The organism is Pseudodesulfovibrio sp. lm2024 (assembly GCF_051175575.1).
Lineage (GTDB): Bacteria > Desulfobacterota > Desulfovibrionia > Desulfovibrionales > Desulfovibrionaceae > Pseudodesulfovibrio > Pseudodesulfovibrio caledoniensis.
Window position 1 is genome coordinate 2,709,381 of sequence record NZ_CP195092.1, and the last position, 57,090, is coordinate 2,766,470.

Sequence of the window (57,090 nt, forward strand, 5' to 3'; positions counted from 1 at the left end):
AAGGGTGCATCGACCCGTGCCCCATGGACGGTTCGGCCACCAACGGATTGACCGCGTCGAGCGAGCTGTCCGCCCACGAGGACGTCTACCGCCGCTCCTCCTTTGACTGCATCCTGCACGGCCACCCGAGATTCTCGGTGATCATGTCCATGGACTGCGATCGCGACAACTGCCCCAACCGGGGCCGCTGCCACATCCACTGCACCGAGTGCCGGACCGTGGACGGCGTGCCCATCGTGCCGGGCGAGGTCGGCACCGGCCCCACCGGGCTGTGCCACACCCTGCCGCCCGCCATGGCCCGAAACGGCGCGGCCATGGTCCACGGGCACGGCCTGTTCACTGCCGGAAACAGCGATTTCAACGAGCCGTTCGCCCGGCTGCTGGAGATCGAGAACCGCTGCCGCGACCTCTACTTCGAGAGGCTGTCCCAATATGTCTGATCCCGCGCCCCGCGCCGCCGCAACCGCCCGCTTCCGGCCCGGACCGGTCCTGGCCTTCGTCCTGGTCACCTTCGCGGCCACCTGGGGAGTGGAGGGCGCGCTCATCGCCGACGGCCTGCGCTTCGACAACCTGGTGGGCCAGTCCTCGCCCGCCCTGTGGCTCATGGGCGTCATGTGGATTCCCGGACTGGCCGCGATTCTCGTCACCCTGTTCATGGAACGAACCTCGGCGCGAGGCCTGATCCCGGCCCTGTCCCTTCGCCTGGGTTCAGTGGGCCCCTACTTCCTGGGGATCGGCCTCATTCCTCTGGCTTATGCCGTCATCTACGGCCTGACATGGAGTGCCGGACTCTCCGGATATGACCCTGACCTCAACTCTCTATCGGTCTTATCCGGCACGCCCATCGGCCGGGACACCGTCCTCCAGGTCATGCTGCCCCTGTCCATCGTGCTCGGGCCGCTGATCAACTTCGCCTTCGGCATGGGCGAAGAGTTGGGCTGGCGCGGATTCCTGCTGCCCCGGCTCATGCCCCTGGGCAAGCCCGCCGCCTACCTCCTCCTCGGCCTGCTCTGGGGGCTGTGGCACGCCCCGCTCATCTGGGCCGGTCTCAACTACCCCGGCCAGGCGGTGGAAGGCATCCTGATGATGTGCCTTATCTGCCTGGCCTTCGGCGCGTTCCTCAATGAGATGACCCTGCACTACCGGTCCTCCATCCTGGCCGGATTCCTCCACGGCGCGGCCAACGCCCAGGGCTACGGCATCTGGACCTGGATGTTCCCCGACGCCCACCCCCTGCTCGGCGGCGCCATGGGCCTGACCGGCGTCCTCACCTGGACCGCCCTCACCTGCATCACCATCGCCGTGCTCCGCAGATTGAGAGGTTAAGATGCCCCCGCCCCCCCCATCCCCTCTCCCCTCCTAAACTTTTTCTCGTCGTTTCGCGGGGCGGGCCGCACAAAAAAAAACGGCTCAAAAGTGAACCGGGAGCCTCTTTTTTTCTCTGGAGCGACTCGGGTGCGCAGCACCCGATAGCGGCTCCCCCGCGTTCGCACGTCGCGAGGCTTTCGAGAGTGGGTCAGCTGTGCATTTTTCGGGAGGCCATTTAACCGCAGCGTAGCCGTCTACGTGAGGATTAAATGGCCTCCCGAAAAATGTGCAGATGGCCCGCTCTCGGAAGCCGCCACGCAACATAAAAAAAGCCCCCTTCCGGGGGCTTATGTAAATGTTGCCTAATGAGGTTGCCGAGCTACGGGCCTCAACCAAAGGACTTTCGACTGTTGTTAGCGAGGTTGCCTTGAAACACTTGCCGATTCAATGAATCTTTCAGTTTGACTGGCGTTACCTGGAAACACTTCCTTTGACTTGATTCAACCATACACGGATTGTATGGCGAATGGCAATGGCCTGTTACGGTTTTTTTACAGTTTTTCGAAATATTCCTTTTCCGCGCCGCACTGGGGGCAAACCCAGTCGTCGGGCAGGTCCTCGAACTTGGTCCCGATGGGGATGTTGTTCTCCGGGTCGCCTTCCGCAGGGTCGTACACATAGCCGCACGGGCATTCCCATTTGTCCATTCCGGTACCTCCATAGGATTGTCGTTTGCCCCAGGCTAGCCGAACGGGCCGGGGAAGCAATGATTATCCGAAGCGAAAAGACTCAGAGCAGAGTGGCCTGGCCGTCTTCCATGCGCATCTTGAGGTGCTGGTAGGCCTTGGCCGTGGCCACACGTCCACGCGGGGTGCGCTTCAGAAAGCCGCACTGGATAAGGTACGGCTCGTAGATGTCCTCGATGGTCCGGACCTCCTCGGCGCAGGCCGCGGCAATGGTCTTGAGCCCCACCGGGCCGCCGTTGAAATGCTCGACCATGAGGGTCAGAATCTTGCGGTCCATGTTGTCCAGGCCGTACTGGTCCACGTCCAGGCGCTCCAGCGACGACTCGGCCAGCTCGCGGGTGACCACGCCCGTGCCGTGCACCAGGGCGTAGTCGCGCACGCGCCGCAGCAGCCGGTTGGCGATACGCGGGGTGCCGCGCGCCCTGCGGCCGATGGCCAGCGCGCCCTCGGGCTCCACCTCCACGCCGAGGATGGCGGCGCTGCGCTCCACGATGCGCCCGAGCTCCTCCGGGGAGTAGAATTCGATGCGGAAGATGCAGCCGAAACGGTCGCGCAAAGGCGAGGTCAGCAGCCCGAGACGGGTGGTCGCCCCGACCAGGGTGAAGGGTTCGAGGTCGAGCTTGACCGTGCGCGCGCCCGGGCCGGAGCCGATAACCAGGTCGATCTGGAAATCCTCCATGGCCGGGTACAGCACCTCCTCCACCGTGGGCGGCATGCGATGGATTTCATCGATGAACAGGATGTCGCCGCGCTCGAGGTTGGTCAAAATGGCCGCCAGGTCGCCGGACCGCTCGATGACCGGGCCGGAGGTGGAGACCATGTTCACGCCCAGTTCCGAGGCCATGATCCGGGCCAGGGTGGTCTTGCCCAGGCCGGGGTTGCCGTAGAACAGGGTGTGGTCCAGGGAGCGCTCGCGCTCGCGCGCGGCCCGGATGAAGACGTCGAGGTTGGTGCGCAGGTCCACCTGGCCGATGAACTCGGACAGTTTCCGGGGCCGGACGTTTTCCTCGGGAAGGGTGCATTTGCTCATGAGCGTGCCGCGTTGATCTTCTTGAGCACCGCGCGGATGGCAGCGGCGGCGTCGAGATCGGGTTCGTCGTCGAAGGTTTCGAGAAGCATGGGCCGGATTTCGTCTTCACCGTAGCCCAACCCCTTGAGCCCCGCAAGGGCGTCCAGGTATTCGCCCTGCGGCCCCTGGGGCGCGCTCTGAACCTTGCCGGTCACCGGGGTGAGCTTGTCCACCTTGTCCTTGAGATTCCAGAGAATCTGCTTGGCGGACTTGGGCCCGATGCCGGGCACGGTGGACAGGGTGTTCACGTCCTCCCTGAAGGCGATCTCGCGCAGATGGGCCGCGTCGAACATGGACAATATGGCCATGGCCTTCTTGGGACCGAGCTTGTCTATGGAGATGAGCGTGCGGAACAGGTCCAAATCGTCGGCCTCCAGGAAGCCGAACAGGTCGATGGCCTTTTCGGCCACCTGGGTGTGGACGAACAGGCGCACCTCCTTGCCCTTGCCCGGCAGCTTGGCCAAAACCGACGTGGGCGCGGCCACCTCGTAGCCCACGCCGCCGGGAGTGAGCAGGACAAGTCCCCTCTCATCCGCCGAAAGCAATTCGCCCCGCAAGTATCCGATCATAAAATCCCTCCGTGCTGTGACTTTATCCGAAGAGTGAACGTAATTCAAAGGGTATCCGCCTTGACCAAATCGTCCGGCCTTTTTATATTCGAGGCTGGATTTTCCGTTCTCCGTCCGCGAATTGTGGGTGGAACCAACCTGTAACGAGGGAGTCCCCATGAAAACAATCGCATATTACCTGTTGGCTGGCGCCCTGCTCCTCCTGGCCGCCTCGCCGGCCCTGGCCCAGGGCGAGGAACTCACCCAGGATGAACTCATATCCCTGGTGGGCGAGGCCGTGGTCGAGGAGGCCGCCCAATCCTCCGAAGAAGTGGCCAAGGCCAAGGAGATCCTGGACGCCGTCCGCAACAGGAAGAACGCCCCCCAGAAGGACGTTGCCGCGGCGCAGATGGAGTACGAACAGGCCCAGAATCGTTACAACCGGGCCCAGTCCAACCTGGACAACGCCAAGGTGGACCGGCTCGCCATCCAGTGCGGCAAGACCAGCGACCAGATTCGGGCCATGCGCGATTCCGGCATGGGCTGGGGCCGCATAGCCAAGGAATGCGGCGGGCACGGCGTGGGCAAGGGTAAGGACAAGGCCAAGAGCAAGAGCAAAGGCAAGAACAAGGGCATGATGAACGAGGGAATGAGCGAGGAAATGAACGAGCAGATGAACGAGCAGATGACCCAGGAGATGGATCAGGACATGGGTCAGAGCATGGACGACATGTCCAAGAGTAAGGGAAAGAGCAAGAGCAAGAAGCCCAAGAAGAAGTAGCCTCGGCCGAAAAGACGAAAAGGCCCGCCCGGTGAAACCGGACGGGCCTTATTTGCGCCTTTGAAAAATCAGCCGCAGGTCAGGCGGCGCATGCGCCGCTCGTTGAGATGGCAGATGGCGATGGCCAGGGCGTCCGAGGCGTCCTCGGGCCAATCCGGCTTCTTGATGCCCAGACAGTGGGCGACCATGTAGGCCACCTGAGACTTAGGCGCGTTGCCCACGCCGACCAGGTTCTTCTTGACCTTGGTCGGCTCGTACTCGCCCATGGGGATGCCGTTGGTGGCGCAGGCGGCCATGCAAGCCCCCCTCGCCTGCCCGAGCTTGAGGGCCGACGAGGGGTTTTTGGATACGAATACGTTTTCGATGGCGGCTTCCGCCGGGGCGTGGAGCCGGATGAGCTCCTGAAGCTGGTCGAAGATGACCCCCATGCGGGTGGCCATGTCCTTCTTGACCGGGGTACGGATAGTGCCGGTGGCCACCAGTTCGGCCTTGCCCGAGAGTTCCCGGACCACGCCGTAGCCGGTGACCCTCGTGCCGGGGTCGAGCCCCAGGACGACCAGCCCTTCCGCCATGAGCGCTAGTCTTCCTCGTCGAACAAGTCGTCCGGCAGATCGGCGTTCATGTAGACGTTCTGGGTATCGTCGTTGTCGTCCAGGGCGTCGAACAGGTTCATGACCTTCTTGCCCATGGTGGCGTCCACCGGCACCAGGTTCTCGGGGACCTGGTTGAATTCGGCGGACTCGTACTCCATCCCGGCGTCGGCAAAGGCCTGCTGCACGGCCATGAAGTCGGCGGGCGCGGTGTACACGGTGAAGGAATCGCCGTCGTCGACGATGTCCTCGGCACCGGCCTCCAGGCCCACTTCCATGAGGTCGTCCTCGGTGTACTTTTCCTTGGTGAAGACGATGACGCCCTTGCGATTGAACATGTAGGACACCGCGCCGTTCTCGGCCATATTCCCGCCGTGCTTGGTGAACGCGTGGCGGATTTCGGCCACGGTGCGGTTCTTGTTGTCGGTCGCCACCTCGACGAGCATGGCCACGCCGCCCGGGCCGTAGCCCTCGTACATGACCTCGGCCAGATCGCCGCCGGCCAGTTCGCCGGTGCCCTTCTTGATGGCGTTGTCGATCTTGTCCTTGGGCAGGTTCACCGCCTTGGCCTTCTGGATGGCCAGGCGCAGCGTCGAGTTGTCGTCGGGATTGCCGCCGCCCGCCTTGGCGGCCAGGATGATGTCCTTGGCGGCCTTGGTGAAAAATTTCGCCTTTTTGGCGTCCTGACGCCCCTTGCGGTGCTGAATGTTCGCCCATTTACTATGTCCGGCCATATTTCCTCCTGAATATATCGATATCGGTCTTTATTGCTGGTCGGTCCAATGTTCTACCCGTCAACGCCCTTAAAGCCAAGCGCAACGATAAAGATCTCCTTGCTCTCGGACCGGGAACTGTACGGTTTGAAATTCTTTATCTTCCCGAAATACGGACGGATCGCGTTCCGGTAGTCGTTGATCTCGCCGCCCTCGAAGATCTTCACCGCGAAGCTGCCGCCCTTTTTAAGGTATTTGAGCGCCACCTCGAAGGCCCGCTCGCACAGCTCCAGCGAATTGGCCTGGTCCGCGAACTTGATTCCGGTTGTCTTGGGGGCCATGTCGCTGATAATGACGTCGAACGGCGCAAGCGGCTCGATCGCCTCGAGCAGTTCGGGCGAGTCCGAAAACACGTCCGCCTGCAGGAAGGTGATGTTCTCGGCAAAGGAGTGCTTGGTGGACTGCAGGTCCACGCCGAGCACCCGCCCCTGCGGGCCCACGCGCTCTCCGGCGAACTGGGTCCAGGAGCCGGGGGCCGCGCCCAGGTCGAGCACGGTCTGGCCGCTCTTGAAGATGTGGAACCGTTTGTCCATCTCCTTGAGCTTGTAGACCGAGCGGGCGGCGTAATTTTCCTTTTTGGCCCTTTTGAAGTATTTGTCCTGGTATTGTTTCATGGTATCGCTCCGTCAATGCGGCGTGGAGCGCTTAGTAGCCGAATCCGCCGGAAAAGCCAAGTGAACAACGTGCCCAGACCCCGACATATCTCCATCCTCGACGAACTCGGCTTGTCCAAGTCCATGCCCGCCGACAAGGCCCACTTCGAATGGCGGGTCAACCCGGCGCTCGACGAGGCCCCGGTGATCTTTCTCGGCCTGGGCCCTGAGCCCGACAAGGTCCCGGAATGGTTCGACCTGCCGGACGACGAGACGTTCTTCTACCTGGACAGCCCAGCCTTCACCGGCCAGATCGACGGCTGGCCCGGCCGCGTGCCCGCCAACTTCAACCCCTTATCGCCCGAAGACTTCACCATCGCCTCGTCCGCCCGCGCCCACGTGGTCCGCTATCTACCCGTGCAGAAGGCGTTTCCGTCCTTCTACGGCCCGCTGACCGCCCGGCTGACCCTGGCGGACCGGCCCAGGCCAAAACTTTCGCGCACCGTGTGGCTGCCCGTGGGCGACGACGCCCTGCTCGTCGAGGAGATGGCCCGCGCCTTTGCGGACGCGGGCTGGCGGGTGGTCCGCATCGACCACGAGTCCCTGGGCAAGCATCCCGGCAGGGTCCTGCCCGACTACCTGCAGGAAGGCGTGCCGGACCTCTTCTTCTCGATCAACTTCCGGGGGCTCGACCACTTCGGCCTGGGCCAGGCCATCCTGCGCGAGGCCGGGGCCAAAGTGGCGGTCTGGATGGTGGACAACCCGTTCAACCTGCTCACCGCGGTCAAGACCGAGGCGTGGCGCGAGCTCAACCTGTTCGTCACGGACCACAGCTTCATCGGCCCGCTCATCGAAAACGGCGCGCGGCGGGTGACCCACCTGCCCCTGGCCGCCTCGCCCAGCCTGTTCCAGAGCGGCGGCGCGCTGCCGGAGCACGCGCGGGATGTCGAGGGCAAACTCATTTTCGTGGGCCGCTCCCGGTTCCCGGATCGGGACAAATTCTTCGCGGGCGAGACCGTGCCCGAGGACGCGGCCAAGCTCGTCACGGACGCCACCGGCCCCACCCGTTTCGACTACCACTGGTGGCGCGAGCGGCTGGGCATTGCGCCGCTCTGGCCCGGCAACCGGGTCCGGGCCGTGGGCGCGGGAGCGGAGTTCGCCTCGAACCTCTGGAAAAACCGCTGCCTGAACGCGGCGGGCCGGATCACCATATTCGGCGACGACGGCTGGAAGGACCTGGCCAACCCGGACGCGGACGCGCGCCCGGTGGTGGACTACTACGCCCACCTGCCCGCCCTGTACCGGACGGCGGGCGTGGTCCTCAACGTCACCGGCATGCAGCTCCCGGCCGGGCTGAACCAGCGCAACTTCGACGTCTGGTGCGCAGGCGGCTTCCTGCTGACCGACACTCACCCGGGCCTCAACATCTTCCCGGACGAACTGGTCGAACCCATCATGTATTCCCGGCCCGGCGACATCCACGACCTGGTCATCCGCCACCGCGAGGAAACCCCGAAAAAGAACGCCCTGCGCCAAGCCTGGCGCGAATGCATCCTCCGGGACCACACCTACGCCAACCGGGTGGAAACCATTTTCAGGGCAATGAATTTTTTATCCGCTCAAAAGGCTTGAGCTTCATCCCGAAAAGCGGTAACTACGCTCCACCAATGGGGACGTAGCTCAGCTGGGAGAGCACTGCCTTCGCAAGGCAGGGGTCGAGAGTTCAAATCTCTTCGTCTCCACCAGACAACGAAAAGCCCCGCCGTGTAATGCACGGCGGGGCTTCTTCTTTTGTCTTCCAAGGGCGATGTCTAGTACGTGAAGTTCCGCTCCATGATCCTCTGGTAGACGCCGTTCTCCTTGAGGGAATCCAGGGCCTCCTGCCATTTTTGGATGGTCTCGTCCGGGACGTCCAGGGAGAAGGCGAGCCAGGCGGCGGAGTCGCCGAACTTGCAGTCCGTGCGTTCGAACTCGGCGGGATCGAGACCGGCCTTCTTGACCATATAGTAATAGGTGCGCTCGCCCATGAGCACGAGGTCCACGCGGCCCTCGGCCAGCTTCATGTAGCTGGACTGGTAGGTCGGGCCCACGTCCAGGTTGATGAATCCCTTGGCCGCCAGGGCCTGGTGGGTGTAGCCGTCCTTGCGCACGGCGATGCGCTCCACCAGGCGGGCGTCGTCCAGATTGTCGATCCGCAGGGGCGAACCGCGGCGCTTGAAGAAGTAGTCTCCCTCGCCGAAGATCGGCCCGACCCACTTGAAGAGCTTCTCCCGCTCCGGGATGCGCACGATGGCGAACAGCCCCTGCTTGGGCAGTTTCTGCGTCTGCTCGTAACCGCGCAGCCACGGCGTGTCCCTGAGCGGACTGTCGTCGCCGACGATCTTCTGGATCTCGAGGACCATCTCCGGGGCCACGCCCCAGAGCTTGCCCTGATCGGCATACACCAGCGGGGGATAGACGATCGCCTGCATATTGAATTCTCCACCCCAGGCCGCAACCGACAAAAACAGCACGAGGCACATAGCCGATGCAATTGATTTGCCCACAAACTCTCCCCATTTGATGCGAATTGGCGTTCACAATATACGAGGCGTTAGGCACTGTCCATTATTGACTGAAGAGTTCTGACTACTTTTGCACGCGCCCCGAAACCGGGGAAGGAATCCGCCCGCCGGGACTCGCCGCCGCCAGGGCGGGGTAGCCAGACTTTTTTATGAAAATCAAATATATCAAGCGCCAGTGCGTGCGACTTTTTAATGACTTCACGCAGGGAATGGGCTAAATCCGAAAATAAGATTCATTGTTGCATCAAACCCGGCAGGAGTGCGGCGTGCCTGATACCAATCCCGTGGACATCCCTTTTTACTCCATTCTCAACCGGCTTGACGTAGCGGCCCTGGCCGCCGACTCGTCAGGTCTCATCGCCTACGCCACGCCGTGCGCGGAGCAGACTTTCGGGTTCGAGCCGGGACGCATGCACGGACTGCCCGTGTCCGAAATCCTGCCCGACGAACTGATCAACGGCCATGAGGGCAACGGGGAGGCGGCCGCGCGCGTGGAGCTGCCGGACGGCACCCTGAACGCGGTCTCCCAAAGCCCCATCACCACGAACGGGGAGACCGTGGGCAGCCTGCTCACCTTCCACCCCGAGCCGGGACCGGACCAGGTGGCGCGGACCGAGACCTACCGCACCCTGGCCGAGCACATGGAGGCGGTCTTCAACGCCTCCAGCGACGGCATCTGGCTGACCGACGGCCAGGGCGTGGTCCTGAACATCAACAACGTTTCGGAGAGCCTCAACTCCATCTCTGCGGACGAGGTCATCGGCAAGCCCGTGGCCGCACTGGTGGACAACGGGACCATCGACCGCTCCGCCACCCTGGAGGTCCTGCGCAAGAAACGCCGGGTATCGGTCCTGCAGGAAGTCACCCGCACCGGACGGCAGCTTATCGTCACCGGCACGCCGACCTTCGACGCGGACGGCAACATCCGGCTGGTGGTCCTGAACGAACGGGACATTACCGACCTGAACGAGCTGCGCACCACCCTGGCCCAGACCCGCAAGGCCAAGGAAAAGGCCGAGGCCGAGCTGACCGGCATGTCGCTCATGGAGCTCAAGAAAGGCCACGTGGTGGCCGAGAGCCCGGCCATGCGCAAGGCCATGGCCACGGCCCAGAAGCTGGCCCAGTTCGAGACCTCGGAAATCCTGCTCATGGGCGATTCCGGAACGGGAAAGGGGCTGCTGGCCAAGTTCATCCACGACACCAGCCCCCGGCGCGGCAAACCGTTCATCCAGGTCAACTGCGCCACCCTGCCGGAAACCCTGTTCGAGGCCGAGCTGTTCGGCTACGAGAAAGGAGCCTTCACCGGCGCCTCCGAGCAGGGCAAATCCGGCCTGTTCGAGCTGGCCTCGGGCGGGACCTTCTTCCTGGACGAGGTGGGCGAGATCCCCCTGGACATGCAGGCCAAGCTGCTCAACTGCCTGGACGACCACATGTACTACCCGCTGGGCGCGAGCAAGCCCAAGCGCATGGACTGCATCATCGTGGCCGCCACCAATCGCGACCTGGAGGCCCAGGTCCGCAAGCAGGCCTTCCGCCGCGACCTGCTCTACCGTCTGAACACCTTCACCGTGCGCATCCCGCCGCTTCGCAAGCGGCCCGAGGACGTGTTCGAACTGATCAACCACTACCTGAAGCAGTTCAACGCGGCTTTTGGCACCGGCAAACGCATCGGCCCGGCGGGCATGAAGCTGCTCCAGTCCTACCCGTTCCCGGGCAACGTCCGCGAACTCATCGGCATCATCAAGAAGGCCGTGGTCATCTGCGAGGACGACCTGCTCGACGACTACCTGCAGGACCTCTTCGACCACTCCGAAGACGCCGTGACCGAGAACGGCACCCTGCCCGAGGAAGTGGCCAGGCTGGAGCGCCGCATGCTCCGCCAGGCCATGGAGGCGTGCTCCAACACCCGCGAGATGGCCGGATTCCTCGGCGTCAGCCAGCCTACCGTGGTGCGCAAGATGCAACGATACAAGCTGAACAATTCCTGATTCATATTTGAATCATTCTAATTCGCGAAATCGCATATTTAACAGTATTGTCATTTTCTCCACTGTATTGACGGAGGTGAAGACGGTGTCTGACTTTTTTGCAACGCGAAGGCTATTTTTAGCCCCATTCACCCTTACCGACAAAACTGCCGAAACATTATTGTTAATTTTGATTATGATTCATAAATGAATCATAATTTTATCGTTTATTTTCAGCTACTTGTAAAAATCTGCTGATTTACTATTGAATCAAAAAGAAATTGAGGGAGCGAGGCGTATTTCACCTAACATTAAGTAATAATTGTAGTATTGCAACTAGGACCGGCGTTTGCTTTAAGAAGGACGGTTTTCGACTTCAACTCTTACAATATATTTGGTGGATACATCATGACCAACAAGGAACTGCAACAGAGGAGAGAGGCGGCTGTCCCCAGAGGGGTCTCCAACGCCGGTCCCATCTTCGCGGCCAGCGCCAAGGGCGCGACCGTCACGGACGTGGAAGGCAGGGAGTTCATCGACTTCGCGGGCGGCATCGGCGTCAACAACGTGGGCCACTGCCATCCCAAGGTGGTCGAGGCCATTCGCGAGCAGGCGGGCAAGCTTTTGCACTCCTGCTACCATGTTTTTCAATATGAAGGGTACGTGGCCCTGGCCGAGAAGCTCAACGCCCTGACCCCCGGCGACCACGCCAAGAAGACCGTGCTGGTCAACTCCGGGTCCGAGGCCGTGGAGAACGCGGTCAAGGTCGCCCGCCGGGCCACTGGTCGCCCGGCCGTCGTGGCCTCGGCCTCCGGCTTCCACGGCCGCACCCTGCTGGCCTCCACCCTGACCGCCAAGGTCATGCCCTACAAGGCCGGGTTCGGCCCCTACGCCCCCGAGGTCTACCACATCCCCTACGCCTACTGTTACCGCTGCCCGGTGGGCCGCTCCTACCCGGGCTGCAAGATGGAATGCGCTGAACTGCTGAAAAAGAGCTTCGTGGACATGGTCGGTCCCGAGAGCGTGGCCGCCGTGATCCTGGAGCCCGTGGCCGGCGAAGGCGGTTTCGTGGTCCCGCCCAAGGAATATTTCCCGCGCATCAAGGAAATCTGCGATGAGTTCGGCATCCTGCTGATCATCGACGAGGTCCAGTCCGGCATCTGCCGCACCGGCTCCCTGTTCGCCATCGAGCAGTGGGACGTGGTCCCGGACCTGCTGACCTCGGCCAAGTCCCTGGGCGGCGGCACGGTCATCTCGGCCTGCACCGGCCGCGCCGAGCTCATGGACGCGCCCCAGGTGGGCGGTCTGGGCGGCACCTACGGCGGCAACCCGGTGAGCTGCGCCGCGGCCCTGGCCGTGCTCGACGTGGTCGAGAGCGAGGGGCTGGTCGCCAGGTCGCAGGCCCTGGGCGCCAAGGTCCGCGCCGCCTTCGAGGACCTGGCCAAGAAGTACGACTGCATCGGCGACGTGCGCGGGCTGGGCTCCATGCTGGCCATGGAGCTGGTCCACGACAAGGCGGCCAAGACCCCGGCCCCGGACATGGCCAAGGCGCTGGTCGCCACGTGCCGCGAGAACGGGCTGATCATCCTGTCCTGCGGCCACTCCGGCAACGTCATCCGCACGCTCATGCCGCTGGTCATCAGCGACGCCGAACTGGACAAGGGACTGTCCGTCCTGGAAGCGGCCTTTGCCGAAGTGACCAAGGGGTAATACACGGTGCACGGCATTCACGGACGCATACTCTTCATCGACGTCTCCGAGCGGACCTTCTCCATAGAGCCGCTCGGGGACACCGGCCTGCCCCTGCCCGGGGGCAAGGCGTTGGGTACGCGCCTGCTCCTTGAACACAACCCGGCCGGGGTGGACCCGCTCTCCCCGGACAACCGGTTCGTCATCACCACGGGCCCATGCTGCGGCACGTCCGCCTGGGGCTCCAGCCGCTACGGCGTCTTCTCCAAGTCGCCGCAGACCGGCTTCTACGCGGAATCCTACTCCGGGGGCAAAACCCCGGAGGCCATCGACCGGGCCGGTTTCGACGCCATCGTCGTGACCGGCGCGGCCGATGCGCTGACCGTCCTGGCCATCCACCCGGACGGTTGCGATTTTCACGAAACTCCGCAGCTCAGGGGACTCGAAACCTACGCCGCCGAGGACGCCCTGCTCCAGGACTACGCCCCCAGGGGCGAGAGATACGGCCGTCCCGGGGCCATGGTCATCGGCCCGGCCGGTGAAAAAATGGTCGCCTTCTCGGTCATCGAGAACGACTACTGGCGCAGCGCCGGGCGATGCGGCCTGGGCGCGGTACTCGGCTCCAAGAAGATCAAGGGGCTGGTCTTCGCCGGTGACCGCAAGCGCGCGGTTGCCGACCCCGAGGGGCTGAAGGCGTTCGCCAGGGAGTTTCGGGGCACCCACGGCGACTCCCCGGCGGTCAAGGCCTACCGGGCGCGGGGCACCACCCAGATGGTCGCCTTGATGAACACCGTGGGCGCGTTCCCCAGCCGCTACTGGTCGGCCGGGACCTGCGACCACTGGGAGCGCATCAGCGGCGACGTCTTCCATGAACAGCACGAGGTCACGCCCCACGCCTGCCTCAAGTGCTTCATGGCCTGCGGCCGCAAGGCGCACATCACCAGCGGCCCGCACAAGGGGCTGACCATCGAGGGCCCCGAGTACGAGACCATCTACGCCTTCGGCGGGCTGTGCATGGTCCGCAACATCGACGAGATCGCCCACCTGAACGACCTCTGCGACCGGCTCGGCCTGGACACCATCTCGGCGGGCAACCTCTGCGCCATGATCGCCGAAGCCTCCAGCCAGGGCCGCCTGGACGCCCCGCTGACCTACGGCGACGCGGCCACCATCGCCGCCCTGCTGGAGCAGATAGCGGGCCGCGAGGGGCTGGGCGACATCCTGGCCGACGGCATCGTCAAGGGCGCGGCCCGGCTCGGGCTGTCCGACATGGCCGTGCACGTCAAGGGGCTGGAGCCCGCCGGCTATGACCCCCGCGTGCTCAAGGGCATGGGGTTGACCTACGGGACCTCCCCGCGCGGGGCCTGCCACCTGCGGACCACTTTCTACAAGGCCGAGCTGTCCGGGATGATCTCGTCCGACGCCGTGGAGGGCAAGGCCGACCTGCTCATAGATTTCGAGGACCGGCTGGTCGTGTTCGACTGCCTGATCCTGTGCCGCTTCTACCGCGACATGTACGACTGGGCCACCCTGGTCCGTCTGCTCACCCTGGTCACCGGAGAGCCGTGGGACGAAGCGTCCCTGCGCCGGGCCGCGGCCCGCGTGGTGGACGACACCCGGCGGTTCAACGTCCGCGAGGGGCTGACCCCCAAGGACGACCAGCTGCCCAGGAAGCTCCATGAATCCCTGCCCACCGGGCAGGTCATCACCCGGGAGGAGTACGCGCTCCTTCTCAATGAATACTATCGCCTGCGCGGCTGGGATGAATCGGGCGTACCGCCCGTCCCGGCCGCCTAATAGGAGGAAAGATATGACCCTTGAAGCGTATGCCGTCCACAAGAGCTACGGGGATGTACAGGCCCTGAAGAACGTCGATTTGACCGTCCAGAAGGGCGAGCTGTTCACGCTGCTCGGCCCGTCCGGCTGCGGCAAGACCACCCTGCTGCGGATCATCGCCGGACTGGAACAGGCCGATTCCGGCTCGGTCTTCCTCAACGGCCTGCCCATCACCCAGAAGCCCGCCAACGAACGTCCGGTGAACACGGTCTTCCAGAGCTACGCCCTGTTCCCGCACATGACCAACGCGGACAATGTGGCCTTCGGCCTGCGCTCCCAGAAGATTCCGGAGGGCGACATCCGGACCAGGGTGAACAAGATCATGGAAATGCTGGAGCTGACCAATTTCAGGGACCGCTACCCGGACCAGCTCTCCGGCGGGCAGCGGCAGCGTGTGGCCATGGCCCGCGCCCTGGTCTGCGAGCCCGAACTGCTTCTGCTGGACGAGCCCATGTCCGCCCTGGACGCCAAGCTGCGCACCCAGTTGCAGATCCAGCTTCGCCGGTTGCAGCAGCAGTTGAACAAGACCTTCATCCTGGTCACCCACGACCAGGACGAGGCCCTGACCGTGTCCGACCGCATCGCGGTCATGAAGGACGGCGAGGTGCTCCAGCACGGCTCTCCCCGGCAGATATACGACCGCCCCAACTGCCGCTTTGTGGCCGAGTTCATCGGCACGGCCAACATCCTCGAGGCCGAACGGCGCAACGACCAGATCATCACCCACGCGGGCAGGCTGACCGTGCCCTCCCCGCCCCAGTGGAAGCGCGGGGCCCTGGTCATCCGGCCCGAGGGCATCGTCCTGCGCGACCAGGAGCCCGAGACCAACGGCGTCCTGGCCACGGTCACGGAAACCTTCTACCGGGGCAACTTCCTGGACATCACCCTGGACCCGGCGGGGTTGCGCATGCGCTGCGCCCCGCACAAGAAGCTCCAGGTGGGCGACAAGGTCTGGGTCGAACTGCTCAAGGACGCACTGGTGGCCATCGATGACTAGCGATCAACAACAAGACACCCGCATCTGGTACGGCGAGCTGACCACCCGCTCGGCCCTCCGGCGGCGCGGCCTGCTCCAGGTTTCGCCCGGCCTGTTCTGGATCCTCATCTTCCTGACCGTGCCCGCGCTGGCGCTCATCGCCCTGTCCTTCGCCACGCGCGGCGGCTACGGCGAGATCGAGTGGATCTTCACCTTCGAAAACTTTTCCCGGCTGGCCGGGTACGGCATGTTCGGCTGGAGTCCGGACTACCTGATCATCCTGGCCCGCTCCCTGTGGGTGGCCTTCGTGACCACCACCATCTGCACCGCGCTGGCCTTCCCGCTGGCCTTCTTCATCGCGCGCAAGCCCAAGACCACCCGGTACGTCTGGCTGACCCTGGTGATCATCCCGTTCTGGACCAACCTGGTCATCCGCACCTACGCCTGGCAGCTGGTCCTCTCCCCGGACCTGCCCATCGCCAAGTTCGCGGCCGTGCTCGGGCTGATCCCGGCGGGCAGCCCGCTCTACCCGTCGGAGTTCGCCGTGTACCTGGGCATGATCTCCGCCTTCCTGCCCTTCGTGGTCCTGCCGCTCTATTCCAGCGTGGAGAAGCTCGACTGGTCCCTGGTGGAGGCGGCCTTCGACCTCTACTCCAACCGCCGCCGGGTGTTCATGCAGGCCATCCTGCCCCAGACCCTGCCCGGCCTGTCCGTGGGGGCCATCCTGACCTTCGTCCCGGCCATGGGCATGTTCCTCATCCCGGACTTCCTTGGCGGGGCCAAGTACATGCTGGTCGGCAACCTGATCCAGCAGCAGTTCGGCAAGAGCCGCGACTGGCCGTTCGGCGCGGCGGTCTCCCTGGCCCTGATGGTCCTGACCCTGGTCGGCCTGTTCGTGTTCCGGCGCAAGGGCGAAAAGATGGAGGTCATCTAAGATGCGGTCGCAACGCAAGCCGATCCTGATCCCGGCCGTGGCCATGGGGACCCTGGCCTTCCTGTACATCCCGCTCATGGCCGTGGCCTCGTTCTCGGTGAACGACTCCCGCTTCGGCCTGACCTGGCAGGGGTTCACCTGGAAATGGTACCTGGAGCTCTTTCAGAACCAGCAGATTCTCGAGGCGGTGGGCAACACCCTGCTCCTGGCGCTGGTCTCCACGGTCATCGCCACGGTGGTGGGCACGGCCCTGGCCATCGGCATGAGCCGGTTCCCGTGGTCCAAGAAGACCTCGGCCTTCTTCGAATTCAACCTGTACATGCCGGTCATCACCCCGGAGATCGTGTTCGCGGGCGCGCTGGTCATCGCGTTCGCCTCCCTGCGCTACTTCTCCTCGGCCTTCGAACCCGGCATGCTGAACATGATCATCGGGCACGTGACCTTCCAGGTGGCCTTCGTGGCCCTGGTGGTCCGCTCGCGCCTGGCGGCCTTCAACAACGAGATCGAGGAGGCCTCCCACGACCTCTACGCCACCAACTGGTACACCCTGCGCAAGGTCATCCTGCCCATGCTCACCCCGGGCATCGTGTCCGGGGCCATGCTCGCCTTCACCCTGTCGCTGGACGACTTCATCATCAGCTTCTTCACGGCCGGGCCCACCTCGGTGACCCTGCCGCTCTACATATATGCGGAAGTGCATCGCGGCATCACGCCGAAGATCCACGCCCTGTCCACCGTCGGTCTGCTGGTGACCATCGTCCTGGTCATCGTCTCGCAGAAAATATCAAACAGTTTCAATGAAAAGGAGAGAGAGGATGCGTAAACTGCTGCTGGCCATTCTGATGGTCCTGGTCATGGTGCCGTCCGCGTTCGCGGCGGAAGAAATGCGCCTGCTCATCTGGAGCGAATACATGCCCGAGGATTTCCTGACGGATTTCGAGCGCGACACGGGCATCAAGGCGCGCGTGGAGTATTACGAATCCATGGAAGAGATGGTCGCCAAGCTCCAGGCGGGCGGCAAGAACCAGTATGACGTGGTCGTCCCGTCCGACTACATCATTCCGGCCATGGTCAAACTGAATCTGCTCAAGGAACTGGATCACTCCAAGCTGCCCAACCTGAAAAACCTCGAGGCGACCTTCATCAACCCCGCCTGGGACGACGGCAACAAGTACACCGTAGCCTACCAGTGGGGCACCCTGGGCATGATGTACCGCAAGGACAAGCTCAAGGACTTCGACGGTTCCTGGTCGATCATGTTCGACCCCGAAAAACGCCAGGGCGCGTTCATCTTCGTCGACTCCATCCGAGAGATGCTCGGCTGCGCCCAGTGCGCCATGGGCATGGACGTGAACACCACTGAAAAGGCGGACCTCAAGAAGCTCCTCGACACCATGCTTGAAGCCAAGAAATCCAAATACTTCGCCGGATTCGACGTGGGCACCGGCGGCCGCTCCAAGGTCGTGGCCGGCACCGCCGTGGCCGCCATCGTGTACAACGGTGACGCCCTGCGCGCCGTGGCCGACAACTCGGACACCTGCAAATTCGTGAACCCCAAGGAAGGGACCATCGGCTGGGTGGACAGCATGTCCATCCCCATCGGCGCCCCGCACCCGGACATGGCCTACGCTTTCATCAACTGGGTGCTCGAGCCCAAGGTCGGCGCCAAGCTGTCCAACTGGACCCAGTACGCCACCCCGAACGAGGCGGCCTACCCGTACATCACCCCGGAAGACTTCAAGAACCCGGCCATCTACCCGGAGAAGTCCTACATGCCCAAAATCCAGTTCATCAAGGACCTGGGCAAGGACAACAAGATGTACGACCAGATCTGGACCATGGTAAAGACCCGTTAATCCTCCAACCCGGCGGCCGGGGGACCATACCCCGGCCGCCCTATTCATCATGCCAGACCACTATTTGCTGACAAACGGAAACATCATCACCATGGACGGCCGGGAATCCCGCGCCCAAGCCATGGCTGTCGAGAACGGCCGCATCCTCCGGGTCGGCTCCAACGAAGACATGGCCGACCTCATCGAAGCGGGGTGGGCCGCGACCGACCTTGAGGGGCTGACCGTGCTGCCGGGCTTCATCGACACCCACCAGCACCTCGGCCTGACCGGCCAGGTCCTGAACGGCATCGACTTCCAGGGGACCCTGTCCCTGCAGACCCTGTTCGACAAGGTCCGGGAAGCGGCCAAGGACGCCGGGCCCGGCGCCTGGATCCTCGGCTACACACTGAACGACTTCTCGCTCAAGGAGAAACGGATGCCGCTCAAGGAGGAGCTGGACGCGGTCTGCGCCGACAAGCCGGTCATGATCGTGCACTCCTCCTGGCACATGTGCTCCCTGAACTCCCTGGCGCTCGAGATTCTGGCCCCGCCCGCCGACCTGCCGGGCATGGACCTCAAACAAAACGGCGAGCCCACCGGCGTGGTCCGCGACCCGGGCGCGCCCGATTTCATCTTCCCGGCCGTGTCCTCGCGCACCCCGGTGGAGGTCAAGCTTGAGAGCTTCCGCAAGGCGTGCGAGGCGGCCGTCAAACAGGGCATCACCACCCTGCACTGCCTGGAAGGCGGCGGCTTCGGCCCCGGCGACACCCGCATCGTCCTCGACAACCTGGACAAGCTTCCGGTCAACGTGGTCCTCTGGAACCAGGTCATGGACGTGGACGAGACCGTGGACATGGGCCTATCCCGCATCGGCGGGTGCATCTGCGCGGACGGGGCCATCGACGCCTACACCGCCGCCCTCTTCGAACCCTACTGCGACCAGCCCGGCAACTGCGGCACCCTGAACTACACCCAGGAGGAGATGGACGAATTCGTCCTGAACTCCCACAAGGCGGGTCTCCAGGTGGCCGTGCACTGCGAGACCGACAAGGCCATCGAACAGGTTCTGTGCGCCATGGAAAAGGCCATAGCCGCCTACCCGCGCGACGACCACCGCCACCGCATCGAGCACTGCGAAATCCCGACCGTGGACCAGGTGGAGCGCATGGGCCGGGCCAAAATTCTCGCGGGCATGCAGCCCGCGTTCATCCACTACTTGGTGGACATGGGAGACTACGAGAAGCGCTTCGGCTGGGACCGGCTGCGCTGGATGCACCCCTACCGGACCATGCTCGACAACGGCGTGATCATGACCGGCGGCTCGGACTGCCCGGTCACCCCGCACGGTCCGCTCGTCGGCATCCAGACCGCCGTGCTCCATCCCATAAGGGAGGAGCGCCTGACCCCCGTGGAAGCCATCCGCATGTTCACCGTCGACGCCGCCTACAGCGCCTTTGACGAGGCCAACCGTGGCAGCATCGAACCGGGCAAGATCGCCGACCTGGTGATTCTGAGCGCCGACCCGACCGAGGTACCCCCCGAGTCCATCCGCGAGATCAAGATCGTCAAGACCATCGTGGAGGGCAAACCGGTGGATGACCCCAGGGACGGCCCGGCGGCCTAGCCGCCCCCATACCCCGACCGAAATCCCGAATCATCACCAGAAAAACGGAGTGGAATCATGACCCGTAACATCGACGAAGCGTTTAAAGAAGCAACTGAATTTATTGACATTATCAAGAAGCCCGTGGGCACCGTCACCCTGGAGGAACGCCGCCAGATCGCCACCGAGACCGTGGAGAACTTCCGCGACTACATCAACAAGGGCTTTCTGGAATACCGCAAGTCCGTGACCGAGGCGGGCGAGTTCGCCGTGACCGAGTGGATGGGCCAGGGGTCCATCCTCAAGGACGCCCTGGACCGCGAGTTCATCGACATCCTCGGCGGGTTCGGCCTGTACAGCTACGGCATCCGCCATCCGAAGATCGTCGAGGCGGTCAAGGCCCAGCTCGACCGCTCGCCCCAGTACTCCCAGGAGATGCTCGACCCCCTGCGCGCCAAGCTCGCCCGGGTCATCGCCAAGCTGACCCCCGGCGACATCCAGTACGGGTTCTTCGCCAACTCCGGCACCGAGGCCGTGGAAGGAGCCATGAAGCTGGCCAAGTTCTACACCGGCAAGAAGGGCTTCATCTCCATGCTCAAGGGGTTCCACGGCAAGACGCTCGGCTCCCTGTCCCTGATGGGCAAGACCGATTACCGCGCCCCGCTGCTGCCCCTGCTCGAAGGCATGCGCCACGTGCCCTTCGGCGACGTAGCGGCCGTTGAGCGCGAACTGAAGTACGCGGAAGCCGTGGGCGACGACATCGCCGCCGTGGTGGCCGAGCCCATCCAGGGCGAGGCCGGGGCCATCGTGCCGCCGGACGACTTCTGGCCCGGCCTGCGCGAGGTCTGCGACAAGTACGGCGTGCTGCTCATCGCGGACGAGGTCCAGACCGGCTTCGGCCGTACCGGCGAGATATTCGGCGTGGACCACTGGGACGTGCAGCCCGACATCATGTGTTTCGGCAAGGCGCTGGGCGGCGGCGTGGTGCCCATGTCCGGCTTCTTCTCCACCCCCAAGATCTGGGAGGTCATGGAGCCCAACCCGTTCATGCACACCACCACCACGGGCGGCAACCCCATCGCCTGCGCCTCGGCCCTGGCCGCCATCACGGTCATGCACGAGGAAAACCTGCCCGCCCAGGCCGCCCAGAAGGGCGAGTACGTCAAGGGCCGCCTGCAGGAGCTGTCCGACCGCTACCCCGGCATCCTGGACAAGGTCACCGGCAAGGGTCTGCTCATCGGCATGCACTTCGTGGATGACGAGATCGGCTACCACGTGGCGTCGGGCCTGTTCGCGCGCGGCGTGATCACCGCCGGAACCCTGACCAACGCCCGGTGCATCCGCTTCGAGCCCGCCCTGAACATCCCCATGGGACTGCTTGACGAGGCCCTGAACAAGATGGAAGACGTCTTTAAATCGCTGCCCAGCAGCTAAGGAGGATTCCCATGAACGCGACAGACATGAAGCTTTGGATCAACGGCCAGTGGACCGACGCTGCCGACGGCGGTCGGGTGGATGTGGAGAATCCGGCGACCGGCGAGACGATCGCCACCGTGGCCAAGGCCGGTGAAAAGGACGTGCTCAAGGCCGTGGAAGCGGCCAAGACCGCCTTTGACGACGGCCGCTGGTCCGGCCTGACCCCGGCCCAGCGCTCCAAGTGTTTGTGGAAGCTGGCCGACCTGCTGAAAGGCCGCATGGAGGAGTTCGCCCGCATCGAGTCCGAGGACACGGGCAAACCCTACGAGTTCCTCAGCCTGGGCGCGGACCTGCCGTTCTGCATCGACAACCTGCGCTTTTTCGCCGCCGCTGCCCGCGACACCGGCGGCCACCACGCGGGCGAGTTCGCTCCAGGGTACACCTCCATCTACCGCCGCGACCCGGTGGGTCCGGTGGGCCAGATCGCCCCGTGGAACTACCCCCTGCTCATGGGCGTGTGGAAGCTCGGCCCGGCCCTGGCCGCCGGCTGCACCGCCGTGCTCAAGCCCGCCACCCTGACCCCGCGCACCTCGCTCATGCTCGGCGAGTTGACCGCCGAGGCGGGCATCCCGGACGGCGTGGTCAACGTGGTCGCGGGGTCCGTGGGCCACATCCTGACCAGCCACCCGGACATCCGCATGGTCTCCCTGACCGGGGCCACCGAGACCGGCAAGTCGGTCATGAAGAGCGCGGCCGACACGGTCAAGCGCGTGCACCTGGAGCTGGGCGGCAAGGCCCCGTGCCTGGTCTTCAGCGACGCGGACATCGACCTGGTGGCCGAGAAGCTGTCCGTGGCCGCCTTCTGCAACTCCGGCCAGGACTGCACCGCCGCGACCCGCATCATCTGCCACAAGTCCATCGAAAAGCAGATCTGCAACGTCATGGCCGAGGCCATGAAAAAGGTCGTGGTCGGCGATCCCTTCGATTCCGAGACCCTGATGGGCTCGATGATCTCCGGCCGCCACCTGGAGACGGTCTCCGGCTTCGTGGACCGCGCCCGGGCCGACGGGGCCACAGTGCTCTGCGGCGGCCAGAAGCTCGACCGGCCCGGCCACTTCTACGCGCCCACGGTCATCACCGACGTGCGCCAGGACTCCGAGATCGTCCAGCAGGAGGTCTTCGGCCCGGTCATCACCATCCAGACCTTCGACGACGAGGCCCAGGCCATAGCCATGGGCAACGACGTGGTCTTCGGCCTGGCCTCTTCCGTGTTCACCAAGGACGTGGCCCGGACCATGCGCGTGTCCAAGGCGCTGGAATTCGGCACCGTATGGGTCAACGACCACCTGCCCCTGGCCTCCGAGACCCCGCACGGCGGGTTCAAGCAGTCCGGTTTCGGCAAGGACCTGTCCGCCGAGGCCGTGGGCGACTATCTGGTGACCAAGCATGTGATGATCAACACCGGGGCCTAGACAGGCCCCGGCCGGAACATTCAACCCCTGCCCTCGAGGCAGACTGAGAGAGACATGGCGAATACCCCCGTTTCCCCCATCCGCGTCCCGGTCCGCGCACCGGCCTGCGACGGGCTGTTCATGCCCGGCGAATGGGCCGAGCACGAGGCCACCTGGATGATCTGGCCCTGCAAGCCGTCGGCCTGGCCGTTCGGCATGGAAAAGCCCCGGCTCGCCTATGCCGAGGTGGCCAAGGCCATCAGCCGGTTCGAGCCGGTCTACATGATGTGCCGCCCCGAACTCATGGACCAGGCCAAAGCCCTGTGCGGCGACGCCGTGACCCTGGTGCCCATGGACACCCGCGACTCCTGGTCGCGCGACTCGGCCCCGACCTTCGTCATCGACGGCAAGGGCGGCGTGGCCGGTGTGGACTGGATCTTCAACGACTGGGGCCACATCGCCCGGTACGAAGGCGGATACGACGAGCCCATGGCCCAGGCCGTGCTCGAGCACCTCGGCATGCGCCGCTACGCCGCGCCCTGCATCATCGAGGGCGGCGGCATCCACTCGGACGGCGAGGGCACCCTGCTGACCACCGAACAGGTCCAGCTCGACCCCCGGCGCAACGCGGGCTTCAGCAAAAAGGACTTCGAGGACGTCTTCGCCGCCTACCTGGGCACGGAAAAGGTCATCTGGCTCGGCGACGGGCTGGAGGACGACGAGACCAACGGCCACGTGGACATCCTGGCCTGCTTCGTCAGACCCGGCGTGGTCATGGTCCACGACTGCACCGACCCGGAAGACGCCAACTACAAGGTCTCGCAGGACGCCATCCAGCGCCTCGAATCCGCCACCGACGCGCGCGGCCGGTCGCTTGAGATCATCCGCATGCCCCAGCCCGCACCGCGCTACAACGGCGACTGGCGCATGGACCTGAGCTACATCAACTTCTACATCGCAAACCGGGGCATCGTCATGTCCTCCTTTGACGACCCCATGGATGAAACGGCGTACAAGCTGATGTGCGAGGCATTCCCCGATCACGAGGTTATCCAGCTCCCGTGTCTGGACATCTTCGCCGGGGGCGGTGGCATCCACTGCATCACCCAGCAGCAGCCCAAGGGCGCACCGCTGCCGGTGTTTTAGGAGCGAACCATGACCAAAACCACCCTGGCCGTCACCCAGATGGCCTGCACGGACGACCTCGCCGCCAATGTGGACCGGGCCGAATCCCTGGTCCGCGAGGCCGCCGCCCAAGGCGGGCGGATCATCCTCCTGCAGGAGCTCTTCGAAGGACCGTACTTCTGCAAGAAACAGAAGTTCGAGTACTTCTCCCTGGCCCACGAGGCGCGTCTCGACGATCCCCTCCTGGCCCGGTTCTCCGACCTGGCCCGGGAGCTCGGCGTGGTCCTGCCCGTGTCCTTCTTCGAGCGCGCGGGCAAGGCGTACTACAACTCAATGGCCATGATGGACGCGGACGGCAAAATGCTCGGTCTGTACCGCAAGACCCACATCCCGCAGGGGCCGGGCTACGAGGAGAAGTACTACTTCAACCCCGGCGACACCGGCTTCAAGGTCTGGGAAACCGCCTTCGGCAAGGTCGGCGTGGGCATCTGCTGGGACCAGTGGTATCCCGAGTGCGCCCGGTCCATGGCCCTGATGGACGCGGACGTGCTCATGTATCCCACGGCCATCGGAAGCGAGCCGACCATGCAGGACTGGGACTCCATGCCGCACTGGCGGCGGACCCAGCAGGGCCACGCAGCGGCCAACATCCTGCCGGTCTGCGCGTCCAACCGCATCGGCACCGAGACCGACGACGACGTGACCATGACCTTCTACGGCTCGTCGTTCATCACCGACCCCATGGGCGAACTGATGGCCGACGCGGACCGGACCACCCAGGGCGTGTTCACCGCCGAGGTGGATTTCGACGAGATCCGCAACTTCCGCACCGGCTGGGGCTTCTACCGCGACCGGCGGCCCAGGCACTACCACGCCCTCCTCACCCTCGACGGGCACACACCCGCCGACTGAGAGAGGAACTACCGCAAATGAAAAGGGCGCCTGGTTGAACCAAGCGCCCTTTTTGTTGAAAATCAGATTGTGAAGGCCGCTTCGCGGCGATGGTCGGATGATTTCGCCTCCGGCGGGCAGGGGTTCGCCCCCCTGCCCGCCATACGTTGGGATTGAATCACCCCTGTTCAAGCGTGCTTCGCTTTCTCACAGCAGACACTGCAATCCCCCCATGCACCACAGGCAGTGACCGCAGGGGATGGTCGCGCCCAGACAGTCGCAGTCGAAATCGAACGGCGCGCCCTTGATGTCGTCGCACGGCACGAACGGGCAGTTGGAACAATAGGGGTAATCGTATTCCAGGACCTGGCGGCGGAAGTCCGCGTAGGCCTCGCCTTGCCAGATGTCCACCAGATCGTGTTCGCGGATGTTGCCGAACAGCCACGGCCGAACCACCTTTTTGCCGCCGTCCAAATGGCAGGCGTACTGGTGCCACAGGAACTGGCACGGGCTGACGTCGCCCTGCGAGGTGACGAAGGCGGTTCCGTCCTCCACGAAGTGGCAGTACCGCTCGTCGCGGGCCATAAGCGGCGGCAGCCGCAGTTCCATGCCCGCAAGCCGCGCGATGTCCTCGGCCTGGCGGAACAGGTGCGCGAGAGGGGTCCCGTCCCCTTCCCGGTTGCGGAGGTCCCATTCGAGCAGGCGGGGCAGATGGACCCACACGCCGGTTGCCTCGGCCTCGCCGAGCAGTCCCTTGATCAATTCGTGCAGGCGCTTTTCGCTGTCCGATTTGACGAACTTCCAGGCCACGCCGTGCTGGTCGTGCAAATCAAGCCCCTCGGCCCGCGCCCTGGCCTGCCATTTCTCGAACAGGGCCGTGGCCGAGGGCGTGTTGGGATTGAACAGGGACTGGTCCTGCATGGCCTGGTCATAGGGCAGCACGTGGGAAACGATGGCGAAATCCAGGCCAAGTTCTCCTGCCCAGCGGACCACCAGGGGCAACTGGTCGGCGGTGTCGCGCATGAGCACGAGTTCCACGCCCAGACGCAGTGCGCGGTCGTACCGCTGCCCGGCCTCGCGCAGCAGGCGGAAGGCGCGCTCCAGCCGGGCCGCGCCGGTCCCGCCGTGCAACTCGCCGCCGGACGGATCGTGGCCGCCCATTTCCAGGGTGTCCACGGAGATGCAGAAGGTGCCCACGCCGGACTCGACCAGCCGGTCGGCCAGTGTTTCGGTGACCAGCAGCCCGTTGGTCTGAAAGCCGATCCAGCCGGACTCGGGCATGGCCTTGCGGGCGAACGCGGCCATGTCGGCCAGGTCCGGGTTGAGCAGGGGCTCGCCGATGCCGTTCAGGACCAATGCCTCGCACCGCGCCAGGGCGGGCGAAAGCCGCTTGAAGGCCTCAAGATCGAGGTCGGTTTCGGGGATTTGGCTGTCCGGGGCGGACTTGACGCACATGGCGCAACGCATGTTGCAGCGAGTGGTCACCTCCACCTGGAGCCGGGACGGAAACGACGGCTCCGGCCCTGAGGCGGCGGGAGTCGGGGTGGGTTGAAGACGGTTCATGGTCGGCTGTTCCATCGGGTTGTGTCGGGGGAACCGCCTGTATACGGCAAACGGCCGCCGCCGTCGAGGGGGCGCCCCGGCCGGGGAAGAGCCGGACTAGGAACGGACCACGCCGGACAACCCCTCCACCGAGGCGTCTATGAACTCGTCCAGGGTGGGGCCGTCCGACTCGCCGATGAGCCGGTTGACCTCGCGTCCGCCGTGGAACAGCAGGAAAGTGGGCGTGCCCTTGACCGCGAACCGGTCGGTGGCCGTGTCCAGGTAGTCCGCGTTGTACAGAAAGCACCGGACGGACCCGCCGTGCGTCCGGCAGGCCGCTTCCAGGACCGCCACCTGGCCGGAAAACTTCTCGTTCCGTTTCAGGAAGGCGACCAGGAGAGGCCCGCTTCCGTTCTGCAATTCGATATCTATGGCTTGTGGCTCGATGATCTTGATCGTGCGCATGTTTTCTACTCCTCCCCCAGCCACGAACGCGGAAGTCCGCTGTCCGGGCCTGCCTTGGAACATAGCAGGGAGCGGGCCGCGATGCATTACATCAACACGTTAGTATGGTTATAAATTTACAGAGGGCAGGCGGTTGCGGCCGGGCCGGGAGTCCGGGGTCAGCCGTCCAGGCCCCAGGCCTTGAGCTTGCGATAGAGGGTGGCCCGGTGGATGCCCAGCCGCCGGGCGGCCTGGACCTTGTTGCCCCCGCATTCGCGCAGCACGGCCAGGATATCCTCCCTGCCCGGCCTGTGCGGCATGTACGACGCGGTGACGCCCGTTTCGGCGGCCGGAACCGTGACCGGTTCCAGGACGTTGCCCCGGATATGGTCCACCAGGTCCTTGCGGATGTGCCTGATCTCCACACTCTTGCCCGGGCACAGGATGCAGGCGTGCTCCAGGGTGTGCTTGAGCTCGCGCACGTTGCCCGGCCAGGAGTAGGTCAGCAGCAGGTCCATGACCTCCTCGGACACCCCGTCGAAATGCTTGCCGAAGTTCTCCGCGAACATGGACAGGAAATGGTCCGTGAGCATGGGGATGTCCGCCTGGCGGTCGCGCAGGGGCGGCAGGGTCACGGGCATGACGTTGAGCCGGTAGTACAGGTCCTCTCGGAAGGAGCCCCTGCGCACGGCCTCGCGCAGGTCCGCGTTGGTGGCCGCGATGATGCGCACGTCCGCGGTGCAGGTCCGGGATTCGCCCACCCGCTCGTACTCCCGGCTCTCCAGGAAGCGCAAGAGCTTGAGCTGGAGCATGGGGGAGATGTCGCCGATCTCGTCCAGGAACAGGGTACCGCCCTGGGCCGCCTGGATGCGCCCGACCTTGTCCCGGACCGCGCCGGTGAAGGCCCCGCGCACATGGCCGAACAGCTCGCTCTCGAGCAGGCTCTCGGACAGGGCCGAGCAGTTGACCTTGATCAGCGGCTTGCCCGCGCGCACCCCGCCGTAGTGCAGGGCCTCGGCGGCCAGTTCCTTGCCGGTGCCGGACTCGCCCAGGATGAGCACGATGGAGTCCAGCGAGGAAAGTTGTTCCAGGAGCTGGTAGATGTCCTGCATGGGGCCGCTGCGGCCCACGATCCCCCTGAAGCCGTGCCGCTGCTGCAGCTGCTTCTCCAGGTCCGCGATGTGGGAGATGTCGCGCACGACGAGCACCGCGCCCGCGTGCCGCCGGTCCTTGTCCACCAGGGGCGAACAGTTGATCTCGACCATGCGCTCGCCCATCAACGGGGTCTTCAGCTCGATCTCGTAGCCGTGCACCGGCTTGTCCGTCCTGAGGACCTGGCGCAGCACCTGGACGCACGGGTTGGTCTCGTCCCGGACCACGTCCTCGAGCCGACGCCCCCTGGAGCGCTCCTCCTCGAACCCGAACAGGGTCTTGGCCGCACTGTTGGTGGCGATGACCGACAGCCCGGAGTCCACCGTCAGGATGGCGTCCGGGATGGAGGCGAAGGTGGCCTCCAGGTTCAGCCGGTACCGCTCCTTCTCCTGGGTGGCCCGGGCCAGGGCGCTCTCGGCGGCCTTGTGCTCGGTCACGTCGCGGCCCACTGCCTGGATCTCGACCACGGAGTTGCGGTCGTTGAGCACGGCCCGGTGGGTCCACGATATCCAGCGCTCCTCCCCGTTGGGGCGGATGTGCAGGACCTCCCGGTCGAGCACGGGGCGGGCCGGATCGAAATGGTCGAGCCACTCGGTCAGGACCCTGCGGTCCATGGACCCCATGGAGGAGAAAAAGTCGCTGCCCAGAACGTCCTCCTCGTCCTGGCCCACGAACCGCTCGAAGGCGTTGTTCACGAAGGTCAGCTTGCCGTCCGGCCCGTAGCGGCAGATCAGCTCGGTCTGGTCCTCGACCACGGCCCGGTACAGCCGCGCGCCCTCGCGCAGGGCCTCCTCCACGATCCTGCGCCGGGAGATGTCCTGGGCGTAGAGGATGCAGACGTCCCGGCCCGCGTTGGTGAAATAGCTCATGGACAGCTCCACCGGGAGCGACGAGCCGTTCTTGCGCTTGAGGTAATCGTAGGACACCCGTTTGCCGCCCTGGTTCATGGCGGCCATGATCTGCTCCGGGTGGGCCACCAGGTCCTGGAGCGCCATGCCGCGCACCTCGGCCGCGTCGTAGCCCAGGACGCGGCAGGCCGCGTCGTTACACTCCATGACCATGCCCTGTTCCCGGTCCGCCAGGATAATGGCGGCCGAGGCCCCGGCGAACACGCTGCGGTACTGCTTCTCACTCTCGGCCAGGCCGACCTCGCCGCGCCGCCTGGTGGTGATGTCCCGCAGGGAAACCACGAAGCCGGACAGGGTGTCCCCCTGGAGCACGGGCCGCACGCGGGTCTCCAGGACCATGCCGCTGCGGTGCTCCTCCAGCCGGGCCGCCTCGCGGGTGGTCCGCGCCTTGGCGATGGCCCCCTCGTGCAGGTTGGCCACGGCGTCCGAAAAAAGCGAGGGATAGGGCCGACCGGCGCACTCGCCCACCTCCCGGCCCAGCAGGCTTTCCACCGGCCCGCTGCACTCGATGACCGAGGCCTCGTCGTCCAGCAGGAAGATGACCCCTTCGTCCGCGTTGAGCATGGACTTCAAAAACGCCTGGGCCGAAGAGAGCCGCGCCTCCTGCAGGGTGGCCGTGGAACGCAGCTCGTTCTCGGCCAGGCCGAGGCGAACGAGCATCTCGAGCTGGGAGCGGACCACGGGCTTCTGCAGATAGGCCATGGCCCCGCAGTCGCGGGCCAGGCGGCCGGGGTTGTCGGCCGAGGAGGAGATGAGCAGGATGACCGGGGTAACCAGGCCGAGCCGGGCCGCCTCGTGCACCAGGGAGCCGCCGTCGTCCTCTTCGCCATGGGCGGCCAGGACCAGGCCCGGACTCCGGCGGGCCATGAGCGCGGCCGCGGAAGCAGGGCTGGAGGCGGTCTCCACCTGATAGCCCCTGGCTTCGAGGATGTCCTTGATCAGCGCCCGTATGGAGGCGTCGCCGTCGGCGACGAGAATAGTCGAACTCACCGGCATATCTCCTGGAATGACCCATACATCACTTGCCCGTCGAAAACCAGCCCCGCGCCGCCTCCATCCCATTTGGGCTGTTCATTTCCCTTTTCTGGGTGTATAGCCCAAACCATGGTGGAGTCTTTTCCATAACTCAGGAGGATAGTATGTCATCTTTTACCGAAGCCGATCTGCCCGTCGATGTCCATCATGGAGAAATGATTACCCTCGGTGACGGAACCACGGTCAGGTTCGAATCCAATGGAGAAGCCAAGGACATCATGATCAATGATGGTTTTTCAGCCGCTTGCACCCTGTTCCCCGGCAACGATTACGTCGTCGAAACCAAAGGCGGCAAATACCGGGTCACCTGTGAATTCGGTGACGTCATGCACATCGAAAAGGTCTGATTTCCCGGCCGTGTCCGCTCCGGCGGGCGCGGCCCCCATCCCTCTCCCCTCCTCCCGCTCCGCCCGGCCGCAAGCCCTTTATTATTCAGCGGAGATACGGCCAAGACCGATGACACCACGGCCATAGTCTGTTATTCTTGTTTTCTTGTCGCTCACCACAGCCGCATGCCGCGCCAATACGAGGGGAGGTCGGCCATGGCCAAGATACTGATTGCCGAAGATGACCGCATATCCCAGAAACTCGCCGTCAAGATCGTCGAGGAACTGGGGCACATCGCCTTTGTCAGCCCGCACGGAAAACACGCCTACGAAACGCTCCTGGCCAACAACGACATCGACCTGCTGCTGACCGACATCATGATGCCCGAGATGGACGGCCAGCAGCTCATCAAGACCCTGCGCGGCGACCAGCAGTTCAACGACCTGCCGATCATCATCATGTCCGCCGTGGTCGGCATCAGCGACATCTCCAACCTGCTCAAGCTCGGGGCCACCCTGTTCCTGGCCAAGCCGCTGGAACGCGCGGAACTCCAGGCCTACATCGCCCGGTGCCTCGGGAACAGCGACAAGGCCCTGCACAACTGATCCGGCCCGGCGCGAAAACCGCTTCGCGCGGCTTCCATTCCCCGGCGAAAATCGCTACATCCGTGGTGGGCGTGGGCCACTCGGGCCGCGCCGCCTCACCCCAAACGCAACCCACGGGAGCGATATGAAAACCCTGCTGCAATCCCTCTTCACCTGCGCCGTCCTGGTGCTGCTGGCCTGCCCGGCCGCCCAGGCCCAGGACCTTGAGAACACCCTGTACCTGGACCTCGCCGACGGGCGGGTGGTCATCGAGATGCGCCCCGACCTGGCCCCCAAGCACGTGGCCCGGATCAAGGAACTGGCGCGCATGAAATTCTACGACGGCATCGTCTTCCACCGGGTCATCGACGGCTTCATGGCCCAGACCGGCGACCCCACCGGCACCGGCCGGGGCGGCTCCGGCCAGAACCTGCCCGCCGAATTCAGCAACGCCCCGTTCAAGCGCGGTACCGTGGGCATGGCCCGTGCCTCGGACCCGAACAGCGCGGACAGCCAGTTCTTCATCTGCTTCGCCCCGGCACCGTTCCTGGACGGCCAGTACACCGTCTGGGGCCAGGTCACCTCGGGCATGGAGTTCGTGGACAAGATCAAAAAGGGGACCGGCCAGAGCGGCACGGTCAGCAACCCGGACAAGATCGTCACCCTGCGCGTGGCCGCCGACGTGAAGTAAGCGCCCCGCCCCGTTTTCCAACCAAGAAGGTCCCCGGTTCACCAAGGAACCGGGGACCTTTTTCGTCATTATCGCGACGGACCGCTACTGGTCGGTGTACAGGAACCGCTTGATCTTCTGGGTGGGTGTCTTCTCGAAGGGCTCGGTCTGTTCGACCACGCGATTGAGCCGGGCAAAGGAGGACACCTTGGAATTGACGTCCTTGTGGATGTCGTCGAGGATCTTGCGGATCTTTTCGCGGACCTCGGACTCGATCAGCTTCTTGACGTCGAACTGCTCGTCCAGGGCCTCGTAGTTGAGGTGGATGCGGGCCACCAGCCTGCCGCCGGACTCGTGGACCAGGGACTCCTGGACGTAGTCGTTGGCGTTGATGATGGACTCCACCTCTTCGGGATAGATATTCTCGCCGCTGGGGCCGATGACCACGTTCTTGAGCCGCCCCTTGAGGATCAGATAGCCGTCCTCGAACTTGCCCAGGTCGCCGGTCCTGAGCCAGCCGTCCTCGGTGAAGGTGTCTTCCGTATCCTTGGGGGCCTTGTAGTACTCGCGCATGATGTTCGGGCCCTTGGCCAGAATCTCGCCCTCGCCCGTCTCGGGATCGGGGTCGTCTATCTTGAGTTCCACGCCCGGAACGGCCGGGCCGATGGCCCTGAACCGCTGGACGTCGGTATTGATCCCGGCCAGCAGGGGCGCGGACTCGGTCATGCCGTACCCCTTGGCATAGGGCACCTTGGCGTCGATCAGAAAGAGCTCCACCTCGGGGGCCAGGGGCGCGCCGCCGATGCACAGGCAACGCAGGTCGCCGCCGAACGCCTCGATGAGCTTCCTGCCCGCCACCTGGGAGAGCTTGCGCCGGGTCACGCCGATCTTCATCAGCCCGCGCGTCACGCCCGAGCCGGTCAGCTTCTTCTTGATCCGGCCCTTGTAGATCTTCTCGATGATCAGCGGGACCACGTTCATGACCGTGGGTTTGACCTTCTGCATGGCGGGCAGCAGGGTCTTGGGAGTCGGCGGCTTCTGCAGGTAGAAGACCGAGCTGCCGCACATCACCGGAATGAGCAGCCCCACGGTGCACTCGTAGGTGTGGGCCATGGGCAGCACGGACAGGAAGCGGTCGGTCTCGTAGACCGGAATGGTGTTGACCCCGGAAATACAGTTCTGGACCAGGTTGCGGTGGGTCAGGACCACGCCCTTGGAGTGGCCGGTGGTGCCCGAGGTGTACAGGATGGCGGCCACGTGGTCGCCGGTCAGCTCGAACGGCTTGCCGGTCTTCCAATCGATGAACCGGCGGGCCGAGGCGCTGAACCACTCCACGGTCTGGTTGACGGTCTCCTTGTAGGAGTCGGAGAACCGGCCCATCTTCTCCCGCGCGGTGTCGCCGAACTTGTGCATCTTCTCCTTGGCGGAGTCGGACAGCTTGTCCCAGGCGCCCTCGCCCAGGGTCTCCACCCTTTCGCGGGCCGCCTCGGCGAACTGCTCGATACGCTCGCCCGCCGCCTCCAGCGCCTCGCGGTAGGTGGTCCTGGTTCCTTCCTCGTCCTCCATGGAAAAATCGTCCATGACCATGATGGTTTCGAGGTTGGGGAAACTTTCGCCCTCGACCTTGTCCATGTAGCGGCGCGAGGCCACGACCATCTTGGCTTCGGAGTGGCGCAGGATGTGCTGCACCGCGCTGGGGTGGAATTCCTGCAGGATGGGCACCACGATGGCCCCCATGGTGGTCACGGCGAAATAGGCGATGGCCCAGTTGGGCATGTTCTCGCCGATGAGGGCGACCTTGTCCTCGGGCTTGATGCCGAGGCCGCTCAGCACGGTCTGCAGTTCGTGCACGCTCTGGCCGAACCGCGCATAGGTCATGGGCTCGCCGTCCACAAAGGACAGGGCGACGCGGTCCGGGAACCGCTCCGCCGAACGGTTCAGCAAATCCTTCAAGGTCATGTCGACAGTCTCGCTCACACACCCTCCCCGATGATCATGAGACAAAAACGCGCCCCCGCGGCACGCCAACATGGCATATCACGTTACGGGAGCGCGTCAAGCGCGGGATGGGGACAACGGGCGAAACGGCCGGGCCGGGGCGGCCACAGGTCAGCCGAGGGCGAGCTCCACCGCCCGCTCGGCGTGGATACGGCAGGTGTCCAGGGTGGGCACATCGCTGTCGCCGGGCCGGACGAGCAGGCCGATCTCGGTGCAGCCGAGGATGACCGCCTCGGCCCCGCGCGCGGCCAGCGAATCGATGATGCGCACGAACTCGGCGCGGGAACCGTCCAGGAACAGCCCCCTGCACATCTCGTCGAAGATGACCCGGTCCACCAGCTTGCGGTCGTCGGCCTCGGGCACCAGGACCTCGAAGCCGTGTTGCTCAAGGCGGCCCACGTAGAAGTCGTCCTCCATGGTGAAGACGGTTCCGAGCAGGGCCACCTTGGAGAACCCGCCCCCGCTGGCGGCCTCGGCCGTGGCGTCGGCGATGTGGACGAGCGGCGCGGAGACCGCCGCCTCCACCTGGGGGGCCACCTTGTGCATGGTGTTGGTGCCGATGACCATGAGCTCGGCCCCGGCCTCTTCCAGGGTCCGGGCCGCCTCGGCCAGCTTATCGCCAACGGCTGCCCAGTCGCCCGCGCACATCAGCTCGCGCAGGGGGGCGAAGTCCACGGAGTTCATGAGGATGCGGGCCGAGTGCAGGCCGCCCAGGCGCGCCTTCACCGCCTCGTTCATGACCCGGTAGTATTCCAGGGAGGATTCCCAACTCATGCCGCCTACCAATCCGATGGTCTTCATGGTCCGCTCCTATGCGATGAAATAGCGGGCCGCGGCCACCAGGGCCATGCCCAGGGCCACGGTGCCGAAAAAGGACTTGGTCCGCCAGGCCAGGATAAAGGCCGGGACGGCCGCCCACAGGAAGTAGTTGTCCGGGGAGACGTCCACGGAGCCGTCTTTAAGCAACAGGGCCGGAAAGAGCATGGACGAGAGCACGGCGGCCGGGACGTAGGACAGCCAGCGGACCACGGGTTCGGGCAGGGTCCGGGAGGCCAGGGCCACCAGCGGGACCATGCGCGGGATGTAGGTCACGGCGAGCATGCCGACGATGGTCAAGAAGACTATTTCCTGGTCCATGATTCCACTCCCGCGCCAAAGGTTGCGCCGATGACCGTGGCCAGGATGACCGACCACTGGTCCGCTCCAGCCTGGTACAGCATCAGGGCGAGCAGCCCGCTGAACCCGGCCACCAGGACGTGCAGGCCGTTCTTCATCTGCATGACCAGCAGGGCGATGAACATGGCGGGCAGGGCGTAGTCGATGCCCAGCGGCTCCACGCTCGGGATGGACGCCCCGGCCAGATAGCCTGCGAACGAGGCCAGGGCCCAGGATATATGGGCCAGCCCGTTGATGCCGAAACAGGTGATCTTGTTCAGGTCGCCGCGCGCGAACCGCACCGAGTGCACGGCGAACGACTCGTCCGTGACCTCGTAGGCGAACAGGGCCAGCTCCCATTTGTTCCAGCTCTTCAGGTTCGGGGCCAGCGACGCGCTCATGAGCAGGTGGCGCAGGTTGACCACGAAGGTGGTGGCGATGATCGACACCGGGTTCAGCCCGGCCGCGAACATGGCCACCGCGATGAGCTGGGAGGACCCGGCGAAGACCAGGATCGACATGAGCACGGTGTTGAGCAGGGAAAGCCCGGCCTGCTGGGCCAGGACCCCGTAGGCCGCGCCAACGGGAAGGTAGCCCATGACGATGGGCGCCACCTGCCGGGCGGCGGACATCATGGGGGAGCCGGGCTGTTCCCCGGCAAGGGCTTCTGAGGTCATGAAGAGCTTCTCTTTGATTGTTTTTCGGGCCATCGCCCGGTTAATCCGCTGTATCCTTACCTTGCAGTAGAGCCGATTTTCTGTAATCAGTACAGATACAGTTTAAACAATAATCATACGAAACAGATTACGGTGAATCCATGGAAACCTATCGTTACCAGACCGTGGAAAGGAACGTCATGACCATGATAGACGCGGGCGCGCTCGCGCTGGGGGACAAGCTGCCCTCCTTGCGTTCCCTGAGCGCCAAGCTCGGGGTGTCCGTGTCCACGGTCAACCAGGCGTACCTGGAACTGGAGCGCAAGGGGGTCATCGAGGCCCGGCCCCGGTCCGGGTTCTTCGTGCGCCGCAAGGCCAGGCGGCTGCCGCGCACCGAGACCTCGCCCGCGCCCCTCACGCAACCCAGGCCGGTGACCCGCATCGGGCTGATACAGAGCGTGCTCGAATCCGTGGGCGCGGCCGACCGCGTGGCCCTGGACGTCATAGCGCCCGGCCCCCAGCGCATGCCCCTGCGCGAACTCGGACGGATAATGGCTTCCATGGTCCGGGCCGAGCCTGAACGGGCCATGGCCTACGCGCCCATCCCCGGCGATCCGAAGCTCGTCCGCCAGATCGCCTACCGGTCCATGGAGTTCGGCATCCCGGCCAGGCCCGACGATCCGCTGATCACCGCCGGGTGTCTGGAGGCCCTGTACCTTTCCCTGCGCTCCACCTGCCGCTCGGGCGACACCGTGCTCATCCAGTCGCCCACCTATTACTGCTTCCTGCAACTGCTCGAAACGCTGGGACTGCGCGCCGTGGAGGTGCCGTCCGACCCGGACCACGGAGTCGCCCCCGAGGAGCTGGCCCGCGCGCTCAAGACTTTCGACATCGCGGCCTGCGTGTTCGCGCCCAATTTCAACAACCCGGACTCCAGCCTGACCCCGGACGAGGCCAAGCGGGAGATCGTGGACATGCTGGCCAAGCGCGACATCCCCCTGGTGGAGGACGACGTGTACACGGACCTGCATTTCGGCCCCAAGCGGCCCGGCACCTACAAGCAGTTCGACAAAAAAGGGCTGGTCCTGCTCTGCTCGTCCTTTTCCAAGACCATCGCGCCCGGCTTCCGGGTGGGCTGGATGCTGCCCGGCCGCTACCGCCAGAAGGCGCTCGAAATCAAGGCGACCACCAACGTTTCCAGTTCCTCCCCGGCCCAGATGGCCATCGCCGAATACCTTCGCCAGGGCCGCCTGGAGCGCCATCTCAAGAAGCTGCGCACGGACCTGGAGCGGCAGATGGACACCATGCAGTTCCACCTGGAACGCAACTTCCCGGCCGGGACCAGGGTGACCCATCCGGTGGGCGGAGCAGTCCTCTGGCTGGAGCTGCCCAAATCCGTGGACTCGGTGGAGCTGTTCTTCCAGGCCCGGGCCGAGGGCGTGGGCATCGCGCCCGGGGCCATCTTCTCCACCCAGGACAAGTTCGCCAACTACATCCGGTTGAGCTGCGGCCACCCGTGGACCGACGAACTGGAACAGGGAGTACATACCCTGGGCAGGCTGGCCGGGTCCATGTGCCGCTCCTGATCGGGGCCATCGCCTTTTCCGACTTTACCCTGCCCGCGTCCCCGCGTATCTTCTCGCTCCTATACCCCCGCAGAGAGAACCGCATGCGCAACATCGATCCCAAACAGAAGTCCTACGGCTTCGCCGCCGCCCTGGCCGCCTTCTTCGGCTGGGGGCTCCTGCCCGTCTACTGGAAGTCCCTGATCACCGTGAATCCCTTCGAGATTCTCTGTCACAGGGTGGTCTGGTCCCTGGTCTTCATCGCCGTCATCCTGACCCTGCGCCGGGGCTGGAACGCGACCTTCGCCCCGCTCAAATCCAGACGCGACCGGCTCATCCTGACCGCCAGCTCCCTGATGATCGGGTTCAACTGGCTGCTGTACATCTGGGCCGTGAACAACGACCACGTTCTGGACACCAGCCTGGGCTATTACATCACCCCCCTGGTCAACGTCCTGCTCGGCTTCGTCTTCTTCCGCGAACGCCTGCGCCCCCTCCAGATGATCGCCATCGGCCTGGCCGCCCTGGGCGTGATCAACTCCGTGGTCGCCCACGGCCATCTGCCCTGGATATCCCTGGCCCTGGCGGTCAGCTTCGGCCTGTACGGACTGCTGCGCAAGGTAGCCTCGGTGGAGTCCCTGCCCGGCCTGTTCCTGGAGACCATGGTCCTGGGCCCGTTCGCCCTGGGCTACATCCTCTGGCTCCAGGCACACGGGGCTTCCGCCCTGTCCCACCAGGGAATCCACGTGGACCTGCTGCTCGTGGGCGCGGGCGTGGTCACGGCCTCGCCGCTCATCGGTTTCGCCTACGGCGCGCGGCGGCTGCAGCTGACCACCGTGGGACTGCTCCAGTACCTGGCCCCGTCCATCGCCTTCCTGCTCGGCGTGTTCGTCTACAGGGAGCCGTTCAACGCCAGCCACCTGATCACCTTCGCCCTGATCTGGTCCGGCCTGGCCGTGTACACCGCGGAATCGATCGTGACCATGCGCGCCCAGCGGCGTCTGGCCGATTCCAGACACACGGCCTGACCCACGGCTCGCAACCGTTGACAATCACGGCCATATCGTCTATCGTCGATTTACGATAAATAATCCCCGGAGGCGCCATGTTTTTCACCCCTCCCCTGCACAGCGAAGACGAAGTCTTTCTCGCCGAGGTCTGCAAGGGGCTGGCCCACCCGGCCCGCATCCGCATCCTCAGGCAGCTGCTGACCGAGCACAGCTGTACCTGTGGGCAGCTCGTGGACGAGCTGCCCCTGGCCCAGTCCACGGTCAGCCAGCACCTCAAGGTTCTCAAGGAAGCGGGCCTGGTGCGCGGCGAGGTGGAGGGCCCCCGGACCTGCTACTGCGTGAACCGGAATACCGTGAACAGGTTCGACCCGCTCATCCTCGCGCTCCTGTCCATCACGCCGGAGGCCTCATGAATCCGTTAACGCCCCGTCCCGAGGAAAAGGATCTCAAACCCCTGGGCCTGATGGCCCCGCCCCAGGCATGCGCGACGGACCTCTGTCCGCCCGCCTCGCCACAGGACGACGCCCCGTGTTGAGGCCCCAAGCCCGACCCCCGTGCCGGGGTCTTCGAAAAACCGGGATACGCCGTCGAGCCGTTCGTGGACGGGTTCGTGGACACGCCCGTGGGTCCGGTGCCCCGCGTGCGCACCCGGATGCTCCCGTCCGACCGGCTGGGCACGGCCCTGACCCGTCTGGGGGCGATCCGCAGTAATTACAAGGTGGTGCCCGGCCTGTACTGCGTGGGCGACCCCACCCCGGATTCCCCGGTCCTGGTCACGGCCAACTACAAGCTGACCTTCGACGCCGTGCGCCGCGAGCTCTCCGGCATCGACGCCTGGCTACTGGTGGCGGACACGCGCGGCATCAACGTGTGGTGCGCGGCGGGCAAGGGACTGTTCGGCACGGACGAGATCGTCTACAGCGTGAACCGCGCCAAGCTCCACCAGGTGGTGGCCCACCGCACCCTCGTCCTGCCCCAGCTCGGGGCCACGGGCGTGGCCGGACGCGCGGTCAGAAAGGCATGCGGCTTCAAGGTCTTGTGGGGGCCGGTGCGGGCCGAGGACCTGCCCGAGTATCTGGCCAACGGCAACCGCGCGGACCGGGACATGCGCATGGTCACTTTTCCCTTGAAGGAACGGGCCGTACTCATCCCGGTGGAGATATTCCTGCTCTGGAAGACCCTGGCCTGGACCGTGCCCGCGCTCTTCCTGCTCTCGGCCATCGGGCCGGACGTCTTTTCGTTCTCCGCGCTGTGGCACCGGGGGATTGCCGCCCTGCTGGCCACCCTGTCCGGCGTGCTGGCGGGCTGCGCCGGGGTGCCCCTGCTCCTGAACCGGCTGCCGTGGCGATCCTTCTGGCCCAAGGGCGCGCTCACCGGGGCCGTGGCCGGGCTTGCGGCCGCGTTCCTGCTACCGCTGAAGGGCGGGCTCGAACCCGCGGCCATCCTGTTGTGGACCACGGCCGTGTCGTCCTATCTGGCCATGAACTTCACCGGCTCCACGCCGTACACCTCGCCCTCGGGCGTGGAAAAGGAAATGCGCCGGGGCATACCGCTCCAGGCCCTGGCCGGACTCTCGGCCCTGGTCCTGTGGCTGGCCGCGCCGTTCGTCAACTAAAGGAGGCCGTGATGAAGAATTTCCGTTACCTGGACGGCGTGGCCACGCTGGCGCTCGATACCGACGCCTGCATCGGCTGCGGATCGTGCGTGGAGGTCTGCCCCCACCGCATCCTCGATATGCGCGAAAAGAAGGCGGCCATACTCGACCCGGACGCCTGCATGGAATGCGGGGCCTGCGCCACCAACTGCCCGGTCCAAGCGGTCACGGTCACGCCCGGCGTGGGCTGCGCCTCCTACCTCATCTCGGTCTGGCTGCACAAGCTCACCGGCCGCAAGGTCGAGTCCGCCTGCTGCTAGTCCAGGAACCGCGACGGCAGATCGGCCACGGTCATGACCGGCGCGTATGCGGCCTGAAGCGCCGCAAGGAACGCCCCGTGCACCTGCGCCGCCGGGACGATGCGGCCGTCGAACTCCAGGTCGCGGGTGGCCGAGGCGTCGGACAGGACCGCGCACTCGAAACCGAGGTCCACGGCCGCGCGCACCCCGGCGTCCAGGCACATGTGGGTCATCATCCCGGCCACGGCGAGGCGGGTCGCGCCCGCCTCGCGCAACCGCTCGAGCAGGTCGGTCTCGCGGAAGCTGTTGGGATAATGCTTGGTGACCACCGGCTCGCCCTCTACGGGCAGGACCGCGTCGTGGATGGCCGCGCCCGCCGTGTCGGGCAAAAAGAAGGTCGCCCCCTCCTTGATCGCCTCGTGGCGCACGTGGACGACGGGCAGGCCGCGCTCGCGGAACAGCCGGAGCGCCTGCACCGCCTTGAAGGCGGCGGGTTCGGAACCGACGAGTTCCATCGCCCCGCCGGGGAAATAGTCATTTTGCAGATCGATGAGCAACAGGGCCGTCTTCATGGGCACCTCCATTTTGCGCCCAGCATAGCCGCCCCTGCCGGATGGGGTCCAATCGGTTTCCCCGATAAGGGCATCAATATATCCAATATACATCATCTGAAGACTTGCTACAAAATCCCCACTGGGCTATGTATTGGAGAATCAAACCATTAACCGGTGTGAAAACCACCGCTCTCAGGCCCGACGATGAACGACATCCCCACACGCGACGCCCTGTGCGTCGTCTGGAGCTCCCCGAACCCCGAAGTGGCCGACAATCTGGTCTTCATGTACACCCAGAACGCCTTGAACAAGAGCTGGTGGAAACAGGTCCGGTTGATCATCTGGGGCCCCACGGCCCCGCTCGTGGCCCGCGACGAACCCATCCGGGCGCGTCTCAGGGAAATGATGGCCGACGGCGTGGAGGTCTGGGCCTGCCGGGCGTGCGCCGAAAACTACGGGGTGGTAGAGGAACTCGAAGCCCTGGGTGCGAACGTACTCTATGTTGGCGAACCCTTTACCGAAATGCTGAAAAGCGGTTGGACGCAGTTGACATTCTGACCGGCCCCCCACACAGTACTGGAACCGGATAACAGGGAGACGAAAGTGAGCAGCATGCAACCCGCGAGGGCCGAAAGGCCGGACAAGCCCGTGCGCATCCTTATCGCCGAGGATTCGGAGAGCAACCAGATGCTCCTCTCCCTGTATTTCACCGACTCCGGCTACACCCTGGACTTCGCCGACAACGGCCGCGAGGCCGTGGCCCGCTTCAAGAACGGCTCCTACGAGCTGGTGCTCATGGACATCTTCATGCCGGTCATGGACGGGCTCGACGCCACCCGCGAAATCCGCTCCTTCGAGAAGGAACGCGGCCTGCGCCCCGTGCCCATCGTGGCCGTGTCCGCCAACGCATTCACCGAGGACAGAAAACGCTCCATGAAGGCCGGGTGCTCGGACTTCATGGCCAAACCGATCCGCAAGGCCCCGCTGCTCAAATTCATCGCCCGCACCCTGGGGGAGACACCCCAACCATGAGCCGCGCCGACCTCCTCCACAACATCCTTAAACTGCAGGAACCGGAAGCCGCCCTGGCCTGCCGGACGGAAGGGGGACCCCCGAGCGAAGCCCGTATCATCGAAGTCAACGAGGCCGCCTGCGCCCTGCTCCGCCTGACCCGCGAGGAGCTTTTGGCCAGGACGCCGGGCCGGGTCATCACCAATTTCGCCGCCCTGGCCGAGGGGCAGAGCCTGTTCGAAACCGGCTCCCGGCGCATCGAGCACACCCTGTGCGGCAGGGACGGAGCCACGCCCGTGGAGATCCGCTCCCACGCGCTCGAACTCGACGGCGATTCACTGTTCGTGGTCATCCTGCGCGACATCACCGTGCGCAGGCGGCGCGAGATGAAGTCCGACCTGGACGAACAGCGGTTCAAGACCCTGTACGCCCTGTCGCGGATGTTCGACCGCACCGAGGAGGAAATCCTCGACTACGCCCTGGTCCAGAGCGTGTACATGACCGACAGCCGCATGGGCTACATCGGCTTCCTGGACGAGGCCGAGACCGAGCTGCGCCTGCGCCCGTGGGCCGTGCCGGGCCTGGGCGCGTGCACCGTCGACGACCCGTCCCAGATCTTCCGTGTCGACGGGGCCGGGCTGTGGGCCGACGCCATCCGCGAACGCCGGGCGGTCATCACCAACGACTATTCGGACAGCCCGGGCAAGCGCGGTACCCCCGAGGGCCACGTCCCGCTCATCCGGCACATGAACGTGCCGGTCATCGAAAAGGACCGCATCCGCATGCTGGTAGGGGTGGCCAACAAGGACGAGGACTACACCGAATCCGACGCGGTCCAGCTCGCCCTGATCATGGAGCGGGTCTGGCACATCATCCAGCGCAAACGCATGGAGGCGGACCTGATCCGGGCCATGCGCGAAGCCCGGCAGGCGGACAGGGCCAAGAGCCAGTTCCTGGCCAACATGAGCCACGAACTGCGCACCCCCCTGAACGGCATCATGGGCATGACCCAGCTGCTGCTGGGCACCGAAGGACTGACGGACGAGCAAAAGGAATATCTGCGGCTCAGCCTGGAATCGAGCGTCCAGCTCTCCGGGGTCCTGACCTCGCTGCTCGATCTCTCGAACATCGAATCCGGCGGCACCGGCCTGAGCTGCGTGGACTTCGACCTGGCCGAGGTCATCCGCTCGGCGGTCGATCCCCTGCTCCACCAGGCCGAGATCAAGGGACTGCGCCTGCGCTGCAACCTGGACCGCGGGCTCCCGGCCATGGCCCGGGGCGACGCGGAAAAGCTGCGCCAGGTGCTCATCAACATGGTGCACAACGCCGTGAAGTTCACCGAAAACGGCTCCATAACCGTGACCGCGAGCTGCGAGCCGGTGACCGATGCGCCGGACCGGGTCAGCCTGTGCATCGCGGTGGCCGACACCGGCGTGGGCATCCCGGACGACAAGCGGGAGGCCGTGTTCGAAAGCTTCATGCTCGGCGAGGAGTACATGACCAAACGCTACAGCGGCGCGGGGCTGGGGCTGGCCATCTCCCGCAAGCTGGCCGGGATCATGGGCGGGGCCATCGACCTGGAAAGCCGTCCGGGCGAGGGCTCGGTCTTCACCCTGACCGTGCCTCTGCAACGCTGTCCCGACCGGGCCGACGAATGCGCGGCCCGCCGGAACCTGAATATCCTCGTGGCCGAGGACGAAGAGGTCAACGCCCTGGTCACCTCGCAGCTGCTGCGCAACCACGGCCACGCCGCCACCGTGGTGGACAACGGTCAGCAGGCCATCGACGCCCTGATGGACGGCGGCTTCGACCTGGTGCTCATGGACGTGCAGATGCCGGTCATCAACGGCATGGAGGTCACGGAGATCATCCGCTCGGGCGCGGCCGAGGGCATAGATGCCGACATCCCGATCATAGGCCTGACCGCCTATGCGGGCGAAGAGGACCGCAAGCGTTTCCTCACGGCGGGCATGAACAAGGTCGTGACCAAGCCCTTCGACGCCGGGGAACTGCTCGACGCCGTGTGCACCGCCGCTGCCGCCCGACCTATCTGACCAGCGGCAGCCCCTGCCCCTGCCAGTCCCTGATCCCCTTCGACATATGCAGAACCCGGGCGAAACCGAGCCGCCCGAAGATCTTCATGGCCTGCGCGCTGCGGTTGCCCGACCGACAGTAGACGAGATACTTCGCGTCCGGGTCGAGCTCACCCAGGCGCTGGGCGAAATCCGCATTCAGGAAGTCGATGTTCAGCGCGTTTTGGATGTGCCCTTCGGCGTATTCGCCCGGGGTCCGGATGTCGAGCACGCGGATGTCCGGGTCTTCGGCCAGCGCGGCCTGGGCCTGGACCGCGCTCACGGCGGTCACCCCGTCCGGCCCGGCCTGGCCGTATTGCCGGTATACGAAAAAAGCCACTGACAGCGCGGTCAGGATAATGACGATATATCTGGGATTCACGCGGGTCCTCCGAATGGTTTTTCGAAAAAAAGGCCGCACCCGGCGACAGGTGCGGCCTTGATCATCTCACATTCGCCCGGATCAGCCGAGCAGCTCGTTGACCTTGGTCATGATGGCGAAGGCGTCGCCCACGTAGAGCACGTCGCACTTGCCCTGGGCCCAGCCGCAGCCGGCGTCCAGATTGATGGCCCGACGCTCCTTGATGAAGCGCCAGCCGACCACGTGCGGCTCCTCGCCGTGGCAGCAGGTGGACAGTCCCTTGGGATGGCGCGGGGTCGCGCCGGTCTGCCCCACCTGGTGCATGTGCGTCAAAAACGAAATGACCGCGCCGCCTTCGCCCGAGATGTCCACCAGGGACTTGGACGAGCCGAGCGAGGACTTGGTGGCGTCCAAAAAGCCCATGATGGTCTTCTCCGCCACGTCCACGTGCGTGGCCCCGTCGGCCTGTTTCTTGGTCCAGCCCGCGCCGGCCACGAAGAGCAGGTCCGCGTCCGGGCGGATGGTCTGGGCATCCTCGGAGGCGCACTCCATGCCCGCCACCCTGGTCCGCGAGGACACGTCCACGGACAACGATTCCACGTCCGCCGCGCCCGCGCCCGCAAAGGGCTCGGCGCAGCCGGAATCCAGCGTCAGCACCCAGGGCCGCTCGTCGCGGGTCAGGGTGCCCTCCATACGCTGGCGGTAGAACCACCGCTTGGCCACGGGCTTGCCGTCTTCGGCCGCCAGGCCGGACAGGTGGGTGTCCACCCGGCCGCCCAAACGGATGGCCAGGCCGGGCAAGGCCCGGCTGAAGCGGGACGTGGCCGGGGCCACGACCACCTCGGGCGAGCACGCCTTGGCAATGGCCTCGGCCGCCGCCAGGTCGGAAGCGTAGCGTCCGTCCGCGAACTCGGGACCGGACACCGCGTAAAACTTCGCGCCGCAGCCGCCGATGGTTCCGGCGGCCTCGGCAACGTCCGCGCCGATGAGCCCGACCACCAGGTCGGTCCCCATGCCGTCGGCCAGCGCCTTGGCGGCCGTCAGCACCTCAAGGGCGGATTTGTGCAGGGAATTGTCGCATTCGGTGTGTGCAAGATACAAAACAGTCATGACGATTCCCCCTAACCCTTGATCCATTCGACGATTTCTTTGGCCATCTCATCCACCGGCACATCCTTGACGATGCGCGTCTCGCGGCGCTGCTTGGGCAGCTCCACCGAGGAGAATTTCAGGCTCGTGCCGGACAGGTCGGCGGGCTTGGCCTGCATCAGCGCGGGCATGTTCTTCTGCATGTTCTGCATGCCCACCTGCGGATTGTTCGGCGGCTCGGGCAGCTCGCCCGTGGCCCAGCCGAAAGCGGCGGGCGCGCCGTCCACAACGGACTTCTGATAGGCCCCGCCCTCCACGCGCTCGAGCACCTCCAGGGAGCCGTCACCACCCACGGTGAGCCGGTCCACGCCCTGAAACTGTTCGGTCACGCCAAGCAGTTCGCCGACCATCTGCATGACCGCGCCGGAACCGCGCGAAGCGGACTGCCAGCCGCCGAAGAGCAGCATCTTGGATTTGTCCAACCCGCCGATGCCCTCGATCGTCTCGGCCAGGACTTTGGCGGTCTCGTAGGCGTCGGTGAAACCCGAGGCCGAACCGTCGGCCACCACCAGCTGGAAGGGGGCCTTCTGGGAAACGGACATCATGACCTGCTGCAGCTTGGCTTTAGGGCCGAGGCTGACCAGCCAGACCTGGCTACCCGGATTCTTGGCCGCCAGATTCGCGGCCTCGAACAGGGCGTGCCCGGCCCACGGGTCGAGCACGGCGGGAAGCATCATTTCGTTCTTCAGGGACGGCCCGGCAGGCCCGTCCTGGGGCGCGAGGGTCTGGAGCGGGTCCGGGACGATGGAGCCGCAGACCACGATGTGGAATTCACTACCCATTCAATGTTCTCCTTGATTAGCGGCGGCAATCGTATTTCTCATGCCGTCCATTCGATGCCTTCGGCCGCCGCTGCGCGGGGATGCCTCCGGCGGCTTAAGAACCTTTTGAAAAAGGTTCTTAAGAATCTCCAAAACTTTTTGTAGCCGCTTCGCGGGGTACGTCCGCGCAAGTACGGCTCTCTTCTTTTAATGAACAACTTCGCCGAAGGCGACAATGGGGTTCCAAGGGGTCATAACCCCTTGGCCGCCGGAGGCGAAATCACCCGTCCAATCCGCCGTAGGCGATCCCATCCTTCTTTATCCTAATTCTCCACGGAATGCAGCCCGCCGGAACCGGCCATGAACTTGACGTTGGTCTGTTCCGGGTCTTCGGGGTTGGACTTGCTGCAGTTCCACATGCACGCCCCGCAATGGACGCACTTTTCGCGGTCGAACAGCGGCACGCCGCCGTCCGGGTTGGTGTAGATGGCCTGGCCCGAACACGCCTCGATGCAGACCTGCTCGCGGCACTTGGCGCACAGGGCCGTGTCCGCGAAGCGCACGTGGTCGCCGTAACCGGGGTTGGCCTGGACCTTGCCGCCCATGAGCAGCGCGTCCTGGTGGGAGACCAGCAGCTGGCCGTCCAGGGGGATTTCAGGCCAGCCCGCGCGGTCCATGAGTGCGTCGTGCAGACTCGCGCCCTTCTTGGCGCACTCGGCGCGGATGGCCGCTATCTCGCCCGCCGGGATGACGTCGCGATAGTAGTCCTCCACGGACGGGATGCGATCCTGGGGCTTGATCGCCTTGCCCGGCATATTCAACAGCCCTTTGGTCAGGCCGGTCAGCCCCATGCCGAGGAAACCGGAGATCACGGACTTGGTGAAGCCGTCTCTGGACTTCCTGGCCACCTCGGCCTCCTGTTCGACCCAGGAGGCGCGGCGGCGCGAAACATAGGTGTTTTCCAAATTTTCCTTGGTAAACTCGCGGCCGGACTTGAGCAGTTCCAGCACGGCCTCGCCGAGCTGCGCGCCCGTGGCCCAGGCCTCGTCCACGCCCGATCCGGTCAGGATGTTGGTGGAGCCGGAGCCCTCGCCGATGCGGGCGAACCCGTCGCCGCACAGGATCGGCTCGCCGCGCTTGCCCGACTCGTTCAGGGACTTGGCTCCCCAGGAGCGCAGGGTGCCGCCCTTCAACCCCTTCCACAGGTACGGGTGGAGCATCCAGTGCTGCATGTAGCGGTAGGCGGTGCGCACCGGATTGTCGAACCAGGACGGCACGAAGATGCCTAAAGAGGCGACGTTGCCGGGGTAGACGTACAGGAAGCCGAAAATCTCGGGCTCGGGGTAGCCGATGGTGTGCAGCACGGTGCCCGGCTCCCAGGGACAGTCCTCGGGCAGGTCGACCACGCACTTCATGCCCACGGCCCACTCGCGCTGATGGTTGCCCTCGGGCATGCCCAGCTTGCGGTTGAGCCGCTGGCCCACCGGACCCACCGGGCCGTCGGCGATCACGGTCAGGGCGGCCTTCATGTCTATGCCGGGCATGTACCCCGCGTTCGGGGTGCCGTCCTTTTCCACGCCCTGGTCGGCCATGCGCACGCCCTTGACCGCCGCGCCTTCAAGCAGCGGCTCGGCCACCGGGCTGGAGGGCCAGATCTGGGCCATGCCCGTGCCCATCAGGTTCGCGCCCACCCACTGGTTGAGCTGGCCGATGGAGAACAGCATGCCCGGATGCTTTTCCAGAAATTTCGGGATGAACGGCAACTCGTAGGCGTCGTCCTTCATGAACCCGCCGAGCACCTTGTCGGCCACCTTGAACAGGCCCGGCCTGCGGCTCGCGCCCACCGGGTCCTTGAGGAACAGGACCTTCTCCTCCTTGACCTCGCAGGCCATGGGGATCTGGGACAGGTCCAGGTCCGGGAACGTGGCCCGGATGGCGCGGCCCTTGGTGACCACGCCCGACACGCCGAAGCCGATGTCGTCGGCGCGCTCGTAGCAGATGACCTGCGGCGGCATGCCCGGCATGGCCTTGGACTCGGCCACGGGCGTGCCGTCCTCGTTCATCAGGCCGCGCGTCAGGGTGGTCAGAAAACCGCCCGCGGCCGGGCCGAAGCCCACACATACAATGTCCGTTTCCATCTCGACTCGCGGCGTCTCGTCGCTCATGGGGTGCCTCCGGCGGCCGGGGGAAGGGGAGAGAGGGAAACCCTTTGCAAAGGGTTCTCCCTCTCTCCCCTTCCCCCGGACCCCCATCCCCTCTCTCCCTTCCCAAACTCTTTGTGTCGCTTCGCGATGGTTGAGGGGGAGTGGTCAGGCGTGCCCCTTCACGAGACGCCTGTGGGGGGTGGGTATGGGTTGAAGTTTGTTATGTTCAAGGCGCGAAATCCGGCTCCGCATCCTCCGCGCCGCCAATAACATACACGGCTGTCCTCTCCCCTCCCAGGCGGCGCGACGACAAAAAGTTTTGGAAGGGAGAGCGCGAGAGGGAAACCTTTCTCAAAAGGTTTCCCTCTCGCATCTTGCTATCTTTCTTAGCCCTGCGGGTAGTCGAGGGCTTCGGGGATCATCACTTCGGCCAGGGCGTTGCCCGCACGGTCCTTGGCCAGCCGGGAACCGGCCAGGCACATGTCGACCGTGGCCTTGAGTTCGCGGAAGCGGACGAGTTCCGGGCGCGAACACTTGGACAGATCGCCCAGCGTGCCGTCCTGGGCGCATTCCTCCTTGGACTTCAGCTCGGGCTCGCACTTCTCGGCGATGCCGCCATCCGGGGTCGGGCAGCGGTTCCAGTTGTAGCCGTAGACCAGTTCGGAACAGATGCGGGCCACTTCACCGGCGGCGCGGGCGGCCTGCACGTGGCACAGGTCCTTGTAGAAACCGGTCAGATCGTCCAGGCCCTCGGCCAGGGTCATGGACATGGGGCCCTTCTCGATGAGCTCCATGACGTCGCAGGCCAGGAAGTAGGGGCCGAGAATCCAGCCGAGCGCGTCGGCCATGGGGAAGGTCACGCCCTGCCGCTTGTTGTGGTAGAGCTTCTTGCCGTTCTCGTCCTTGGCCTCCTGCAGGAAGGCCAGGGTCCACTGCCACAGCTCCATGGCCGAGGCCAGGACATAGCCGCCCAGGCCGGGGACGTCCTGACCGGCGCGGCGCATCTGCGAAATCCAGTTCTCCATGACGCAGCCGAAGATGTCGGAGGTCATGGTCATGGTCAGGTGGCGGCGCTGCACGGCCTCGGGGCCCTCGTAGGTGGCCTCGAGCTGGCAGTCGCTCCACTTCTGCATGAGGAAGCCGGGGCAGTCCTCGGTGATGCCGTAGCCGCCGACCAGGGCCACGGCCTCGCGCATCTTGTTGGCGCCCTCGCCCGTGTTCCAGAGCTTCACGCCCGGGTTGAGGACGCCCGCCAGGGCCTCCATGTAGGCGTACTGGACCAGGGTGTCGTTCGAGAGTTCGCTGTACCGGGCCTCGTCGCGCGCACCAACCGGGGAGTATTCCAGTTCGATGAATTCGCGGACCTGGTCGTGGAGCTTGCGCAGGGCGGCCATCTGCTTGCGGATGCTGGTCACGCCCTCGGCCTCGAAGTGGGCCTCCTTGGCCTTCTCGATGGGATCGAAACGGTCGGCCAGGCGCGCGGCCGCGAAGGCCAGGGAGCAACCGGCCTCGCCTGTGGCCCAGACGTCGGCCAGGCGCTGCAGGGCGTCCTCGTTGATCTGCAACCCCTTGTCGAAACGCGGGGAGCCTTCCTTGCAGGCGTCGCCGCCACGGAAACGGTTGCGGTGATAGCGGATGACCGGCTCCACGGCGGAAAGCAGCTTGGCCGAGGTCATCAACCCCACGGGGATGCGGGTGCGGTGGAAGACCGCGCCGATGATCTCGGAGTGGTTGTACTTGGGCACGATCACGCCGTCGACCACGTCGTAGCCGCCGATGATGCGGGAAGCGGGCACCTTGAGGTTGAGCACGGGGTCGCGGGTGGAGGAAAGCTGGTGGACCATCTTCAGCGTGGGCGCGCCACGGTCGAAGGTGCCCTCGTCGCCCTCTTCGAGGATGACCATGAAGGTCCCCTTGATGCGCTCGTCATTGGACTCCACTGCGGCGGTGACGAAGTTGGCGAAGTCCATGTTGGTGATGAACCGGCCGCGCTTGTCGACCTGAAGCATGGGCTCCTCGCCGTCCTTCCACTCGGCCACGGTGACCTTGCCGCAGAGCACGCCGGTGTCCACGCCCACGTAGGGCAGCGGCTCGGTCAGGGCGAACGCCCCGCGCCAGATCTCGCGATCCTCGCCCGGCTGGGGCGGCACGCAGGCGGACATGTACTTGTCGCGCTGCTCCGGAGTGCCCTTCTCGTGGATCGGGGCAAGGGCCAGGCAGGAGGCCAGGGAGGAGGTGGCCGCGCCGGCGTCCACCCAGGCCAGTTCGAAGGCGACCAGGGCCAGGGCCAGGTTCTTGGGGCCCTCGATGAACCCGCCCTGATGGGGGTCCATGAACAGCGCGGTCAGTCCGGCCTGGTCGAAGGCGGTCAAAAGCTCGCCCTTCTGCTCGGTCCATTCGTGGGTGTTGCGCGCCCCTTCGGCCACCAACTTGGCGACGGTGGTGCGGGCGATGGACCGGGCGCTCTGCACGGACATCTGAAGATCGAATCGCTCGGCGAAACGCCACATGAGCTGACGGACATCGTCTCCCGGAAGGGTACGAAGTGTATACATAAGCAGCTTCCCTGAAAGGTTGTTATTTGACTGGAGTTTTCAGTTATCAATAATAGTCCGGGACGATAGGCCATTGTCCCTGGTGAGTCAAAGTGTTTTTGCCCCTTAAACAAGCGTTTCAGCGGCTTTCCGGGCGTTTCGGACCCGTTTTCGGCACTTCCGAACCATTCATTTTTCGGGAATCGGGAAATGCCGAACCAAACGAATGGAATCGCGCTTTGACTTCGCACCCGATTCCCTGCACTATCGCGCAATCTCAAAAAGGCGGCAGCGGTGACGAGCCAAGACATCCCGAACATACGAGCCCTGGCAAGGGCCATCGGCGCCCTTTCCGAGGGCGCGCCCTCCGGCGGTCCCGGCATCGGGGAGCTCGCGGCGGATGTCATGCGCTGGTGCGACGCCACGCCCCACCCGGCCCATGCAGAGGCCGTGCCCCTGGCCGAGGCCGTCCTGGCCCTGCACCGGCTGGCCTCCAATTCAGCGGATATCCACACGGTCCAGGCCTGCCTCCAGGCCCTGGTCCGATCAGGCCGGTTCGGCCGGACCCTGTGCGCCCGGTGCCTCAACGCCCGCGGCACGCCCCTGCCCCGCCTGGAGCCCAAGGTGGCAGCCTGGCCCGCCCGCGACCGGCTGGCCCTGGTCCACGAGATGCTCAAAGACTTTCCCGGCGACATGGAACGCGACACGCTGGCCTGGGTCGAGGACATGCTCAAGCCACTCATGGGCACGGACCCCGAGGAACTGGTCCCGTTCGTGGCCCGGCTGGGCGAACAGGACGAGGTCCTGGCCTTCCCGGTCAGGCAGGTCATCGTGGGCGGGCTGTTCGGCCGCTATCTCAACTCCCGGCTGACCAACGGCGTGGAGGACGATGACCGAGAAGAGCTCTGCCTGATCATCCGGGGCGTGGGCGACTCGGCCTACGGCGAGGCCCTGGCAAAGGCCGTGGGCCTCGGCCGGCTGACCACGAACGAGGGGCTGTTGCGGACCATCGCGGCCGTGGGCGAGGCGGGCAACAGGACCATCCTCGACACGCTGCTCAAAATCCTGCCCAAGGCCGACGCCAAACTCGGCGGGGCGTGCCTGGACGCGCTCATCAGCCAGGACCACCCGGCCATAGGCAAGCTGCTGGCTTCGGTCCGCTCCCGCATGCCGGGCATTCGCGCGGCCGCCATCTCCCGCGCGCCCCTGCTCGGCGACATCGGCTACGTCCAGTACATTTCATCCATGCCCGAGGAGCGCCGGGCCGACGCCCAGCTCGAGATGCTGAGCGCGCTCAAGGCCATCGCCCCGGACTTCGTGCGCAACGTGGCCGGGGACTGCCCGCCCAGGGGAACCGGCTCCCCCCGCGTCCTGGAGGCCTCGCCCCCGGTACAGCCGCGCCGGGACGCGCCCGAGCCGCAAAAAAAAGGTTTTCTCAAAGGACTGTTCCGGTCCAGGCCCAGGACCCTCCAGGACCTGCTGCCCAGGCCCGGCAACGTCCGCGACCAGAAGCTGCCCGGCTCCATGGTGGACGGCGCCGAGCTGGAAAACCGCGAAATGAGCGGACTCGACCTGGCCGGGTCGTCGTTCATCCGCACCCGATTCTTCAAGGGCAAGCTCTACAACGTGGAGCTGAACGACGGGCTCATGCGCGATTGCGCGCTGTCCGGCACCGAGTTCAAGGAGGTGCGCTTCACCGGCATGGAGTTCTCGGGCACCCGGTTCGAGGATTGCCTGTTCACGGACTGCACATTCACGGGCGCGTTCTTTTCCGGCTGCGCCTTCAAGGGATGCCGGTTCCGGACCTCGACCTTCAGCGAGGCCGCCCTGCGCGACTGCCGGATGGACCGCAGCGAGTTCTCCACCTGCACCCTGGCCGGAAGCGCCCTGCACGGCTGCTCCGTGCGCTCCTCCCGGTTCGAGGTGTGCGACCTGTCCTTCAGTGAGTGGATCGGCGACGATTTCCGGGGCGTGGAGTTTTGTCGCGCCTGCCTGCACGGACTCTACGTCCGGGACTGCGTGCTGCTGTCCATGGAGCTGCCCGGCTCGGCCGTGACCCGGTCCGTGATCAAGAATTCGGACGCCGGGCACCCGCAGTTTCTGGCCAACCGCCTGCGCCAGATGACCGTGTTCGCCAGGGAGGCGGAGAAAAACGCCATACCCAAGAGCCGTGAGAACGATCCGTTCCGGGCCCAGAAGGCATTGGCCGCGTGGGCCAGGGAGCTGACCTTCATGCGCCGGGAACGGCGCATGCTCGACAACAACCGCCAGCGCATGCACCGGGCCATGGGCACCTTGACCCGCGACCAGCAGGCCTTCCTGCGCATGCTCCCCCTGCTCCTGGACAGCGACCTGTTCGAGCGCCGCCACAACTTCGGCAACATCCCGTCCAGTCGGGTCTGGGGCTACTATCCCTGCCTGACCGACCTGGAGCTGGTCCGCGACCGGCTGGGGCTGGACCCGGAGTTCGAGCCCTCGCCCGAGGTACGCATCCAGGCGGTCTACGCCATGGGCAGCCTGGGCACCGTGGCCCAGACCTCGAGCTCGGACCTGGACTGCTGGGTCTGCTACGACGGCGACGTGACCATGACCGTGGAGCACGGGCTCAAGCGCAAGCTCGACGCCATGGCCCTGTGGGCGGACAGCGAATACGGCCTGGAGGTCCATTTCTACCCCATGCGCATGGACGACGTGCGCGACAACCGCTTCCTGTCCGGGGACGAGGAGAGCTCGGGCTCGGCCCAGGTCCTGCTGCTCAAGGAAGAGTTCTACCGCACGGCGCTCAAGCTGGCGGGCAAGAACATCGCCTGGTGGGTCACCCCGGCCGGGGCCAGCCGCAAGATGTACGAGTCGTGCATCCGCGCGGCCCGGCGTTATCCCCTGTGCGGCAAACCGCGCCTTGAGGACTTCGGGCATCTGGCCGAGGTGCCGCCCGCCGAATATTTCGGCGGCTCCCTGTGGCAGATGGTCAAGGCCATCCATTCGCCCTTCAAGTCCGTGCTCAAGCTCGGCCTGCTCGAGACCTACGCCGCGCCCGGCGCGTCCTCCCTGCCCCTGTGCGACCGCATCAAGCGCAACCTGATCCGCAACCGCCAGGGACGGCTGGACACCGACCCGTACACCGCGCTGTACTCCACCCTGCACGACTACTATTCCGAGCGCGGGGAGGACAACGCCGCCGCCCTGCTCAAGGAGTCCTTCCGGCTCAAGGCCAACCTGTCGGACATCCCCCTGTTCATGAACCTGCCCACCCGGCCCGAGGACGAGTCCCTGATCTCGGTCCTGTTCGGCTCGGGCTACGTGGAGCCGGGCAGGCTGGCCGAGACGCACCGCACCTGGCCGTTCGACAAGTCCCTGCGCATGGGCGCGCACGTGCGCCGCTACATGGTCGACACCTACCAGCGCATCCAGGAAGGGCTGTCCGCCGGGGGACGGGCCAAGGGCAGGACCAGGGCCCTGGTCAACCCCGAGGACCTGACGCGCATGGGCCGCCGCATCGCGGCCAACTTCGCGCGCAAGAACCACAAGGTCATGCGCGTGCCGTTCATGGACACCAGGGAGAACGGATTTCCCCTGCTGCACTTTTCCGCGCAAAAGGCGACCGGCAAGCCGACCGTATGGATCGCGCGCGGCGGCACGCGGGTGCAGGCCAAACAGGCCGCCGCGCACCTCCAGCCGCTGCACCGCAACCAGAGCCCGGTCTACCTGCTGGCCTGGCTGCTGGCCAACCGCATCTACCACCCCAAGAGCCTGTTGCAGGCCGACCGATCCATCGCGCCCATCGCCCTGGCCGATCTGCAGAAGCTGATGGCCGCCCTGCACGAGGCCTTTCCCTTTGCCGAGACCTTCGAGCCGGACATCAACGAGGGGTTGCGCTCCGAGGAGGTCGTCCGGGCCTTCTTCATCGTCAACATGGCCGCCCCGCGCGAGGCCAGCCGCATCGAGCGGGCCTCGGTCATCTACTCGACCAACTGGGGCGAGATGTTCTGCCGCATCTTCCAGCGGCCCGGCCCGTTGTTCGAGAGCGACCCGGCCCGCTTCCTGGCCGAGAAGATAGGACAGACGCTGTCCGAAACCGTCAAGCTGGGGCTGTTCACGCCCAAGGGATGCCAATGCCGAAGAATCAGACTGCCGTAGACTGTCCCGCCTGCTGGGCCGTCATCTTCACCTCCGTGCGCACGGACCAAAACGACGGCTACGCCGAAACCGCCGGGCGCATGCTCGAACTGGCCCGGTCCATGCCCGGTTTTTTGGGTGTGGATTCCGCCCGTGAGGAGGTCGGCATCACCGTGTCCTACTGGGACAGCCCGGAGGCCATCCGCGCCTGGCGCGACCACCCCGAGCACCAAACCGCTCAGGCGAGCGGCCGCAAGGAGTGGTACGCGTCCTTCACCACCCGCGTCTGCAAGGTGGAGCGCGAAAGCCGCTTCCCCTGATCCCGCCGCGCCGCAATGCCTTTTTTGGCAATCCATTCGGAAGTCGATATCTCTTTACCATCGACAAATCCTTATGAATGATATATGCCTCCTCTCCATCGAAGCAGAATACAATTTTGTATTTCACCGTTGATTTCGACTATTCCGTACTGCAACGAGCATTTTTCAAAGGGAACGTCATGCGCAAACCTCTCATACTGTCGGCCGCCTGTCTGGCGGCCTTTCTCATGCCCGCCTTCGCCCTGGCCGCCGATCCGGCGGTGGCCGCCGCCAACGCCGAACACTGGGGGCTGCTGACCCTGATCCCGCCGCTGCTGGCCATCGCCCTGGCCTTTGCCAGCAAGAACGTCGTCCTGTCGCTGTTCATCGGCGTGTTCTCGGGCTGCTTCATGCTCGAACTCAAGGGCTACGACGTGTACCATGCCATGGTCGGCGGGTTCCTGCACCTGTCCACCCAGGTCCTGACCTCCCTGGCCGACCCGTGGGACGCGGGCATCGTGCTCCAGGTTCTGGCCATCGGCGGGCTCATCGCGCTGATCTCCAAGATGGGCGGCGCCCAGGCCATTGCCGGGGCCATCTCCCGCTGGGCCCGGACCCCGCGTTCCTCCCAGCTGGCTGCCTGGGTCATGGGATTGTTCATCTTCTTCGACGACTACGCCAACTCCCTGACCGTGGGCCCGATCATGCGTCCGGTGACCGACCGCCTCAAGGTATCCCGCGAAAAGCTGGCTTTCATCATCGACGCCACGGCCGCGCCCATCGCGGGCATCGCCCTGATCTCCACCTGGGTGGCCTACGAGGTCGGCCTGATCCGCGACGGCTACCAGACCATCGGCATCACCGGCAACGCCTACGGCATCTTCGTCCAGACCATTCCGTACCGGTTCTACAACATCTACATCCTGTGCTTCATCCTCCTGGCCGTGTGGCTCAAGCGCGACTTCGGCCCCATGTACGCGGCCGAGATGCGCGCCCGGACCCACGGCAAGGTGATCGGCGACAACGCCGTGCCCATGGCCTCGGACGAGGCCACCACCCTGGAACCCGCCGCCCACGTGAAGCCATCCGTGTGGAGCGCCATCCTGCCCATCGGCACCCTCATGGTCGCCGCGTTCCTGGGCTTCTACTTCAACGGCTACCAGAACCTCGACGACCCGGCCGTGCTGGCCGCGGTCAACGCGTCCCCCCTGTCGTTTAGCTCCATGCGCATCTGCTTCGGAGCCTCGGACGCCTCGGTGGTCCTGTTCCAGGCCGCCCTGCTCGCCTCCATGGTGGCCATCGCCATGGCCGTGTCGCGCAAGATCATGCCGCTGAAGGAGGCTATCGAGACCTTTGTCACGGGCATCAAATCCATGAACATCACCGCCGTCATCCTGCTCCTGGCCTGGTCCCTGTCCGGGGTCATGAAGGAGCTGGGCACGGCCACCTACCTGGTGGGCGCGCTGTCCGACGCCCTGCCCGCCTACCTACTGCCGTCGATCATCTTCGTCCTCGGCTCGATCATCTCGTTCGCCACCGGGACCTCCTACGGGACCATGGGCATCCTCATGCCCCTGACCATCCCCCTGGCCTTCGCCATGAACCCGGCCCCGGAGTTCGTGGTCCTGTCCGTGGGCTCGGTCCTGACCGGAGCCATCTTCGGCGACCACTGCTCGCCCATCTCGGACACGACCATCCTGTCCTCCATGGGGGCTGGATGCGACCACATCGACCACGTGCGCACCCAGCTGACCTACGCCGTGGTCGTGGCCGGACTCGCCATCGTCACCGGCTACCTCCCGGCGGGCCTGGGCCTGCCCGTCTCCCTGACCCTGCCGCTGGGCATCCTGGCCACGGCCCTGGTCATCCGTTTCGCGGGCAAGAAGGTCGACGCCTAGCCCGACCACAAACCACAAAAAAAGTCCGGATCGGAGAACCGATCCGGACTTTTTTCATGCCTGCCGACAGACATCCCGTCCCTGTCAGAACAGCCGCCGGATCCCCAGGACACGGCTCTTGGGATAGGCGGTGATGTTGACCTCGTCCTTCTGGTTGCCGCCCAGAACCAGGACCTTGCCGTTCTCCATGCCCGCGTAGAATCCGACATGGCCGGGAGCGTCGAGCTTCTCGGGACCGGGCTGCTTGCCGGTGCCCCGCTTGAGGATGACCACGTCGAAGCCGACCTCGGCCTCCTCGCCCACGGCCCGGCCGACCTTGAGCCAGGAGCGGGCCATCAGGCTCTTGGACCGGGGCAGGCGGAGCAGCCAGGCCACGTAGTTGGCAAAGGCCGAACACCAGGGCACATCGTCGCCCTTGGGCCAGTCGTCGTCGAGTTGCAGCATGGCCAGGACCGCCGGATTGGACTGGCTGCCGGGCACTTCCCTGACCCCGACGAAACGCTGGGCCATGTCGAACGCCGTCATTTCGATCGCGCGCATAACCACCTCCGAACCGC

The 57,090-nt window shown here is 65.1% G+C and carries 51 protein-coding genes and 1 tRNA gene (1 of these 52 cut by a window edge); 31 read left to right on the forward strand and 21 right to left on the reverse strand.

From position 1 onward, the window contains the following. Both ACR42D_RS12875 and ACR42D_RS12880 read left to right on the forward strand, forming a co-directional pair. Nucleotides 1-440: the 3' end of a class II aldolase/adducin family protein gene (locus tag ACR42D_RS12875; protein ID WP_484567192.1), read on the forward strand. The gene continues 733 nt to the left of window position 1, outside the view; the window shows 440 of its 1,173 coding nt (coding positions 734-1,173); the start codon falls outside the window, past its left edge; the stop codon is at nt 438-440. Beyond that, nucleotides 433-1,326, forward strand: a complete 894-nt coding sequence (locus tag ACR42D_RS12880) for a CPBP family glutamic-type intramembrane protease (protein ID WP_484567193.1) — start codon at nt 433-435, stop codon at nt 1,324-1,326. The genes ACR42D_RS12875 and ACR42D_RS12880 overlap by 8 nt, the downstream gene beginning before the upstream one ends. Before the next feature lie 533 nt (nt 1,327-1,859). Here ACR42D_RS12880 and ACR42D_RS12885 read toward each other — a convergent pair. The 3 genes from ACR42D_RS12885 to ruvA all read right to left on the reverse strand — a co-directional run bounded on the left by ACR42D_RS12885 (nt 1,860) and on the right by ruvA (nt 3,692). Further along, nucleotides 1,860-2,015, reverse strand: coding sequence for a rubredoxin (locus ACR42D_RS12885; protein WP_071544194.1), 156 nt, complete (start codon nt 2,013-2,015; stop codon nt 1,860-1,862). Nucleotides 2,016-2,097: 82 nt separating this feature from the next. After that, a complete protein-coding gene (gene ruvB, locus ACR42D_RS12890) occupies nt 2,098-3,084 on the reverse strand; it encodes a Holliday junction branch migration DNA helicase RuvB (protein WP_484567194.1) in 987 nt (328 codons plus the stop codon). Then, on the reverse strand, nt 3,081-3,692 hold the full coding sequence (ruvA, locus tag ACR42D_RS12895; RefSeq protein ID WP_484567195.1) for a Holliday junction branch migration protein RuvA: 612 nt from the start codon (nt 3,690-3,692) through the stop codon (nt 3,081-3,083). Before ruvA ends, ruvB begins: the two co-directional genes overlap by 4 nt. A 157-nt stretch (nt 3,693-3,849) precedes the next feature. On the opposite strand from ruvA, the gene ACR42D_RS12900 reads away from it, so the two are divergent. Further along, complete coding sequence (locus ACR42D_RS12900) at nt 3,850-4,452, forward strand: hypothetical protein (RefSeq protein WP_484567196.1); 603 nt, start codon at nt 3,850-3,852, stop codon at nt 4,450-4,452. Between the two features lie 68 nt (nt 4,453-4,520). Here the strand turns inward: ACR42D_RS12900 and ruvC are convergent, their stop codons facing one another. The 3 genes from ruvC to ACR42D_RS12915 are packed head-to-tail and all read right to left on the reverse strand — an operon-like array spanning nt 4,521 to nt 6,429. After that, nucleotides 4,521-5,024 carry a crossover junction endodeoxyribonuclease RuvC gene (gene ruvC, locus ACR42D_RS12905; protein WP_484567197.1) on the reverse strand — a complete coding sequence of 168 codons (504 nt, stop codon included), beginning with the start codon at nt 5,022-5,024 and terminating at the stop codon, nt 4,521-4,523. 5 nt (nt 5,025-5,029) lie between these two features. Then, nucleotides 5,030-5,776 (reverse strand): YebC/PmpR family DNA-binding transcriptional regulator, encoded by a 747-nt coding sequence (locus ACR42D_RS12910; protein ID WP_484567198.1) that lies wholly within the window; start codon nt 5,774-5,776, stop codon nt 5,030-5,032. 53 nt (nt 5,777-5,829) lie between these two features. Beyond that, nucleotides 5,830-6,429, reverse strand: a complete 600-nt coding sequence (locus ACR42D_RS12915; protein ID WP_484567199.1) for an RlmE family RNA methyltransferase — start codon at nt 6,427-6,429, stop codon at nt 5,830-5,832. Between the two features lie 69 nt (nt 6,430-6,498). Here ACR42D_RS12915 and ACR42D_RS12920 point away from each other — a divergent pair, with 69 nt between their 5' ends. Continuing rightward, nucleotides 6,499-8,040 (forward strand): glycosyltransferase family protein, encoded by a 1,542-nt coding sequence (locus tag ACR42D_RS12920; RefSeq protein WP_484567200.1) that lies wholly within the window; start codon nt 6,499-6,501, stop codon nt 8,038-8,040. A gap of 37 nt (nt 8,041-8,077) precedes the next feature. Further along, nucleotides 8,078-8,153, forward strand: a tRNA-Ala gene (locus ACR42D_RS12925). 66 nt (nt 8,154-8,219) lie between these two features. Here the strand turns inward: ACR42D_RS12925 and ACR42D_RS12930 are convergent. Continuing rightward, nucleotides 8,220-8,879, reverse strand: coding sequence for a substrate-binding periplasmic protein (locus ACR42D_RS12930; RefSeq protein WP_484567201.1), 660 nt, complete (start codon nt 8,877-8,879; stop codon nt 8,220-8,222). A 359-nt stretch (nt 8,880-9,238) separates the two neighbouring features. On the opposite strand from ACR42D_RS12930, the gene ACR42D_RS12935 reads away from it, so the two are divergent. The 12 genes from ACR42D_RS12935 (at nt 9,239) to aguB (ending at nt 24,716) form a co-directional block, all read left to right on the forward strand. After that, nucleotides 9,239-10,960: a sigma-54 interaction domain-containing protein gene (locus ACR42D_RS12935; RefSeq protein ID WP_484567202.1), complete on the forward strand. Its 1,722-nt coding sequence runs from the start codon at nt 9,239-9,241 to the stop codon at nt 10,958-10,960. Nucleotides 10,961-11,347: 387 nt separating this feature from the next. Beyond that, nucleotides 11,348-12,649, forward strand: a complete 1,302-nt coding sequence (gabT, locus tag ACR42D_RS12940; protein WP_484567203.1) for a 4-aminobutyrate--2-oxoglutarate transaminase — start codon at nt 11,348-11,350, stop codon at nt 12,647-12,649. Between the two features lie 6 nt (nt 12,650-12,655). Then, nucleotides 12,656-14,425 carry an aldehyde ferredoxin oxidoreductase family protein gene (locus tag ACR42D_RS12945; protein WP_484567204.1) on the forward strand — a complete coding sequence of 590 codons (1,770 nt, stop codon included), beginning with the start codon at nt 12,656-12,658 and terminating at the stop codon, nt 14,423-14,425. 13 nt (nt 14,426-14,438) lie between these two features. Continuing rightward, entirely contained in the window at nt 14,439-15,461 is a 1,023-nt protein-coding gene (locus ACR42D_RS12950; RefSeq protein WP_484567205.1) for an ABC transporter ATP-binding protein, read from the forward strand. After that, on the forward strand, nt 15,454-16,374 hold the full coding sequence (locus ACR42D_RS12955; protein ID WP_484567206.1) for an ABC transporter permease: 921 nt from the start codon (nt 15,454-15,456) through the stop codon (nt 16,372-16,374). The genes ACR42D_RS12950 and ACR42D_RS12955 overlap by 8 nt, the downstream gene beginning before the upstream one ends. A gap of 1 nt (nt 16,375) precedes the next feature. Next, nucleotides 16,376-17,197: an ABC transporter permease gene (locus ACR42D_RS12960; protein WP_484567207.1), complete on the forward strand. Its 822-nt coding sequence runs from the start codon at nt 16,376-16,378 to the stop codon at nt 17,195-17,197. Beyond that, nucleotides 17,190-18,230: a polyamine ABC transporter substrate-binding protein gene (locus ACR42D_RS12965; protein WP_484567208.1), complete on the forward strand. Its 1,041-nt coding sequence runs from the start codon at nt 17,190-17,192 to the stop codon at nt 18,228-18,230. Before ACR42D_RS12960 ends, ACR42D_RS12965 begins: the two co-directional genes overlap by 8 nt. A 64-nt stretch (nt 18,231-18,294) precedes the next feature. Beyond that, a complete protein-coding gene (locus ACR42D_RS12970; RefSeq protein ID WP_484567209.1) occupies nt 18,295-19,833 on the forward strand; it encodes an amidohydrolase in 1,539 nt (512 codons plus the stop codon). 57 nt (nt 19,834-19,890) lie between these two features. Further along, nucleotides 19,891-21,246, forward strand: coding sequence for a putrescine aminotransferase (locus tag ACR42D_RS12975; protein WP_484567210.1), 1,356 nt, complete (start codon nt 19,891-19,893; stop codon nt 21,244-21,246). An 11-nt stretch (nt 21,247-21,257) separates the two neighbouring features. Then, complete coding sequence (locus tag ACR42D_RS12980; RefSeq protein WP_484567211.1) at nt 21,258-22,700, forward strand: aminobutyraldehyde dehydrogenase; 1,443 nt, start codon at nt 21,258-21,260, stop codon at nt 22,698-22,700. A 54-nt stretch (nt 22,701-22,754) separates the two neighbouring features. Continuing rightward, nucleotides 22,755-23,825 carry an agmatine deiminase family protein gene (locus tag ACR42D_RS12985; RefSeq protein WP_484567212.1) on the forward strand — a complete coding sequence of 357 codons (1,071 nt, stop codon included), beginning with the start codon at nt 22,755-22,757 and terminating at the stop codon, nt 23,823-23,825. A 9-nt stretch (nt 23,826-23,834) separates the two neighbouring features. Next, nucleotides 23,835-24,716 carry an N-carbamoylputrescine amidase gene (gene aguB, locus ACR42D_RS12990; RefSeq protein WP_484567213.1) on the forward strand — a complete coding sequence of 294 codons (882 nt, stop codon included), beginning with the start codon at nt 23,835-23,837 and terminating at the stop codon, nt 24,714-24,716. A gap of 186 nt (nt 24,717-24,902) precedes the next feature. Here the strand turns inward: aguB and ACR42D_RS12995 are convergent, their stop codons facing one another. From ACR42D_RS12995 to ACR42D_RS13005, 3 genes are all read right to left on the reverse strand, one after another. Next, the gene (locus ACR42D_RS12995) at nt 24,903-26,258 is read right to left on the reverse strand and encodes a radical SAM/SPASM family putative metalloenzyme maturase (protein ID WP_484567214.1); all 1,356 of its coding nucleotides are present in this window, start codon (nt 26,256-26,258) and stop codon (nt 24,903-24,905) included. Between the two features lie 96 nt (nt 26,259-26,354). Continuing rightward, entirely contained in the window at nt 26,355-26,702 is a 348-nt protein-coding gene (locus ACR42D_RS13000; RefSeq protein WP_484567215.1) for a thioredoxin family protein, read from the reverse strand. 158 nt (nt 26,703-26,860) lie between these two features. After that, complete coding sequence (locus ACR42D_RS13005) at nt 26,861-29,737, reverse strand: sigma 54-interacting transcriptional regulator (protein ID WP_484567216.1); 2,877 nt, start codon at nt 29,735-29,737, stop codon at nt 26,861-26,863. A 143-nt stretch (nt 29,738-29,880) separates the two neighbouring features. On the opposite strand from ACR42D_RS13005, the gene ACR42D_RS13010 reads away from it, so the two are divergent. From ACR42D_RS13010 to ACR42D_RS13020, 3 genes are all read left to right on the forward strand, one after another. Beyond that, nucleotides 29,881-30,123, forward strand: coding sequence for a hypothetical protein (locus tag ACR42D_RS13010; RefSeq protein ID WP_484567217.1), 243 nt, complete (start codon nt 29,881-29,883; stop codon nt 30,121-30,123). A 195-nt stretch (nt 30,124-30,318) separates the two neighbouring features. Further along, nucleotides 30,319-30,708 (forward strand): response regulator, encoded by a 390-nt coding sequence (locus ACR42D_RS13015; RefSeq protein WP_484567218.1) that lies wholly within the window; start codon nt 30,319-30,321, stop codon nt 30,706-30,708. Nucleotides 30,709-30,832: 124 nt separating this feature from the next. After that, a complete protein-coding gene (locus tag ACR42D_RS13020; RefSeq protein ID WP_484567219.1) occupies nt 30,833-31,378 on the forward strand; it encodes a peptidylprolyl isomerase in 546 nt (181 codons plus the stop codon). A gap of 84 nt (nt 31,379-31,462) precedes the next feature. Here ACR42D_RS13020 and ACR42D_RS13025 read toward each other — a convergent pair whose 3' ends face one another. The 4 genes from ACR42D_RS13025 to ACR42D_RS13040 form a co-directional block, all read right to left on the reverse strand. Then, nucleotides 31,463-33,334 (reverse strand): AMP-binding protein, encoded by a 1,872-nt coding sequence (locus ACR42D_RS13025; protein ID WP_484567220.1) that lies wholly within the window; start codon nt 33,332-33,334, stop codon nt 31,463-31,465. 132 nt (nt 33,335-33,466) lie between these two features. Further along, nucleotides 33,467-34,156, reverse strand: coding sequence for an aspartate/glutamate racemase family protein (locus ACR42D_RS13030; protein ID WP_484567221.1), 690 nt, complete (start codon nt 34,154-34,156; stop codon nt 33,467-33,469). Between the two features lie 9 nt (nt 34,157-34,165). Beyond that, a complete protein-coding gene (locus tag ACR42D_RS13035; protein WP_484567222.1) occupies nt 34,166-34,492 on the reverse strand; it encodes an AzlD domain-containing protein in 327 nt (108 codons plus the stop codon). After that, nucleotides 34,477-35,187, reverse strand: coding sequence for an AzlC family ABC transporter permease (locus ACR42D_RS13040; RefSeq protein WP_484567223.1), 711 nt, complete (start codon nt 35,185-35,187; stop codon nt 34,477-34,479). The genes ACR42D_RS13035 and ACR42D_RS13040 overlap by 16 nt, the downstream gene beginning before the upstream one ends. Before the next feature lie 140 nt (nt 35,188-35,327). On the opposite strand from ACR42D_RS13040, the gene ACR42D_RS13045 reads away from it, so the two are divergent. The 5 genes from ACR42D_RS13045 (at nt 35,328) to hgcB (ending at nt 39,655) form a co-directional block, all read left to right on the forward strand. Further along, nucleotides 35,328-36,752, forward strand: a complete 1,425-nt coding sequence (locus ACR42D_RS13045; protein ID WP_484567224.1) for an aminotransferase-like domain-containing protein — start codon at nt 35,328-35,330, stop codon at nt 36,750-36,752. An 83-nt stretch (nt 36,753-36,835) separates the two neighbouring features. Further along, nucleotides 36,836-37,759 (forward strand): EamA family transporter RarD, encoded by a 924-nt coding sequence (gene rarD / locus ACR42D_RS13050; RefSeq protein ID WP_484567225.1) that lies wholly within the window; start codon nt 36,836-36,838, stop codon nt 37,757-37,759. Between the two features lie 77 nt (nt 37,760-37,836). Continuing rightward, nucleotides 37,837-38,154, forward strand: a complete 318-nt coding sequence (locus tag ACR42D_RS13055; RefSeq protein WP_484567226.1) for an ArsR/SmtB family transcription factor — start codon at nt 37,837-37,839, stop codon at nt 38,152-38,154. Nucleotides 38,155-38,204: 50 nt separating this feature from the next. After that, nucleotides 38,205-39,356: a mercury methylation corrinoid protein HgcA gene (gene hgcA, locus ACR42D_RS13060; protein WP_484568465.1), complete on the forward strand. Its 1,152-nt coding sequence runs from the start codon at nt 38,205-38,207 to the stop codon at nt 39,354-39,356. 11 nt (nt 39,357-39,367) lie between these two features. Then, a complete protein-coding gene (hgcB, locus tag ACR42D_RS13065) occupies nt 39,368-39,655 on the forward strand; it encodes a mercury methylation ferredoxin HgcB (RefSeq protein WP_484567227.1) in 288 nt (95 codons plus the stop codon). Here the strand turns inward: hgcB and ACR42D_RS13070 are convergent. After that, nucleotides 39,652-40,206: a cysteine hydrolase family protein gene (locus ACR42D_RS13070; RefSeq protein ID WP_484567228.1), complete on the reverse strand. Its 555-nt coding sequence runs from the start codon at nt 40,204-40,206 to the stop codon at nt 39,652-39,654. The two genes, hgcB and ACR42D_RS13070, sit on opposite strands and share 4 nt — an antisense overlap. A gap of 186 nt (nt 40,207-40,392) precedes the next feature. Here ACR42D_RS13070 and ACR42D_RS13075 point away from each other — a divergent pair, with 186 nt between their 5' ends. Genes ACR42D_RS13075 through ACR42D_RS13085 form a run of 3 tightly spaced genes read left to right on the forward strand, consistent with a single transcriptional unit; the run spans nt 40,393 to nt 43,253 of the window. Next, on the forward strand, nt 40,393-40,746 hold the full coding sequence (locus ACR42D_RS13075) for a DsrE family protein (RefSeq protein ID WP_484567229.1): 354 nt from the start codon (nt 40,393-40,395) through the stop codon (nt 40,744-40,746). A gap of 54 nt (nt 40,747-40,800) precedes the next feature. After that, the gene (locus ACR42D_RS13080; RefSeq protein ID WP_484568466.1) at nt 40,801-41,220 is read left to right on the forward strand and encodes a response regulator; all 420 of its coding nucleotides are present in this window, start codon (nt 40,801-40,803) and stop codon (nt 41,218-41,220) included. After that, nucleotides 41,217-43,253 (forward strand): hybrid sensor histidine kinase/response regulator, encoded by a 2,037-nt coding sequence (locus tag ACR42D_RS13085; protein ID WP_484567230.1) that lies wholly within the window; start codon nt 41,217-41,219, stop codon nt 43,251-43,253. The genes ACR42D_RS13080 and ACR42D_RS13085 overlap by 4 nt, the downstream gene beginning before the upstream one ends. Here the strand turns inward: ACR42D_RS13085 and ACR42D_RS13090 are convergent. The 5 genes from ACR42D_RS13090 to ACR42D_RS13110 form a co-directional block, all read right to left on the reverse strand. Beyond that, nucleotides 43,246-43,653: a rhodanese-like domain-containing protein gene (locus ACR42D_RS13090; RefSeq protein ID WP_484567231.1), complete on the reverse strand. Its 408-nt coding sequence runs from the start codon at nt 43,651-43,653 to the stop codon at nt 43,246-43,248. The genes ACR42D_RS13085 and ACR42D_RS13090 overlap by 8 nt on opposite strands. Nucleotides 43,654-43,734: 81 nt before the next feature. Further along, a complete protein-coding gene (locus tag ACR42D_RS13095; RefSeq protein WP_484567232.1) occupies nt 43,735-44,742 on the reverse strand; it encodes an electron transfer flavoprotein subunit alpha/FixB family protein in 1,008 nt (335 codons plus the stop codon). A gap of 11 nt (nt 44,743-44,753) precedes the next feature. Next, nucleotides 44,754-45,563: an electron transfer flavoprotein subunit beta/FixA family protein gene (locus ACR42D_RS13100; RefSeq protein WP_484567233.1), complete on the reverse strand. Its 810-nt coding sequence runs from the start codon at nt 45,561-45,563 to the stop codon at nt 44,754-44,756. Nucleotides 45,564-45,865: 302 nt separating this feature from the next. After that, nucleotides 45,866-47,707 carry a 4Fe-4S ferredoxin gene (locus ACR42D_RS13105; protein ID WP_484567234.1) on the reverse strand — a complete coding sequence of 614 codons (1,842 nt, stop codon included), beginning with the start codon at nt 47,705-47,707 and terminating at the stop codon, nt 45,866-45,868. Nucleotides 47,708-48,072: 365 nt separating this feature from the next. Beyond that, entirely contained in the window at nt 48,073-50,241 is a 2,169-nt protein-coding gene (locus ACR42D_RS13110; RefSeq protein ID WP_484567235.1) for an acyl-CoA dehydrogenase family protein, read from the reverse strand. 273 nt (nt 50,242-50,514) lie between these two features. On the opposite strand from ACR42D_RS13110, the gene ACR42D_RS13115 reads away from it, so the two are divergent. From ACR42D_RS13115 to ACR42D_RS13125, 3 genes are all read left to right on the forward strand, one after another. After that, nucleotides 50,515-54,357, forward strand: coding sequence for a class I adenylate cyclase (locus ACR42D_RS13115; protein ID WP_484567236.1), 3,843 nt, complete (start codon nt 50,515-50,517; stop codon nt 54,355-54,357). After that, the gene (locus tag ACR42D_RS13120) at nt 54,333-54,656 is read left to right on the forward strand and encodes an antibiotic biosynthesis monooxygenase family protein (protein ID WP_484567237.1); all 324 of its coding nucleotides are present in this window, start codon (nt 54,333-54,335) and stop codon (nt 54,654-54,656) included. Before ACR42D_RS13115 ends, ACR42D_RS13120 begins: the two co-directional genes overlap by 25 nt. Before the next feature lie 179 nt (nt 54,657-54,835). Continuing rightward, nucleotides 54,836-56,533 carry a Na+/H+ antiporter NhaC family protein gene (locus tag ACR42D_RS13125; RefSeq protein WP_484567238.1) on the forward strand — a complete coding sequence of 566 codons (1,698 nt, stop codon included), beginning with the start codon at nt 54,836-54,838 and terminating at the stop codon, nt 56,531-56,533. 84 nt (nt 56,534-56,617) lie between these two features. Here ACR42D_RS13125 and ACR42D_RS13130 read toward each other — a convergent pair whose 3' ends face one another. Further along, nucleotides 56,618-57,073 carry a TIGR02594 family protein gene (locus ACR42D_RS13130; protein ID WP_484567239.1) on the reverse strand — a complete coding sequence of 152 codons (456 nt, stop codon included), beginning with the start codon at nt 57,071-57,073 and terminating at the stop codon, nt 56,618-56,620. Nucleotides 57,074-57,090 lie beyond the last annotated feature (17 nt).

Coding starts and splice junctions, on each gene's coding strand:
- ACR42D_RS12880 (WP_484567193.1), top strand. CDS start 433: ATGTCTGATCCCGCGCCCCGCGCCGCCGCAACCGCCCGCTTCCGGCCC.
- ACR42D_RS12885 (WP_071544194.1), bottom strand. CDS start 2,015: ATGGACAAATGGGAATGCCCGTGCGGCTATGTGTACGACCCTGCGGAA.
- ruvB (WP_484567194.1), bottom strand. CDS start 3,084: ATGAGCAAATGCACCCTTCCCGAGGAAAACGTCCGGCCCCGGAAACTG.
- ruvA (WP_484567195.1), bottom strand. CDS start 3,692: ATGATCGGATACTTGCGGGGCGAATTGCTTTCGGCGGATGAGAGGGGA.
- ACR42D_RS12900 (WP_484567196.1), top strand. CDS start 3,850: ATGAAAACAATCGCATATTACCTGTTGGCTGGCGCCCTGCTCCTCCTG.
- ruvC (WP_484567197.1), bottom strand. CDS start 5,024: ATGGCGGAAGGGCTGGTCGTCCTGGGGCTCGACCCCGGCACGAGGGTC.
- ACR42D_RS12910 (WP_484567198.1), bottom strand. CDS start 5,776: ATGGCCGGACATAGTAAATGGGCGAACATTCAGCACCGCAAGGGGCGT.
- ACR42D_RS12915 (WP_484567199.1), bottom strand. CDS start 6,429: ATGAAACAATACCAGGACAAATACTTCAAAAGGGCCAAAAAGGAAAAT.
- ACR42D_RS12930 (WP_484567201.1), bottom strand. CDS start 8,879: ATGCAGGCGATCGTCTATCCCCCGCTGGTGTATGCCGATCAGGGCAAG.
- gabT (WP_484567203.1), top strand. CDS start 11,348: ATGACCAACAAGGAACTGCAACAGAGGAGAGAGGCGGCTGTCCCCAGA.
- ACR42D_RS12950 (WP_484567205.1), top strand. CDS start 14,439: ATGACCCTTGAAGCGTATGCCGTCCACAAGAGCTACGGGGATGTACAG.
- ACR42D_RS12955 (WP_484567206.1), top strand. CDS start 15,454: ATGACTAGCGATCAACAACAAGACACCCGCATCTGGTACGGCGAGCTG.
- ACR42D_RS12960 (WP_484567207.1), top strand. CDS start 16,376: ATGCGGTCGCAACGCAAGCCGATCCTGATCCCGGCCGTGGCCATGGGG.
- ACR42D_RS12965 (WP_484567208.1), top strand. CDS start 17,190: ATGCGTAAACTGCTGCTGGCCATTCTGATGGTCCTGGTCATGGTGCCG.
- ACR42D_RS12975 (WP_484567210.1), top strand. CDS start 19,891: ATGACCCGTAACATCGACGAAGCGTTTAAAGAAGCAACTGAATTTATT.
- ACR42D_RS12980 (WP_484567211.1), top strand. CDS start 21,258: ATGAACGCGACAGACATGAAGCTTTGGATCAACGGCCAGTGGACCGAC.
- ACR42D_RS12985 (WP_484567212.1), top strand. CDS start 22,755: ATGGCGAATACCCCCGTTTCCCCCATCCGCGTCCCGGTCCGCGCACCG.
- aguB (WP_484567213.1), top strand. CDS start 23,835: ATGACCAAAACCACCCTGGCCGTCACCCAGATGGCCTGCACGGACGAC.
- ACR42D_RS12995 (WP_484567214.1), bottom strand. CDS start 26,258: ATGAACCGTCTTCAACCCACCCCGACTCCCGCCGCCTCAGGGCCGGAG.
- ACR42D_RS13000 (WP_484567215.1), bottom strand. CDS start 26,702: ATGCGCACGATCAAGATCATCGAGCCACAAGCCATAGATATCGAATTG.
- ACR42D_RS13005 (WP_484567216.1), bottom strand. CDS start 29,737: ATGCCGGTGAGTTCGACTATTCTCGTCGCCGACGGCGACGCCTCCATA.
- ACR42D_RS13010 (WP_484567217.1), top strand. CDS start 29,881: ATGTCATCTTTTACCGAAGCCGATCTGCCCGTCGATGTCCATCATGGA.
- ACR42D_RS13015 (WP_484567218.1), top strand. CDS start 30,319: ATGGCCAAGATACTGATTGCCGAAGATGACCGCATATCCCAGAAACTC.
- ACR42D_RS13020 (WP_484567219.1), top strand. CDS start 30,833: ATGAAAACCCTGCTGCAATCCCTCTTCACCTGCGCCGTCCTGGTGCTG.
- ACR42D_RS13030 (WP_484567221.1), bottom strand. CDS start 34,156: ATGAAGACCATCGGATTGGTAGGCGGCATGAGTTGGGAATCCTCCCTG.
- ACR42D_RS13035 (WP_484567222.1), bottom strand. CDS start 34,492: ATGGACCAGGAAATAGTCTTCTTGACCATCGTCGGCATGCTCGCCGTG.
- ACR42D_RS13040 (WP_484567223.1), bottom strand. CDS start 35,187: ATGACCTCAGAAGCCCTTGCCGGGGAACAGCCCGGCTCCCCCATGATG.
- ACR42D_RS13045 (WP_484567224.1), top strand. CDS start 35,328: ATGGAAACCTATCGTTACCAGACCGTGGAAAGGAACGTCATGACCATG.
- rarD (WP_484567225.1), top strand. CDS start 36,836: ATGCGCAACATCGATCCCAAACAGAAGTCCTACGGCTTCGCCGCCGCC.
- ACR42D_RS13055 (WP_484567226.1), top strand. CDS start 37,837: ATGTTTTTCACCCCTCCCCTGCACAGCGAAGACGAAGTCTTTCTCGCC.
- hgcB (WP_484567227.1), top strand. CDS start 39,368: ATGAAGAATTTCCGTTACCTGGACGGCGTGGCCACGCTGGCGCTCGAT.
- ACR42D_RS13070 (WP_484567228.1), bottom strand. CDS start 40,206: ATGAAGACGGCCCTGTTGCTCATCGATCTGCAAAATGACTATTTCCCC.
- ACR42D_RS13075 (WP_484567229.1), top strand. CDS start 40,393: ATGAACGACATCCCCACACGCGACGCCCTGTGCGTCGTCTGGAGCTCC.
- ACR42D_RS13080 (WP_484568466.1), top strand. CDS start 40,801: ATGCAACCCGCGAGGGCCGAAAGGCCGGACAAGCCCGTGCGCATCCTT.
- ACR42D_RS13085 (WP_484567230.1), top strand. CDS start 41,217: ATGAGCCGCGCCGACCTCCTCCACAACATCCTTAAACTGCAGGAACCG.
- ACR42D_RS13095 (WP_484567232.1), bottom strand. CDS start 44,742: ATGACTGTTTTGTATCTTGCACACACCGAATGCGACAATTCCCTGCAC.
- ACR42D_RS13100 (WP_484567233.1), bottom strand. CDS start 45,563: ATGGGTAGTGAATTCCACATCGTGGTCTGCGGCTCCATCGTCCCGGAC.
- ACR42D_RS13105 (WP_484567234.1), bottom strand. CDS start 47,707: ATGAGCGACGAGACGCCGCGAGTCGAGATGGAAACGGACATTGTATGT.
- ACR42D_RS13110 (WP_484567235.1), bottom strand. CDS start 50,241: ATGTATACACTTCGTACCCTTCCGGGAGACGATGTCCGTCAGCTCATG.
- ACR42D_RS13120 (WP_484567237.1), top strand. CDS start 54,333: ATGCCGAAGAATCAGACTGCCGTAGACTGTCCCGCCTGCTGGGCCGTC.
- ACR42D_RS13125 (WP_484567238.1), top strand. CDS start 54,836: ATGCGCAAACCTCTCATACTGTCGGCCGCCTGTCTGGCGGCCTTTCTC.
- ACR42D_RS13130 (WP_484567239.1), bottom strand. CDS start 57,073: ATGCGCGCGATCGAAATGACGGCGTTCGACATGGCCCAGCGTTTCGTC.